General features: G+C 68.8%; 58 protein-coding genes and 1 tRNA gene (1 of these 59 only partly in view). 30 read left to right on the plus strand and 29 right to left on the minus strand.

Going from position 1 to position 56,509, the window contains the following annotated elements; all coding sequences use genetic code 11:
• The first annotated feature begins 2 nt into the window (after positions 1 to 2).
• A complete protein-coding gene (locus OG226_RS21460) occupies positions 3 to 1,400 on the plus strand; it encodes a S41 family peptidase (protein WP_329349735.1) in 1,398 nt (465 codons plus the stop codon).
• A gap of 15 nt (positions 1,401 to 1,415) precedes the next feature.
• Here OG226_RS21460 and OG226_RS21465 read toward each other — a convergent pair whose 3' ends face one another.
• From OG226_RS21465 to OG226_RS21520, 12 genes are all read right to left on the minus strand, one after another.
• Positions 1,416 to 1,940 (minus strand): hypothetical protein, encoded by a 525-nt coding sequence (locus OG226_RS21465; RefSeq protein WP_329349736.1) that lies wholly within the window; start codon positions 1,938 to 1,940, stop codon positions 1,416 to 1,418.
• Entirely contained in the window at positions 1,937 to 3,952 is a 2,016-nt protein-coding gene (locus tag OG226_RS21470; RefSeq protein ID WP_329349737.1) for a hypothetical protein, read from the minus strand. Before OG226_RS21470 ends, OG226_RS21465 begins: the two co-directional genes overlap by 4 nt.
• Positions 3,953 to 4,093: 141 nt before the next feature.
• A complete protein-coding gene (locus OG226_RS21475) occupies positions 4,094 to 4,453 on the minus strand; it encodes a hypothetical protein (protein WP_328680124.1) in 360 nt (119 codons plus the stop codon).
• 90 nt (positions 4,454 to 4,543) lie between these two features.
• Positions 4,544 to 7,645, minus strand: coding sequence for a glycosyl hydrolase 115 family protein (locus OG226_RS21480; RefSeq protein ID WP_329349738.1), 3,102 nt, complete (start codon positions 7,643 to 7,645; stop codon positions 4,544 to 4,546).
• A 193-nt stretch (positions 7,646 to 7,838) separates the two neighbouring features.
• Positions 7,839 to 9,032, minus strand: coding sequence for an elongation factor Tu (gene tuf, locus OG226_RS21485; protein ID WP_019055493.1), 1,194 nt, complete (start codon positions 9,030 to 9,032; stop codon positions 7,839 to 7,841).
• Positions 9,033 to 9,175: 143 nt separating this feature from the next.
• Complete coding sequence (fusA, locus tag OG226_RS21490) at positions 9,176 to 11,305, minus strand: elongation factor G (protein WP_328680126.1); 2,130 nt, start codon at positions 11,303 to 11,305, stop codon at positions 9,176 to 9,178.
• 39 nt (positions 11,306 to 11,344) lie between these two features.
• Positions 11,345 to 11,815 carry a 30S ribosomal protein S7 gene (gene rpsG / locus OG226_RS21495; RefSeq protein WP_005481264.1) on the minus strand — a complete coding sequence of 157 codons (471 nt, stop codon included), beginning with the start codon at positions 11,813 to 11,815 and terminating at the stop codon, positions 11,345 to 11,347.
• A 3-nt stretch (positions 11,816 to 11,818) separates the two neighbouring features.
• Positions 11,819 to 12,190: a 30S ribosomal protein S12 gene (gene rpsL / locus OG226_RS21500; protein ID WP_003948652.1), complete on the minus strand. Its 372-nt coding sequence runs from the start codon at positions 12,188 to 12,190 to the stop codon at positions 11,819 to 11,821.
• Positions 12,191 to 13,124: 934 nt separating this feature from the next.
• The gene (locus OG226_RS21505) at positions 13,125 to 13,682 is read right to left on the minus strand and encodes a DUF1707 and DUF4190 domain-containing protein (protein WP_329349739.1); all 558 of its coding nucleotides are present in this window, start codon (positions 13,680 to 13,682) and stop codon (positions 13,125 to 13,127) included.
• Positions 13,683 to 13,818: 136 nt separating this feature from the next.
• A complete protein-coding gene (locus OG226_RS21510) occupies positions 13,819 to 14,019 on the minus strand; it encodes a hypothetical protein (RefSeq protein WP_328680128.1) in 201 nt (66 codons plus the stop codon).
• The gene (locus tag OG226_RS21515; protein ID WP_328680129.1) at positions 14,016 to 14,687 is read right to left on the minus strand and encodes a hypothetical protein; all 672 of its coding nucleotides are present in this window, start codon (positions 14,685 to 14,687) and stop codon (positions 14,016 to 14,018) included. The genes OG226_RS21510 and OG226_RS21515 overlap by 4 nt, the downstream gene beginning before the upstream one ends.
• Positions 14,680 to 15,411 (minus strand): WhiB family transcriptional regulator, encoded by a 732-nt coding sequence (locus tag OG226_RS21520; RefSeq protein ID WP_329349740.1) that lies wholly within the window; start codon positions 15,409 to 15,411, stop codon positions 14,680 to 14,682. The genes OG226_RS21515 and OG226_RS21520 overlap by 8 nt, the downstream gene beginning before the upstream one ends.
• A 275-nt stretch (positions 15,412 to 15,686) precedes the next feature.
• On the opposite strand from OG226_RS21520, the gene OG226_RS21525 reads away from it, so the two are divergent.
• The 7 genes from OG226_RS21525 to OG226_RS21555 all read left to right on the plus strand — a co-directional run bounded on the left by OG226_RS21525 (position 15,687) and on the right by OG226_RS21555 (position 19,789).
• A complete protein-coding gene (locus tag OG226_RS21525) occupies positions 15,687 to 16,163 on the plus strand; it encodes a helix-turn-helix domain-containing protein (RefSeq protein WP_329349741.1) in 477 nt (158 codons plus the stop codon).
• A gap of 269 nt (positions 16,164 to 16,432) precedes the next feature.
• A complete protein-coding gene (locus OG226_RS21530) occupies positions 16,433 to 16,846 on the plus strand; it encodes a hypothetical protein (protein WP_033280003.1) in 414 nt (137 codons plus the stop codon).
• A gap of 144 nt (positions 16,847 to 16,990) precedes the next feature.
• Positions 16,991 to 17,590, plus strand: a complete 600-nt coding sequence (locus OG226_RS21535; protein WP_328680132.1) for a phage tail tube protein — start codon at positions 16,991 to 16,993, stop codon at positions 17,588 to 17,590.
• A gap of 98 nt (positions 17,591 to 17,688) precedes the next feature.
• A complete protein-coding gene (locus OG226_RS21540) occupies positions 17,689 to 17,979 on the plus strand; it encodes a hypothetical protein (protein WP_033280001.1) in 291 nt (96 codons plus the stop codon).
• Between the two features lie 131 nt (positions 17,980 to 18,110).
• A complete protein-coding gene (locus OG226_RS21545) occupies positions 18,111 to 18,410 on the plus strand; it encodes a hypothetical protein (protein ID WP_443066900.1) in 300 nt (99 codons plus the stop codon).
• A gap of 460 nt (positions 18,411 to 18,870) precedes the next feature.
• The gene (locus OG226_RS21550; protein ID WP_329349742.1) at positions 18,871 to 19,128 is read left to right on the plus strand and encodes a hypothetical protein; all 258 of its coding nucleotides are present in this window, start codon (positions 18,871 to 18,873) and stop codon (positions 19,126 to 19,128) included.
• Positions 19,129 to 19,582: 454 nt separating this feature from the next.
• The gene (locus OG226_RS21555) at positions 19,583 to 19,789 is read left to right on the plus strand and encodes a hypothetical protein (RefSeq protein ID WP_328680134.1); all 207 of its coding nucleotides are present in this window, start codon (positions 19,583 to 19,585) and stop codon (positions 19,787 to 19,789) included.
• A 30-nt stretch (positions 19,790 to 19,819) separates the two neighbouring features.
• Here OG226_RS21555 and OG226_RS21560 read toward each other — a convergent pair whose 3' ends face one another.
• Positions 19,820 to 20,251 (minus strand): ATP-binding protein, encoded by a 432-nt coding sequence (locus OG226_RS21560; RefSeq protein ID WP_329349743.1) that lies wholly within the window; start codon positions 20,249 to 20,251, stop codon positions 19,820 to 19,822.
• 160 nt (positions 20,252 to 20,411) lie between these two features.
• Here OG226_RS21560 and OG226_RS21565 point away from each other — a divergent pair, with 160 nt between their 5' ends.
• The 10 genes from OG226_RS21565 (at position 20,412) to OG226_RS21610 (ending at position 29,496) form a co-directional block, all read left to right on the plus strand.
• Positions 20,412 to 21,263, plus strand: a complete 852-nt coding sequence (locus tag OG226_RS21565; RefSeq protein WP_328680136.1) for a helix-turn-helix domain-containing protein — start codon at positions 20,412 to 20,414, stop codon at positions 21,261 to 21,263.
• Positions 21,264 to 21,274: 11 nt separating this feature from the next.
• The gene (locus tag OG226_RS21570; protein WP_329349744.1) at positions 21,275 to 21,472 is read left to right on the plus strand and encodes a DUF397 domain-containing protein; all 198 of its coding nucleotides are present in this window, start codon (positions 21,275 to 21,277) and stop codon (positions 21,470 to 21,472) included.
• 52 nt (positions 21,473 to 21,524) lie between these two features.
• Complete coding sequence (locus tag OG226_RS21575) at positions 21,525 to 21,911, plus strand: hypothetical protein (RefSeq protein ID WP_329349745.1); 387 nt, start codon at positions 21,525 to 21,527, stop codon at positions 21,909 to 21,911.
• 99 nt (positions 21,912 to 22,010) lie between these two features.
• Positions 22,011 to 22,439 carry a DUF3592 domain-containing protein gene (locus OG226_RS21580; protein WP_329349746.1) on the plus strand — a complete coding sequence of 143 codons (429 nt, stop codon included), beginning with the start codon at positions 22,011 to 22,013 and terminating at the stop codon, positions 22,437 to 22,439.
• Between the two features lie 81 nt (positions 22,440 to 22,520).
• The gene (locus tag OG226_RS21585) at positions 22,521 to 23,294 is read left to right on the plus strand and encodes a hypothetical protein (protein ID WP_329349747.1); all 774 of its coding nucleotides are present in this window, start codon (positions 22,521 to 22,523) and stop codon (positions 23,292 to 23,294) included.
• A 59-nt stretch (positions 23,295 to 23,353) separates the two neighbouring features.
• Complete coding sequence (locus tag OG226_RS21590) at positions 23,354 to 24,550, plus strand: phage tail protein (protein ID WP_329349748.1); 1,197 nt, start codon at positions 23,354 to 23,356, stop codon at positions 24,548 to 24,550.
• Positions 24,547 to 25,827 (plus strand): tape-measure protein, encoded by a 1,281-nt coding sequence (locus OG226_RS21595; RefSeq protein ID WP_329349749.1) that lies wholly within the window; start codon positions 24,547 to 24,549, stop codon positions 25,825 to 25,827. Before OG226_RS21590 ends, OG226_RS21595 begins: the two co-directional genes overlap by 4 nt.
• 217 nt (positions 25,828 to 26,044) lie before the next feature.
• Positions 26,045 to 26,971 carry a phage distal tail protein gene (locus OG226_RS21600; protein WP_328680143.1) on the plus strand — a complete coding sequence of 309 codons (927 nt, stop codon included), beginning with the start codon at positions 26,045 to 26,047 and terminating at the stop codon, positions 26,969 to 26,971.
• 4 nt (positions 26,972 to 26,975) lie between these two features.
• Positions 26,976 to 28,169 (plus strand): hypothetical protein, encoded by a 1,194-nt coding sequence (locus OG226_RS21605; RefSeq protein WP_329349750.1) that lies wholly within the window; start codon positions 26,976 to 26,978, stop codon positions 28,167 to 28,169.
• A 106-nt stretch (positions 28,170 to 28,275) separates the two neighbouring features.
• The gene (locus OG226_RS21610) at positions 28,276 to 29,496 is read left to right on the plus strand and encodes a hypothetical protein (RefSeq protein WP_329349751.1); all 1,221 of its coding nucleotides are present in this window, start codon (positions 28,276 to 28,278) and stop codon (positions 29,494 to 29,496) included.
• Here the strand turns inward: OG226_RS21610 and OG226_RS21615 are convergent.
• The gene (locus OG226_RS21615; RefSeq protein ID WP_329349752.1) at positions 29,436 to 30,038 is read right to left on the minus strand and encodes a hypothetical protein; all 603 of its coding nucleotides are present in this window, start codon (positions 30,036 to 30,038) and stop codon (positions 29,436 to 29,438) included. The two genes, OG226_RS21610 and OG226_RS21615, sit on opposite strands and share 61 nt — an antisense overlap.
• Before the next feature lie 89 nt (positions 30,039 to 30,127).
• On the opposite strand from OG226_RS21615, the gene OG226_RS21620 reads away from it, so the two are divergent.
• From OG226_RS21620 to OG226_RS21660, 9 genes are all read left to right on the plus strand, one after another.
• Positions 30,128 to 30,481: a hypothetical protein gene (locus tag OG226_RS21620; protein WP_329349753.1), complete on the plus strand. Its 354-nt coding sequence runs from the start codon at positions 30,128 to 30,130 to the stop codon at positions 30,479 to 30,481.
• Positions 30,478 to 30,672: a hypothetical protein gene (locus tag OG226_RS21625; protein WP_329349754.1), complete on the plus strand. Its 195-nt coding sequence runs from the start codon at positions 30,478 to 30,480 to the stop codon at positions 30,670 to 30,672. Before OG226_RS21620 ends, OG226_RS21625 begins: the two co-directional genes overlap by 4 nt.
• Before the next feature lie 42 nt (positions 30,673 to 30,714).
• Positions 30,715 to 31,815, plus strand: a complete 1,101-nt coding sequence (locus OG226_RS21630; RefSeq protein WP_328680151.1) for a hypothetical protein — start codon at positions 30,715 to 30,717, stop codon at positions 31,813 to 31,815.
• Positions 31,812 to 32,945, plus strand: coding sequence for a hypothetical protein (locus OG226_RS21635; RefSeq protein ID WP_328680152.1), 1,134 nt, complete (start codon positions 31,812 to 31,814; stop codon positions 32,943 to 32,945). The genes OG226_RS21630 and OG226_RS21635 overlap by 4 nt, the downstream gene beginning before the upstream one ends.
• Complete coding sequence (locus OG226_RS21640) at positions 32,945 to 33,640, plus strand: hypothetical protein (protein ID WP_328680153.1); 696 nt, start codon at positions 32,945 to 32,947, stop codon at positions 33,638 to 33,640. The genes OG226_RS21635 and OG226_RS21640 overlap by 1 nt, the downstream gene beginning before the upstream one ends.
• A 13-nt stretch (positions 33,641 to 33,653) precedes the next feature.
• Positions 33,654 to 34,073, plus strand: a complete 420-nt coding sequence (locus OG226_RS21645) for an ATP-binding protein (protein ID WP_329349755.1) — start codon at positions 33,654 to 33,656, stop codon at positions 34,071 to 34,073.
• A gap of 218 nt (positions 34,074 to 34,291) precedes the next feature.
• The gene (locus OG226_RS21650; protein ID WP_329349756.1) at positions 34,292 to 35,161 is read left to right on the plus strand and encodes a peptidoglycan-binding protein; all 870 of its coding nucleotides are present in this window, start codon (positions 34,292 to 34,294) and stop codon (positions 35,159 to 35,161) included.
• A 26-nt stretch (positions 35,162 to 35,187) separates the two neighbouring features.
• On the plus strand, positions 35,188 to 35,463 hold the full coding sequence (locus OG226_RS21655) for a hypothetical protein (protein WP_329349757.1): 276 nt from the start codon (positions 35,188 to 35,190) through the stop codon (positions 35,461 to 35,463).
• Positions 35,460 to 35,726: a hypothetical protein gene (locus OG226_RS21660; protein WP_266769420.1), complete on the plus strand. Its 267-nt coding sequence runs from the start codon at positions 35,460 to 35,462 to the stop codon at positions 35,724 to 35,726. Before OG226_RS21655 ends, OG226_RS21660 begins: the two co-directional genes overlap by 4 nt.
• A gap of 68 nt (positions 35,727 to 35,794) precedes the next feature.
• Here OG226_RS21660 and OG226_RS21665 read toward each other — a convergent pair whose 3' ends face one another.
• The 11 genes from OG226_RS21665 to OG226_RS21715 form a co-directional block, all read right to left on the minus strand.
• Entirely contained in the window at positions 35,795 to 39,694 is a 3,900-nt protein-coding gene (locus OG226_RS21665) for a DNA-directed RNA polymerase subunit beta' (protein WP_328680157.1), read from the minus strand.
• Positions 39,695 to 39,788: 94 nt separating this feature from the next.
• Positions 39,789 to 43,274 carry a DNA-directed RNA polymerase subunit beta gene (gene rpoB / locus OG226_RS21670; protein ID WP_328680158.1) on the minus strand — a complete coding sequence of 1,162 codons (3,486 nt, stop codon included), beginning with the start codon at positions 43,272 to 43,274 and terminating at the stop codon, positions 39,789 to 39,791.
• A gap of 571 nt (positions 43,275 to 43,845) precedes the next feature.
• Positions 43,846 to 44,226, minus strand: coding sequence for a 50S ribosomal protein L7/L12 (gene rplL, locus OG226_RS21675; protein ID WP_327407127.1), 381 nt, complete (start codon positions 44,224 to 44,226; stop codon positions 43,846 to 43,848).
• Between the two features lie 123 nt (positions 44,227 to 44,349).
• Complete coding sequence (gene rplJ / locus OG226_RS21680) at positions 44,350 to 44,880, minus strand: 50S ribosomal protein L10 (protein WP_019055481.1); 531 nt, start codon at positions 44,878 to 44,880, stop codon at positions 44,350 to 44,352.
• Between the two features lie 265 nt (positions 44,881 to 45,145).
• Positions 45,146 to 45,283 (minus strand): hypothetical protein, encoded by a 138-nt coding sequence (locus OG226_RS21685; protein ID WP_329349758.1) that lies wholly within the window; start codon positions 45,281 to 45,283, stop codon positions 45,146 to 45,148.
• Between the two features lie 268 nt (positions 45,284 to 45,551).
• Positions 45,552 to 46,493, minus strand: coding sequence for a hypothetical protein (locus OG226_RS21690; RefSeq protein ID WP_329349759.1), 942 nt, complete (start codon positions 46,491 to 46,493; stop codon positions 45,552 to 45,554).
• A 158-nt stretch (positions 46,494 to 46,651) separates the two neighbouring features.
• Complete coding sequence (gene rplA / locus OG226_RS21695) at positions 46,652 to 47,377, minus strand: 50S ribosomal protein L1 (RefSeq protein WP_328680160.1); 726 nt, start codon at positions 47,375 to 47,377, stop codon at positions 46,652 to 46,654.
• Positions 47,378 to 47,457: 80 nt separating this feature from the next.
• Entirely contained in the window at positions 47,458 to 47,892 is a 435-nt protein-coding gene (gene rplK / locus OG226_RS21700) for a 50S ribosomal protein L11 (RefSeq protein WP_019072313.1), read from the minus strand.
• A 228-nt stretch (positions 47,893 to 48,120) separates the two neighbouring features.
• Entirely contained in the window at positions 48,121 to 48,978 is an 858-nt protein-coding gene (gene nusG, locus OG226_RS21705; RefSeq protein ID WP_329349760.1) for a transcription termination/antitermination protein NusG, read from the minus strand.
• A gap of 77 nt (positions 48,979 to 49,055) precedes the next feature.
• On the minus strand, positions 49,056 to 49,343 hold the full coding sequence (gene secE, locus OG226_RS21710) for a preprotein translocase subunit SecE (protein WP_019055477.1): 288 nt from the start codon (positions 49,341 to 49,343) through the stop codon (positions 49,056 to 49,058).
• 113 nt (positions 49,344 to 49,456) lie between these two features.
• Positions 49,457 to 49,529: transfer RNA gene (locus OG226_RS21715), tRNA-Trp, on the minus strand.
• Between the two features lie 260 nt (positions 49,530 to 49,789).
• Between OG226_RS21715 and OG226_RS21720 the strand changes: the two genes are divergently transcribed.
• Positions 49,790 to 51,016 carry a pyridoxal phosphate-dependent aminotransferase gene (locus OG226_RS21720; RefSeq protein ID WP_328680162.1) on the plus strand — a complete coding sequence of 409 codons (1,227 nt, stop codon included), beginning with the start codon at positions 49,790 to 49,792 and terminating at the stop codon, positions 51,014 to 51,016.
• A gap of 130 nt (positions 51,017 to 51,146) precedes the next feature.
• Complete coding sequence (locus OG226_RS21725) at positions 51,147 to 52,187, plus strand: adenosine deaminase (RefSeq protein ID WP_329349761.1); 1,041 nt, start codon at positions 51,147 to 51,149, stop codon at positions 52,185 to 52,187.
• Here the strand turns inward: OG226_RS21725 and OG226_RS21730 are convergent.
• Both OG226_RS21730 and OG226_RS21735 read right to left on the minus strand, forming a co-directional pair.
• On the minus strand, positions 52,168 to 52,833 hold the full coding sequence (locus OG226_RS21730; RefSeq protein WP_329349762.1) for a hypothetical protein: 666 nt from the start codon (positions 52,831 to 52,833) through the stop codon (positions 52,168 to 52,170). The genes OG226_RS21725 and OG226_RS21730 overlap by 20 nt on opposite strands.
• Before the next feature lie 30 nt (positions 52,834 to 52,863).
• Complete coding sequence (locus OG226_RS21735) at positions 52,864 to 53,502, minus strand: TetR/AcrR family transcriptional regulator (protein WP_328680165.1); 639 nt, start codon at positions 53,500 to 53,502, stop codon at positions 52,864 to 52,866.
• 123 nt (positions 53,503 to 53,625) lie between these two features.
• Here OG226_RS21735 and OG226_RS21740 point away from each other — a divergent pair, with 123 nt between their 5' ends.
• On the plus strand, positions 53,626 to 54,258 hold the full coding sequence (locus OG226_RS21740; protein ID WP_329349763.1) for an NAD(P)-dependent oxidoreductase: 633 nt from the start codon (positions 53,626 to 53,628) through the stop codon (positions 54,256 to 54,258).
• A gap of 17 nt (positions 54,259 to 54,275) precedes the next feature.
• Here the strand turns inward: OG226_RS21740 and OG226_RS21745 are convergent, their stop codons facing one another.
• Both OG226_RS21745 and OG226_RS21750 read right to left on the minus strand, forming a co-directional pair.
• Positions 54,276 to 55,400, minus strand: coding sequence for a UDP-N-acetylmuramate dehydrogenase (locus OG226_RS21745; RefSeq protein WP_443066901.1), 1,125 nt, complete (start codon positions 55,398 to 55,400; stop codon positions 54,276 to 54,278).
• Positions 55,401 to 56,334: 934 nt separating this feature from the next.
• On the minus strand, positions 56,335 to 56,509 hold the end of the coding sequence (locus OG226_RS21750) for a DHA2 family efflux MFS transporter permease subunit (RefSeq protein WP_328680168.1). 1,289 nt of this gene lie beyond the right edge of the window; the window shows 175 of its 1,464 coding nt (coding positions 1,290-1,464); its start codon lies off the right edge, out of view — the gene reads right to left on this strand; its stop codon occupies positions 56,335 to 56,337.

Genomic DNA, 56,509 nt, shown 5'->3' on the forward strand with positions numbered 1-56,509 from the left:
ACGTGCGTATCACCACCGCGTCCACCGCCGCCGCCCTGACCCTGCTCCTCACCGCGGGACTCGCGGCACCGGCCGCGGCCTCCCGCGGCCCTGGCCGGCCCTCCGTCGACGGCTTCTGGCGCATGGACGGCTACGGCACGGTCGTCGCCGTCGGCCACGGGACCTATCAGGAGTACCAGACCACCGCCGTGAGCTGTGTGAAGGGCGACACCGCCCGGCGGACGGGCCCGGGGACGTACACGGTGGGCGGCGATGTCCTGACGGTGCGGCTGGGCGGGGACGGGAACCGCGCGTCGGTCGCGACGGCCAGTTCGGCGGGCCACAAGCAGCTCCACCGGATCAGTTCCCTCCCGGCGGGCTGCGCCAGGCAGCCGCCGAAAGACCCCCTGACCTCCTTCGACGTCTTCTGGCGGTCCTTCGAGGAGAACTACCCCTTCTTCGCGGCCAAGGGCGTCGACTGGCGGGCGGTGCGGGCCGAATACCGCCCTCAGGTGCACGCGGACACGACCAGGGCGGAACTGTTCGACATCTTCAGCCGGATGGTGCGTCCGCTGCACGACGCGCACGTCGCGGTCCAGGACGGCGACCAGGTGTTCGCAGTCGGCCGCCCCGGCACGGAGCCGCCGAGTCCCGAACTGGACGCCAGGACAAAGGAGTTCATCGAGCGGCATGACCTGGCGGGCGCCACGTACCACCGGGACTTCGCCAACGCCCGCATCACGTACGCGGATCTGCGGGGCGACGGCGGCCACCTGGGCTACCTCCGCATCTCCGGCTTCGGCGGCTACCTGCCGCAGGAGCATGCCTCGTACGCGTCCCAACTGGCCGAGCTGGACCGGGCGTTGAACACGATCCTCACGTCGGAGCGGGTGAGCCGGCTGCACGGCCTGATCATCGACGTACGGATCAACGGCGGCGGCTCCGACGCGATGGGCCTCCACATCGCGTCCCGCCTGACGGACACCCCGTACATCGCCTACGCCAAGCGCGCCCGCGACGACCCGAAGAACCCGGCCCACCACACCCGCCCCGAACCGGTCCCGGTGCTCCCGGCCCACGCCCCCCGCTACACCGGCCCGATCGCGGTACTGACCGGCGGCTCGACGGTGAGCGCGGGCGAGACCTTCACCCAGGCCCTGATGAACCGCCCCGGCGAAACCCTCCGCATCGGCCAGCCCACCCAGGGCGTCTTCTCGGACACCCTGACCCGCCGCCTCCCGAACGGCATGGCGGCGTGGCTCCCGAACGAGGAGTTCCTGACCCACTCGGGCCATACGTTCGACGGCACCGGGATTCCGCCGCGGGTGCGGGTGCCGGTGTTCACGGAGGAGGAGTTCGCGGCGGGGCGGGATTCTGGGTTCCGGAGGGCGGTTGGGGTGCTGGGGGATCACCGGGCCTGAAGGTCTGGAACAACGTCACTTACACCCCAAGGTCTTGAGCGTCGCCGGGAAGTAGGCCCGCATGAACCTCTCGATGTCCTTGCGGTGGGTCTGGTCCATCAGTTTGATTTGGGGGACTTGGAGGGTGAGGGTGAAGTATTTGCCACCGTTGGTCTTGCACCGGTCGATCGAGATGGCCCCGTCGGTGCCGACGATCGACTTGTAGCCGAGGTTGATACTCTGCGGTTCCGTGACGCGGGAAATCGACCCAGAACCCGTCGCCAAGTACATAAGGTCCGTTGCCGTGTCGTCCCACGAGAAACGGAACTCAAGGACGGGGTCGTGCTCTGACAAAAGGATGCAGGGTGCGGTGATTGCATCGGAGCGATCGACTCGGTTGTACTCGTGGAACTCCTTCGTGGACGTCACAAGCAGCCGAGTGAGAGCGGGATCGATGGGAGTCCCGCAAATCGCCTTCGGAACCTCGTGATATGTGGAACTACCGCAGGACATCACAAGGATGGACAGCAACAACACGACCAGGATCCGGCGAGCGTTCATGTGGCTTGCTCTCCGGACATTCCAGTGGCGTGCGCCATCCCGTCTCGGGCGGCCCTACCGATCTCCTCTTTGGCGTTGTAGTACGGATTACCGTCCAACTGATGAGTCTTCTTCCACTCGTTCGCGAGGGCCATCAGCTGGCCGTTCCGCCTGGTGTACGCCTGGATGTTGTCCTCCGCCTGCTTGCTGTCCAGACGCCGCTGCTCATCAGCCAGCCACTGGTCCGTCACATAGTCGAACCCCGTCTGCACATCACCGCTAACCACGGGGATGTAACTGATCGCCTTGTCAAAGAACGGCTTGGTCTCGAACTCGGCCACCTTCGGATCCCCCGCAGCCTGCACCCGCGCCTCCTCCAGGAACCCCACGGTCCGGCCGGCCCCGCTCAGGGAATCGGCCGAGTGCGAGTGGTCGTTGTGAATGGCTGACACCATCGCCTGGTTCATCCCACCGTTCAAAACCCCATACGCACCCTCATCCTTGGACACCTGCTTCGCAACCTCGAAAAGCCGATGCTGATCCAAGGGGGAATTAGCGACATCGACCTCGCTCATAGCCGCATGCACCGCATCCCCATGATTGACAAGCACGTTGGCCATCGGCCTCCGCAACGACGGCGGAAAATCATCCCCACTGTCCGCCAAATACGTGAGCGCCGACTTGAACACCGCATCGTGCGTCGCCCGATCCCCCACCCGAACCCCACCCGGATCCGCCGGATCGATCCCCGTCGCCCCCGCCTGCAACGCCGCCCCGAATCCAGCCCGATCGTCCCCGTCCAATCGCGGCACATAGTGCCCGCCCTTGGAAACCCCCTCGTCGTTCAGGGTGACATTCCAGTCCCGGTCCTTCATGAGGTACTTCATGTGGGCGTCGGAATGGAGATACCGCGCCGCCCCCGCCGGATCACGGCTCATGATGCCGAGCATGCCGTCGACGGGGTCATTGGCGAACCAACCGCCACGCGCCCCGGCATACGTGCCCTTCACCTGCCAGATCCCGGGGTGTTTCTTCTCCGCGGCGATCATGTCGTCGGTGAGGTCCTCGACCATCGCCGGGGCGTAACCGTGGCCCTTCTGCATCAGCGTGACGAGGGACTGGTAGCCGACGGCCTTGTCCAGGTGAAGGCCCTGGGCGTCCGTGGCGTAGTGCGCGAGGCCCGCGTGCCGCATGGCCGTGCGCCACTTCCGGTACCAGTCCGACTTCGTGTGCTTCGTGGCCGTGGCGAGGGTGTTCGCCAGGCCCGTCTCGATCGACGAGTACGTGCCCGCGCCCGCGCCGCCCTGTACGTGGATGCGGTCGTTCAGTTCGTTCGTGAGCTTGAGCGTGCCGGTGGGGCCGAGGTCGTCCAGGACCATCCGCGAGAAACCCTCGTCCTCACTGTTGTCGCGGAATGAGCGTTGCAGTTCGGTGAGTTGAGTTGTCGTCAACTCCGCACCCCGGTTCAGTTTTTGGAGGTACCGCTCCGTCTCCTCGGCCTCGTACGCCTCGATGTCGCCCAGCGCCCTGCCGTTGAACCCCCGTCCGCCGGCCAGCAGTTCGGAGTCGATCACCACCGCCGCCAGCGCGACCCGGACGCCCGTGTCCGCGTCCGTGACATCGCGTACCGCCTTGTTGATCCCGTCCTGCCACGGCTGTGCGGCATGGGGAGCGGCGGGGGTGTCCGGCTGGTCCGAACTCGGGCTCACCACGCCGGACTCCGAGACCCGCATGCCCGCCCGGACCGCGTCCCACCGTGCCGCCACCACCCGGCCCCGTAACTCCACGAACCGGTCGTGCGCGTCCCGCAGCAGCGCCGCGATCCCCTTGGCCTCGGTCTGCGCGTACTGGAACTCCTTGAGCGTGACGTCGAAGCGGGCGTTCGCCGCGTCGGCGCTGAGCCCGGTCCACGACGTGCCCATGGAAATGCCGTGCACATCCCGCCGGTACGCCGTCTCCTGCTTCTCGAACTCACCCGCCATGCCCTCCCAGCGCTCGGCCGCGGTGGTCAGCGCGGCGAGGTCGGTGGTCATGATCTCGTGATACGTCGGCATATGCCCAGTTGCCCCAATAGCTCCGCTGACCCAATAACTTCGCTGACCCCAACGCCCGTTGGCCCGCTGACCCGAAGGCCCGTTGGCCCGTTGGCCAGTCGGCCCGCTCGCCCGCTCGCCTCAGAACGTGTCCAGCGCGGACCGCTCCCGCAACGTCGACCCCACCGCCAGATCCGTGCTCGTCAGCACCGCGTTCCCGCTCCGCAACGCGTCCCGCTCCGCGCCCAGCCGGTCCATCAGGTTCTTCACCTGGTCCGCCCACGCCCCGTGTGCCTTCTTCAGGGCCGCCGACGTCACCCACCCGTCCCCGTCCCTCGCGGCGAACTCCCGTACGGCAGCACCGTTCTCGTCGTCCGCCCACCGCCCCGCCGCGCGCGTGCCGGGTTCGATGTGATCCTCGATCGCCCGCGCCGCCGCCCGTTTCTCACCCGGGGAGGAAGCCAGGTCCCGCCGCGCCGAGACCCCTGGCGTACTCGGCACCCCCGAAACGTCCAGCACATCCGGCACGCCACCCAGCCCACCCGAAACGCCCGTCACGCCCACCCGTAACCCTCCGCCCTCCGCCGCGCGTTACACCCGCCGGCTCTCCAACGGCCCCAGGTACAGCGCCGGCAGACCCCCCGTGTCGATCACGAGCCGCTGCAGCACCACCGTCGGGTCCACCATCCAGAACTTCAACCGGTGGACCCCGGCCTTCGTCACGGAGTGTTTCGTCGCCGTCGCGTTGACGTTGTCGGAGGTGTGGCGGGCCCACACCGCGTTCAACAACCCGTCATCTGCGCCGACGTTGATGTCGACGGTCTCGATCGGCCCGCCGTCGACGGAGACGCCGTAGCGCAGACCGCCGGTCGGCAACGCAGGGTTACGAGGGGACAGGTACGCCCACACCGTCACCTCCCCAGCCGCCAGAAGACTCACCTCGTACTCCAGTCGCGGCGAATGCACCCCACCCGGCGTCTGCCTGGGCAGCGTCACCGGCCACGGCGTCATCCCCGCCCCGGTCCACCCCGTACGACCCGTACGACCCGTACGACCAATGCCGTCGATACGACGCCACCCGCCGACCGCCCGGTCGTAGTGCTCCCCGTCGATCGCCACGTAACCGCCCGCCTCCACGAAGCCCCGCAGTCCCCGCCCCGACGGCCGCTCGGCGACACAGCCGACGGTGACCGATCCCCCGGCACCGGTCACCGTCAGCTCCCCCTCGGCGCGCCCGACCGGCACCCGCGCCCAGTCCACCCCGACCTCCACCCGCACCTGCCGCTCGACCCGCCCCCGCGGCCGATCCAGCACCAGCCACGGCACCGACACCTCGATCCGGTAATCGAAGGCCGTGCGCCCCCGGTTGAACACCTCGACGAACTGCTGCGGCCGTGTCTGATACGGACTGAACGCGGGGAGTACGGCCGCCACCCCCGCCGCACCCCCCGGCCACCACGCCCCCGACTCCGACCCCGCTGCACCGTCCACCGCCACCCCGAGGTCCGCGGCCCCCGGTACCCCGATCCGCCGCACCGCCGGGAACAACACGTCCGGCAACGCCACGTTGTCCTTCTCCGGCTGCTGCCACCCGGCGTTGGGCCCGTACCGCTCCACATCCCCGTAGTCGATGTGCGGCTGCGTCTGGAAACCGGCCCATTTCCCGCCCGCCACCGCCGAGTTGAAACGTTCGGCCAGTGCGAGGTCCCGCTCCAGCCCCGCCTCCGCCGCATCCGCGAGGTCGTTCGTCGCGGCCCGGCCCTGCGCCGCGTAGAGCAGGTTCGTGAACTCGGCCGACCGCAGCCCGTACAGGTTGGCGGTGGCCTGCACCTCGTACCCGACGAGTTCGAACCACGCGTCCCGCACCCCGGCCGGCAGCCGCCGCCCGATCCGCTCGGCCCGGCGCGCCAACTCCCGCCACTCCTCCGTGACCCGCTCCAACTCCCGGTGCCCGAAGGCGAATGGGGTCTGCTGATCGTCGTAGAGCACCTGGCCGTCGACGAGAGTGATCCGCCGGTTCAGCAACTCCGGCTTGCGGCGGGCCTGCAACTGCCCGTACGCCGCCAGCACCGAGGCGATCTCCTGCGACTGACCCGCCCCGAAGTTCTGCCGCGCGTAACGGAGTTCCCAGCCCGGAAGCGCGTCGGCATCCCAACCCTCAGGGTTCCAGGCGTAGTTGAGGAAGAACTCGGTCGGCAGCTCGTTCCCCTTCAGGTCGCCCACGTTCGCGACCCACAACCCGCGATTGCCGTACGCGTACGCCGCGTGCAGCTGCTCCCACACGTTCCGCAGGTTCGCCGTGTCCACCCACTTGTAGTTCCGTCCGGCGCCCACGTAGTCGAAGTGGTAGTAGAGGCCGTAGCCTCCGACGCGCCCAGGCTCCGCCGCATCCGGATGCTTGCGGACGTTGCCCCAGTTGTCGTCCGTGAGGACCACTGTCACGTCGTCCGGCGCCCGCAACCCCCGGTCCCAGTACCGCTGGACCTCCTTGTACAACGTCCACACCTGCGGGGTCTCCGCCGCCGGCCGACCCGTCACCTCCTCGATGATCTGCCGCTGCGCCGCGATGATCTCCTGCATCAGCTCGATGCCGTCACCGTCCGGCAGGCTCGTGTCGCCGTTCCCGCGCATGCCGAGCGTGACGACGCCCTCGAAGCCCTGGTCGACCATCCGCTGCACCCCGGCCCGCCAATAGGCCCGTATCGCCGGGGAGTTGAGCCGGTACGACCACTCCCCCGTGCCGCCGTACGGATCGTGCCCCGGCGTTACGATCGCGCCGGAGGAGTCCCGGACGGCGGCGACCGCATGCCGGTTCCACTCCTCGATCCCCCGCATCATCGGCGCCTCGTGCGACGTGCCCATGACAATCCCGTACTCCGCGGCCCGCCGGTGGTTCTCCGGGTCGTCCTCCGCGAAGGCCCGCCCCCACACCGCCGGCCAGAGGTAGTTCCCCTTCAGCCGCAGCAGCACCTCGAAGACCCGGCCGTAGAAGTCCGCGGTGAAGCCGCCCGGATACCCCGCCGCCTTGCCCGGCCCGAAGTAGGCCGGCGCCCACGTCCCCAGCGCCGGGTTCTCGTCGTTGATGAAGAAGCCCCGGTACTTCACCACCGGCGTCCCCTGCGAGTACCGCCCGGGCCGCACCCACACCTCGTCGCGATGCGTCGGCGGCACGTCGTCCCACCAGTGCCAGGGCGAGACCCCGATGCCGTACGACACGTCGTACGCGCCGAAGATCGTGCCGCGCGGGTCGCTCCCCGCGACGACGAACGCCCGCTCCACACCCGGCATCGGCCGCTCGACCACCGTCTGCAGCGAGGTCTCCCACCGGCCCCGCACCCCGGACACGTCCAGCTTCCCGGCTGCCACCAGGCCGTCGATCAGCGCGCTGCGCCCGATCGTGCCGACCAGCACCACCTCACGCGCCCGCGCGAGCGTGCTGCCGGGGCGGACGCCGGTGACGCGTTCGATGTCGTCCCTCAGGTCCCCTGCCACCCGTGCGACTCCGGGGTGATCGTCAGGGTCCACCACGACCGGGGCGCCGACGAGGGGGAAGGCACCCGTCGTACGCGAGAAGGAGATGTACGCACCCGCGTCCGCGGGCCCCGATGCCTTCGACGACCCCACCCCCGACAGCACCGGCACCGCGGCAACTCCCGCACCCAGAACGGCCCTTCGCCTGACGGACGCAGACATGGCACACCCCTCCACACCTAATTTGGTCAGCGGCATGACAAATGGTGGGGCGAGTGGAGGGAGGGAACAACGGGTCGTACGCGCCGAATAGTTTCGTAACAGCAGCCGGGGAACAGCAAAGGGGCCCGTACGACCGAAGTCGTACGGGCCCCTTCGAGACCTACCGGTCAGAGACCGGTCGGATCAGCCAAGACTACTTGTTGATCTTGGTGACCTGGCCGGCGCCCACCGTGCGACCACCCTCGCGGATGGCGAACTTCAGGCCCTCTTCCATGGCGACGGGCTGGATGAGCGAAACCGTCATCTCAGTGTTGTCGCCCGGCATGACCATCTCGGTGCCCTCGGGGAGGGTCACGACGCCGGTCACGTCCGTGGTGCGGAAGTAGAACTGGGGACGGTAGTTGTTGAAGAACGGCGTGTGACGGCCACCCTCGTCCTTGGACAGGATGTACGCCTGGGCCTCGAACTCCGTGTGCGGGGTGACCGAGCCGGGCTTGATGATGACCTGGCCGCGCTCGACGTCCTCGCGCTTGATGCCACGGAGGAGCAGGCCGACGTTCTCGCCCGCCTGGCCCTCGTCGAGCAGCTTGCGGAACATCTCGATGCCGGTGACCGTGGTGGTGGTCTTCTCCTGCTTGATGCCGATGATGTCAACGGTCTCGTTGACCTTCAGGACACCACGCTCGATACGGCCGGTGACGACCGTACCGCGACCGGTGATCGTGAAGACGTCCTCGACGGGCATGAGGAACGGCTTCTCGGTGTCACGCGGCGGGGTCGGGATCGCCTCGTCGACGGCGGCCATCAGGTCGAGGACCGTCTGACCCCACTCCTTGTCGCCCTCAAGGGCCTTGAGCGCCGAGACCTTGACGACCGGCAGGTCGTCGCCCGGGAACTCGTACTCGGAGAGGAGCTCACGGACCTCAAGCTCGACGAGCTCCAGGATCTCCTCGTCGTCCACCATGTCGGCCTTGTTCAGGGCGACGACGATGTACGGAACGCCGACCTGGCGGGCCAGGAGCACGTGCTCCTTGGTCTGCGGCATCGGGCCGTCGGTGGCCGCGACCACGAGGATCGCGCCGTCCATCTGCGCGGCACCCGTGATCATGTTCTTGATGTAGTCCGCGTGACCGGGGCAGTCGACGTGGGCGTAGTGACGCGTCTCGGTCTGGTACTCGACGTGCGCGATCGAGATCGTGATACCGCGCTGGCGCTCCTCAGGAGCCTTGTCGATCTGGTCGAAGGCCGAGGCCTCGTTCAGGTCCGGGTACGCGTCGTGCAGCACCTTGGTAATGGCGGCCGTGAGGGTCGTCTTACCGTGGTCGATGTGACCGATGGTGCCGATGTTGACGTGCGGCTTAGTCCGCTCGAACTTTGCCTTCGCCACTGGGGTCCTCCTGCGGAGTGGTTCTGGTACGCCTTACTCATCGGCGCCAGGTGATCTTTGCTGGGATGCCGCCCGCCGGGGTCTGCCCTCCCGGGTGAGCCCCGGCGGTCGGTGTCAAGCCTAAAGCGTGCAAACGGTGTGTGTTACTCGCCCTTGGCCTTCGCGATGATCTCCTCGGCGACGTTCCGGGGAACCTCGGCGTAGGAGTCGAACTGCATCGAGTAGCTTGCGCGACCCGAGGTCTTGCTGCGGAGGTCGCCGACGTAGCCGAACATCTCCGAGAGGGGCACGAGGCCCTTCACGACACGTGCACCGGCACGCTCCTCCATGGCCTGGATCTGGCCACGGCGGGAGTTGATGTCGCCGATGACCTCGCCCATGTAGTCCTCGGGCGTGGTGACCTCGACGGCCATCATCGGCTCAAGGAGCACGGGGGACGCCTTGCGCGCGGCCTCCTTGAAGGCCTGCGATCCGGCGATCTTGAAGGCGAGCTCGGAGGAGTCGACCTCGTGGTAGGCACCGTCGAGAAGCGTGACGCGGACGCCCGTCATCTCGTAGCCGGCCAGGATGCCGAACTGCATGGCCTCCTGCGCACCGGCGTCCACCGACGGGATGTACTCCCGCGGGATACGGCCACCGGTGACCTTGTTCACGAACTCGTACGCCGGGCCGTCCGACTCGGTGATCGGCTCGATCGCGATCTGCACCTTGGCGAACTGACCGGTACCACCGGTCTGCTTCTTGTGGGTGTAGTCCACGCGCTCGACGGCCTTACGGATCGTCTCACGGTACGCGACCTGCGGCTTGCCGACGTTGGCCTCGACCTTGAACTCGCGCTTCATACGGTCGACCAGCACCTCAAGGTGCAGCTCGCCCATACCGCCGAGGATGGTCTGGCCGGTCTCCTCGTCCGAGTGAACGTGGAAGGAGGGGTCCTCCTCCGCGAGACGCTGGATGGCAATACCCAGCTTCTCCTGGTCACCCTTGGACTTGGGCTCGATGGCGACCTGGATGACCGGCGCCGGGAAGTCCATGGACTCCAGGATGACCGGGTTCTTGTCGTCGCACAGCGTCTCACCGGTGGTGGTCTGCTTCAGGCCCATGACGGCGACGATGTCGCCGGCGCCCACCGCCTCGATCTCCTCACGCTTGTTCGCGTGCATGCGGTAGATCTTGCCGATGCGCTCCTTCTTGCCCTTGACGGAGTTCAGCACCGCGGTGCCAGTCTCCAGGCGGCCCGAGTAGACCCGGACGAAGGTGAGCTTGCCCAGGTGCGGGTCGCTCATGATCTTGAACGCGAGCGCGGACAGCGGCTCGTCCACGGACGGCTTGCGCTTGACGACGACCTCGGGGTCCTTGACGTCGTGGCCTTCGATGGCCTCGACGTCCAGGGGAGTCGGCAGGTAGCGCACGACCGCGTCGAGCAGGGGCTGGACGCCCTTGTTCTTGAACGCGGTGCCACAGAACACCGGGGTGACCGTGATGCCGTTGGACTTGCCGGACGCGATGGTGACGCGACGGATCGCGGCGTACAGCTGCTCCTCGGTGGGCTCGATGCCCTCCAGGAACAGCTCCATGATGTCGTCGTCGTTCTCCGCGACGGCCTCGACCAGCTTGCCGCGGTACTCCTCGGCGGCCTCGGCGTGCGTGGCCGGGATGTCGACGACGTCGTACATCTCGCCCTTGGCGGCCTCGGCGGACCACACGAGCGCCTTCATGCGGACCAGGTCCACAACGCCCTTGAAGTCCATCTCGGCACCGATCGGAAGCTGCATGATCAGCGGTACCGCACCGAGGCGGTCCTTGATCATGTCGACGCAGCGGTGGAACTCCGCGCCGGTCCGGTCGAGCTTGTTGACGAAGCAGATGCGGGGCACGCCGTAACGGTCGGCCTGACGCCACACCGTCTCGGACTGCGGCTCGACACCGGCGACACCGTCGAACACCGTGACGGCACCGTCGAGGACGCGCAGCGAACGCTCCACCTCGACGGTGAAGTCGACGTGCCCCGGGGTGTCGATGATGTTGATGGTGTAGTCGTCGTCCTCAAGCGGCCAGTGACAGGTGGTGGCAGCAGAGGTGATCGTGATGCCACGCTCCTGCTCCTGCTCCATCCAGTCCATGGTGGCGGCGCCGTCGTGGACTTCACCGATCTTGTAGCTGACGCCGGTGTAGAAGAGGATCCGCTCAGTGGTGGTCGTCTTGCCCGCGTCGATGTGAGCCATGATCCCGATGTTGCGGACCCTGGCCAGGTCAAGTGAAGTGGTAGCCATAAGGCTTCGGTCTTCTCTCGGTCTCGTCGTGGGTAGCGACTACCAGCGGTAGTGCGCGAAGGCCTTGTTGGACTCGGCCATCTTGTGGGTGTCCTCGCGCTTCTTGACGGCCGCACCGAGGCCGTTCGAAGCGTCCAGAAGCTCGTTGAGCAGACGCTCGGTCATGGTCTTCTCGCGACGGGCGCGGGAGTAACCGACCAGCCAGCGCAGCGCGAGCGTGTTGGCGCGACCGGGCTTGACCTCGATCGGAACCTGGTACGTCGCACCGCCGACGCGGCGGGACTTGACCTCAAGCGTGGGCTTGATGTTCTCCAGCGCGCGCTTCAGCGTGATGACCGGGTCGTTGCTGGTCTTCTCGCGCAGGCCCTCCATGGCGCCGTACACGATGCGCTCGGCGGTGGAGCGCTTGCCGTTCAGCAGCACCTTGTTGATCAGGGAGGTGACAAGAGGAGAACCGTAGACCGGGTCGATGATGACCGGGCGCTTCGGGGCGGGGCCCTTACGAGGCATTTTCTACTTCTCCTTCTTGGCGCCGTAGCGGCTGCGGGCCTGCTTGCGGTTCTTGACACCCTGGGTGTCAAGCGAACCGCGGATGATCTTGTAGCGAACACCGGGCAGGTCCTTCACACGACCGCCACGCACGAGCACGATGGAGTGCTCCTGCAGGTTGTGTCCCTCACCCGGAATGTAAGCGGTGACTTCGATCCCGCTGGTCAGACGCACACGCGCGACCTTACGCAGGGCCGAGTTCGGCTTCTTCGGGGTGGTCGTGAACACACGCGTGCAGACGCCACGACGCTGGGGCGAACCCTCAAGCGCGGGCGTCTTGTTCTTCTCGACCTTGTCCTGCCGGCCCTTCCGGACCAGCTGCTGGATCGTAGGCACTACTTCTCCGGTTTCTGTGTGCCGATGGTGAAGCTAACCTGGAACGTCGCCGACCCACGCGGTCGGGTGTGTCGAATCCCGCAGACTTTCGCCGGTGAGCAAAAGGGGCGCAGATTGCGGTGGCCAGTGTCGGCTCCCTTAGTGCGGTTCAAGGCACGCACGGGAGCCAGGGCACACCCCAGGCACAAGGTAGGAGCGTACCTACCTCATTCGCTGCGGTCAAAACAAATGGGTCCCACCCACGGCTCAGCACGGGCGACGCCGAAGCCGGGCGCCGTCCGCGATCTTCGAATCTACGGCGGATAGGGGGTGGTCCGGAGACGGGGGTGGGGGATTCCTGCGGGGCGGGGCTCTCGAAGCTGCGGGGCGGAGGGCGGGGAGGGGCGAGGCCCGCGGAGCTGCGGCGCAAAGGCCTCGGATCCACGGCACGGGCCGCTCGGGTCTACGGCGGGGGCCTCGGATCTGCAGCACGGGCCGCTCGGGCCTACGGCGGGCGGGGTCCTCGGATCTGCGGCACGGGAACTCGGGCCCACGGCGGGCGGGGGCCTCGGATCAGCAGCACAAGGACTCGGGCCCACGGCGGGCGAGGTCCTCGGATCAGCAGCACGAGGACTCGGGCCCACGGCGGGCGAGATCCTCACATCAGCAGCACGAGGACTCGGGCCCACGGCGGGCGAGGTCCTCACATCAGCAGCACGAGGACTCGGGCCCACGGAGTAGCGGGCTCGGAACTTCGACGCGGGGTCCTCGGGCCTACAGCGCGAGGCACTTCGGATCTGCGGCGTGGGGTCATCAGACCGAACCCGCAGACCGACCCCTCGGACAGTGCCCTCAGCTGGAGACCCCAACCGGAGTCCCCTGACGGAACCTCGGCCGGAGCCCCCAGGTCACCCTCAGCCGGAGCACCCCTCCCGGTCACCCTCAGCGGGAGGCGTCACGTCGAGCTCGCCGTCGCCGCGATCATCAGCAGCAGCATCAGCGCCCAGCCCGTGACGGCGAGCCAGCCGAAGATCAGGCCGGTGAGCGCGAGGCCGTCGCCGCCCTGGTCGGTCCGCTGTATCTCCGCGCGGGCGGTGTGGCCGAGGATCACCGCGGGGATGCCGGTGAGGCCCAGCGTCGGCACGATGAGCAGGCCACAGACCAGCGAGCCGACCGCCTTGCCGTTGGTCGGCGGCACCGGGGGCGGCAGGAAGGGCGGCGGCACCGGCCGGAATCCCGGCGGCGGCCCCTGGAGGACGGGCGCCACCTGCGGACCCTGGGGCAGATCGGCGACCAGCAGCATCAACTCGCCCACGGTCCGGGAGTCGTAGGCCCGCGCGACCCGCTTCTCCAGCTCGTCCTCGCGCAGCCGCCCCTCGGCGAAACCGGCCCGGAGCACGTCCACCGCCCGCTCCCGGTCCGCGGTCGCCGCCAGCATCGACGCCCCGGCCTGCGCCGGCGACGGCTGGTGCGGTCCTGGCCACTGCCCCTGCCACGGTGTCGGGTACGACACGGAACACCTCCCCCGGCGCCGGAGACCGAATGCCTCCATGATGCTCCAACGCACCGAAAACGGCACCGGTTCCCCACAGGGACCGAAAGAGGTCGGCCACCCCGCCCTCGTATAGAGGGGAGCGGAGTGGCCGGTGTCAGCGAGAGCGGCGGACGGTGCGTTCCGCGGCGAACACGTCCTCCAGCCGGAACAGTTGCGCACGCCCCGCCCTGCCGACCGGTGTCAGACGCCCGAGCTGGACCCACTTGCGGATGGTGGCGGGCGCGACCCCGGCCTCCCGCGCGGCGAGCGGCCCCGGAATCAGCGTCGGCAGCCCACCCCTGGTGAACGTCGTCATCGGTCCCACTCCCCCTCGTTCCAGGTGTGCCGGTAGGCCGGGTCGTCCTGGCAGCCGCAGTCCGGCACCGAGCAACGGCAGGCCGGATTCACACAGAGCACCGCGCCCCGGTCCGGGAAGGCCCGCAACGACACCGAGTCACACCACGGACAGCGCCCCGACACCCGTACGACGGTCTCGCTGTCCCCCAGCGCGCGGGCACAGCGCCGCGCCATCCGCCGGGTCTCGTCCCGCACGTGCGCCGCGAGTACGGCGTCGGCGGCCACCTCGTCGAGCAGCCCGGCGATCCGCCGCAACCGCTCGGGCACGGCCGCCCGCCGCGCCCGCGGCAGCCCGAGCCGCTCCCGCACGGCCTCTTCCAGTTCTACGACGCCGTCCGTGATGTCCCGGATCGTGTCGGAGATGTGCAGGCGCAGCGGGGCCGCGCTGTGGCCGGGGGCGACGAGTCCGTGCCGCTGCTCCAGGAGGAGGGCCTCGGCACGTTCCTCGCGGAGCCGGTCGGCGAGGTCGGGCGGGGGCGCCGGGGCGGGCGCGCGGTGGGCCGGGGAGGTGCGGCCGGGGGCGAGTTCGACGGCGAGTTCGGGGAACTGCTGGAGCAGCGTGCCGATCCAGAGAGCGGCGTGCGCGGTCGGGCCCGTCGCGGCGGACGCCTGACTCGGGTCAGGCAAGGGAGCCTCCCCGCGGAGCGCGCATAGCCGGCAGCACCGGCCTGGCCCGCCTGGCCGACCGTGCGGTTGGGACCGCCTGAGCGGTCAGGCCGGTCCGTGCGGCCGGTGCGGCCGAGGCGGCCGAGGCGGCCGGTGCAGCCGAGACAATCGGCGTGGTCGGGGGGATCGGCGCGATCGTGGCGATCGGCGCGATCGACGCGATCGTGGCGGTCTGGGCGGTCTGGGCGGTCTGGGCAGCCGAGGCGATCGGTGCAGCCGAAGCAATGGGTGCAACCGGAGCGGCCGGTGCAGCCCAAGCAATGGGTGCAGCCGGAGCGACCGGTGCAGCGGGTGCAGCCGGCGCGATCGGCGCAGCGGGTGCAGCGGGTGCGACCGGTACAGCCGAAGCAGCAGGTGCAGCAGGCGCGACCGATGCAGCCGAAGCAGCAAGCGCAACCGAGCCGACCGGTGCAGCCGGCATCAGGTGCGCGGGGATCTCGACCGCGCGGCCGGAGCGGTAGAGCCGGCCGCCGCAGACGCCGTCGAACCAGTTGTCGGCCGGGGCGACGATCCGCTCGCAGTTCCGCCGTACCGGGCAGCGGGCGCAGGCCCGCAGGACGGGGGCGGCCTCCTTGACCTTCTTCGAGAAGACCGCCTTGGGCGGGAGTCCGGCGCAGGCGGCGGCGTTCTGCCAGCCCGCAGGTTCGTCGTAGGGGCGCGGTGGCGGGCAGGAGTCGGTGGACATGGGGCCTCCCTGTCGGACGGGTGTGGCACAGGCTTTTGGCACGTGCCATCCGGCCGTCCAGGTTTACAGATTGCGCGCGCGCCCGCAACTTAAACTCTGGTCACTCACCTCACAGCCGTGACGACAACCCGTCACGAAACCGGCCCCTGCGCCCCCATCTCCACCGAACCTCCGCCTAATTGGACGGATTTTCCTCGGTGCTTGCACGCGAGCACGTAATTCCGTGCGCGCAAGCAAGCTAAACTCGCTGCCATCCAAAGGAAGCGAGCACACAGATGACCAGCCAGGATCTGGACGCGTTCGCCGCGTGGGTCGAGGACCTGATGCGCGACCGCGGCTACGACATCGACAGCCCGCGCGGCGGCGGCAAGTCCCGGATAGCGGACGAGGCGGGAGTCCACCGGGCCGCCGTCACCCGCCTGCTGCAGCGCCAGAGCATGCCGGACCTCGAAACCACCCGCAGGCTCGCCCGCGTGCTGGGCGTGCCGGTCCGCGACATGCTCATCCGCTCCGGCCGGCTCACCGCGGAGGAACTCGCCGACCCGCACGACTACTTGGCCTCCCCCGCGCCCAGCGCCGAGTTCGGCCGCCGACCCACGCTGGAGGAGGTCGCCGACCTGCTGGGGGTGCCGGCCGACCGGAGGGAGATGTTCGTGCGCGTGGCCGAACAGTTCCTGCCGAACGACGTGCCCGCCGCAGAGCACGCGGAACACGTGGAACACGAGAACGCACGACTGCTGATGACCGACTGACCGGCCCCCTCCGGTCACCGGTTCGCCGGTTCGCGGTACGAGGGAACTGGTCCCTCCCTCGCCGCCCCCAGACTTCTCCCCCCACCCCCTCAACCTCCCCCACTCACCCGACTCTCGGCTTTTAGTTGCGTGCGCGCACGCTCGTCTGTCACAGTTGGCGCAGCGGCGGAGCTGCGCCCGCAGGCCGGCCGCTCAGTGCCTCGTCGCGGTGTGCAGGTGTACCGCCGCGTCCCGCACGCTCTCCCGAAGCTGCCCCGAGGTGACCCGGCATGACCACACCCACTCCACCGAGCGCCTTCCCGGACGTCGAGGCGATGATCGTCGACATCCTGGAGGACGACCCCCGGCTCTCCGGCGCGATCGTCGCCGTACAGGCGCCGACCGGCTTCGACGGCACGGCCGCGGCCGTGTTCGTCAACCGGCGCGGCGGCGCCTGGGTCGGCGAGCGCCACGTCGACCAGCCGCTGATCGAGCTGGAGGTGTACGGCCCGACCAAGCAGGCCGCGCACGTCCTGGCCAACGACGCCCGGCAGGCCGTACTGGCGATGGCGAACAACAAGTACGGCACGAACCTCGTCACCGAAGTCGAGGAGCAGGACGGCCCGCGCTGGCTGCCCGACTACCTCTACTCCGCGGCCAACCGCTACGTCACGGTGATGAAGGTTTACGTGGACGTCTACTGATCCCCTCCCCCGATCCGCTCGGACGCTCCACGCCCCACGGACCGAAGGCCCCGCCACCCCCCGGCGGGGCCTTCTTCGTACCCGGACCTCCCGAGTACGGCAGCACCACAGCCCCAACTCACCTGGAAATCAAGGAGATTCACCATGGCAGGAACCAACTCCTCCGAGATCCGCATCGCCGGTGTCGGCCGCCTCTACGTCGCCCCGGCCGACACGGCCGTACCGTCGACGTTCTCCGCCGACGGGGCGACCGACTGGTCGACCTGGAAGAACCTCGGGTTCACCTCCGGTGACGGCGTCACCTTCAGCAAGAAGGACAAGCTGGAGCCGGTCGACGTGTGGCAGGCCGTCAGCCCGGTGCACTTCGTGTACTCGGACCGCGACCTGACCCTGAAGTTCTCGCTGATGCAGTTCAACGAGGACACGCTGCCGTTCTTCATGGGCGGCGGCGGGGTCGACGCGGTGACCGGTTCGACGGGCGTCTACCAGTACGACATCGCCGACCGCCCGTTCGCCGATGTCCGCGCCCTCGGGCTGGAGTTCACGGATGTGCGGGCGAGCGACGGCTCGACCGTGACGTACCGCTTCGGCATCCCGCGCGGCCAGGTCACCGCGTCGGACGACATCAAGCTGGCCCGCAAGTCGGCGGCGCAGCTCGGCATCACGTTCAGCGCGATGTCCGCGGCCGACGGTTCGCCGCTGGCCAGCTTCCTGATGAAGGACGCCGCGTACGCCGCGTCCTGACCCACCGGGGTGGGACGGGCAAGCGCGCCCGTTCCACCCCGGTCCCCAACTCCCCTTTTCCCAAGCACCTGTTCGTCAGTCAAGGAGCGCTCATCACCATGACCCGTTTCGACGTCAACGCGGCCCGCGCCCAGCGGCTCGAAGCCCTCGGCCGTACCTGGTCGTTCGAACTCGACACCGAGAGCTACACCCTCCCCACCGAGCTGACCCGCGCCACCGCCAAGGCGCTGCGCAAGCTCGACGACAACGACGTGGACGGGCTGCTCCAACTCCTGCTGGGCGAGAAGCAGTTCACCCGCTTCGAGCAGCACGAGGTCACGATGCAGGACATCGCCGCCATCCTGGAGGCATACGGCAAGGAGACCGGGCTCGGCCTGGGGGAAGGCTGAGCCTCGTCGGGTTCGTCGACGAACACGCCGAGGCCCTCGAAGCGGACCTGCTCCGCTACTACGGCATCGATCTGCTCGACTGGCACCGTGACCGGCTCTCCGCGCGCCGACTCACCGTGCTCATACGGCAGTTGCCGCACGACAGCGCCCTCAACCGGGAGCTGCACGGCGAGGTCGCCGACTGGTCGGTGACCGACCATCTGCTGGCCGCCGCCGTGGACCATCTCGCCGCCGCCAACTGGATGTTCGCCTCCGCCAACTCGGAGGAGGGCGACCAGCCGGACCCCCCGGCACCGGTACCGCGCCCGTCGTACGACGACGACACGGACACCGGGGGCGGGGAGACGCCGGGCGGAAGCGAGCCGGAGAAGACGGCAGCGGCGGCGGACGCAACGCCGTCGACGGTCCAACTGGCCCGTTTCTTCGGCTGATCGGAGCGGCGGTGCCCTCGTCGAGGGTGCCCGCCGACTCCCGTCGGCCGACCGGGTCCTCCACGGGCCCCGGCTCCTCGTCCCGCCGCCGCCCGGGAGCTCGCCCCTCCAACTCGTCAGCGAGGGCACGGGCCTTGGCGGAGAGCCGGGAACGCCTCTCACCCCGGCCGCCGTCGGAGGAGGGGAACGGTGACCCTTCGGACGACTCCGTCGCTCTACGTCCCTTCTCGCGTCCGACGCCGGTGGTGAGCGGGGGCACGCCGGGCCGCCCGTTGCGCCGTACGACCGGACGCCGTTCGGCGGGCGCGGTGCGCTTCTCCCGCAGATCGCGGGCGGTGACAAGGGTGTCGGGGTCAGGATCGGGTTCCACCTGGTCCTGGTCCTGGTTCCGAGGGCCGTCCGCCACCGCCCGCTCCCCGCGCTCCTCTACCCGCGTCAACTCGGAAGGAGGGCGGAGCAGTTGGACGTCAGGCAACTGGATGACCTCACCGCCGCCACCCCCGAACTCGCGCTCCCGGCGCGGTCGGCGTCCGGTGCGGGCCTCCTCCTGGCCCTGGAGGTAGGCGGCGGTGATGCGTTGCTCGTACGCCCGCCGGACGGCAGGGAGTTGCTCGTCGACGACGTCGGCCCAACCCGCGCTGTAGGCGGCCAGTGCACGCCGGTCGAGTTCGGCGCGGGGAAGGATGACGAGGTCGTCGGGAGCGTGGCCGAGCCGTAGGGCGAGTTCGGACAGTCGGGCGATGAGGTGAGGGAGATCGGGGGCCTGTTCGAGCCAGTCGATCACCTGCGTCTGCCGCGCGTCGCTCGCGTTCCCATCCACCCCGTAGGCCTTGCTCTCGTCCCTGCCCCACCGCGCCCCCCAGCGCGAGGACGGCCGCCCTGTCGCCGCCCACCGTCGTACACAGGCCCCCAAATGCCGCACCGGGCCTGGTCATTCACCTTTCGTTCACCGACGGGAGAACGGCCGGACCGTACTTCACCAAGCTGGCACAACCGCCACCGCACCCCACATCACCGCAGGTCCGGACCGCACTGCGGGCAACTGTCTTCGGCAAACACGAAACACCACCACAGGATTACTCGTACACTAGTTCGAACCGACGCTTCGAGCGCACCAGGAGCGCCACCTGTACCACCAGCCGAGCGGACAGACAGGAAAGCAGGACGACGACATGGCGACTGGCACGAGTCACTCCCCGCACCAGCCGATCGACACCTACGCCCACCTCGCCCACCTCCTGCGCTCCCCCGCGCCGAACCGCGAGGCCCTGCTCGACCGGCTGTACGAGGAGTTGCTCACGCGCGAGTCGCGGGCGTACGCGGCGGGCTGGACGGACGCGCTGACGGAGGCGGGGCGGGGACGGGGCGGCCGGCCGTAAGCACCGGTCACAGCTCACGGGCTCACGGACTCACACGGCGAACGTGCACCAGACCTGCTTCTCGTCGAACCCCGTGCGGTGCCACCCCCACCGCCGCGCCAACGCCTCCACGAGCCGCAGCCCCCGCCCGCCCTCGTCCAACAGGTCGGCGCACGCGGGCAGTTCGGGTACTCGCCCGGGGGCGTGGTCGGTCACCATCACCCGCAGGAACGGCGGAGCGAACTCCCGCCCGGCCCCGAGCGTCAGTTCCAGCCCCGCCAGCCCACCGCCGTGCCGTACGGCATTCGTGCACAGCTCCCCCACGGCGAGCTCGACGGAGTCGGCCAACTCGCCCAGTTTCCAGTGGTCTTGAAGCCAGACGCGGGTACGGTGCCGGGCTTCGGCGACGGGGCGGAGGGGGTCGAGGGCGGAGGTGTCCCAACCGACGCGGGTGGGGGTGGTGTTGAAGGGAGGGAGGTCCATCGTTCACCTCGCGGGAAGTCGATGAGTGGCTTGCAACACAAGCTACTAGTGGAACTAAAACGCGTGCTACCTAATTCACTAAAACGAGTACTATCCTCGAACGAGGTGGACGCCCGGCTCGCAGGTCGGCAAACTGTGCGCGCGAGCGAGGAGTTGATCCATGGCACCCCGACAGACCCCCACCATTCGCCAACGGCGCTTCGGCGCCGAGCTGCGCAGACTGCGTGACGGCGTCGGCATGACCGCCCCGGTCGCGGGCGAACGGCTCGGCGCCGACCGGACGATGATCTCCAACATCGAGGCCGGCCGTTTCGGCATCAGCGAGGAGCGCCTCCGTCGCCTCGCGAGCATCTACGAGTGCGACGACACCGAACTGATCGACGCCCTCGCCTCGATGACCGGCGGACGGTCGAAGGGCTGGTGGGACGAGTACCGGGGCAAAATCCCGCCGGACTTCCTGGACCTGGCGGAGCTCGAACACCACGCCACCGGCCTGCGCACGCTGCAGACCGCCCACATCCCCGGCCTCTTCCAGACCGAGGAGCACGCACGGGCACTGTTCGACCTCTTCGTCCCGGCACTGCCGCGCCTGGAGGTCGAGTTGCGGATCGCCCAGCGCCTGGCACGTCACACCGTGGTCGCGGACGCCCCGGGCGTTCCCTACATCGGCCTGGTCCACGAAACGGCGCTGCGCATGCGCACCGGAGGCCGCCGGGTCGCCAAGGCCCAACTCGGCAGGCTGCTGGAGGAGAGCGAGCGCCCCAACGTCCGGCTGCTCGTGATCCCGTTCACCGCCGAGGGCTTCCCCATGGCAGGCGACACGATGATGTACATCTCTGCCGCCAGCGCCCACCTGGACACGGTGGAGGTGGACTCCCCCATCGGCGCGGTGTTCTTCGACTCACCGACCCAACTGGCCAACTTCCGACGACGGCTGGACTTGGTCGAACAGGTCGCGTTGAATCCGAACAAGTCGAGAGACCTCATCCTCTCGATCGCCGACGACCTGTAAGAGGTACCCCCGTGTCCGAGCCGAAGTGGCGCAAGTCCTCGTACTCCGAGGCGTCCGCCAACGCCTGCGTCGAGATGGCTGAGACCGGCCCCCTCATCGCGCTCCGCGACTCGAAGCACCCGGATCTCCCGTGGGCGACGGTCAGTCGGAGGGCGTGGGCGGAGTTCACGGGGGCTCTGAGTTCGGGGCTGCTGCACCCGGAGGCGTAGCGGCCGGCCGGACCCTTGCGTCCGCCAGGAGCCGCGCCCCAAGATTCTCGCCATGTACAAGAAAAGGCGGGTGCTCGGCACATGCCTGGGCGTGGCGCTCGCCACCCTCCTGCCCGGTGTCGGCCTGACGACTGACGATCCGTCATGGGTGCCGATCGTGCTGGGCAGTTGCGTCTTCCTCGTCCTGAACCAACTGATCTACACCTACCCGAACGACATCCGAAGCGCTCCCCCGATCCCGCTGCTGCTTCAGGCCGTGATCGGCATCGTTCAGGACACCCTGATCTGGCTGCTCGTCTCCTGGCTCAACTCCCAGATGTACTTGGGCCTCCACGTCGACGGCCTCCTCACGGCCCTGCTGGCCGGCACCGTCGTCCGCGTATCGGTCCTGGCGCTCCTGCCCCTCGGCCCACGGCCGGCCAAGGAAACCGCGCAGTAGTTCTTCTCACCGACGGCCAGGTCCGTCTCAGCCTTGACGGCTGCCATCGGCCGGTGAGCGGCCGGTATCGGGCGGGTCGGGAACGGGTACGGTCCGGGCATGACAATCGAGCGGCTGGCAGGCGGTATCGGCGCCGCCATCACCGGCGTCATCTGCATAGGTTTCGCATTTGAGGTTCTACGTCGCTGCCGCCTTCGGTTGCGCGGAATCAGAACGACGGCCGAATTGGTCAGGTTCCGCACGGAGACAGCCGAGGACGGCAGTCCGACATATTATCCCGTGGTCGTCTTCACTCTGCCGGACGGAACAGAGATGACGGCCGAGGCGGGAGATGGAGTTCCCTATCCGCCCCTCGGCTCGAAGGAAGGAGATCGCACCGAGGTCATATACGACCCAGCAGCACCGAGCAGCATCAATCTCCCCTCCCTCTTGCCAGGGAGACTCAAGACGAGTGAGATCCTCGGGTTGGGCGCCGGCTGTGTCGGCCTGGCTTTTGCGACCTGGCTGATCCTGGCGGAAACATTCTGACACAAGTAACCAGAACCACATCACACCCGAATTGGGCCCGGCTTCGGAAGCCGGGCCCTTCTTGCTGCCCAAGGAGGACGCATGCCTCGAAGCCTGGCACAGGTCGACCGAGATCTGGAGACAGCCGAAAACAACATCAGGGACATCAAGGCCGAACTGGGCAAGGCTCCGCCGAACAAGCCGAACGTCATGACCACACTCTCCGACCTCGAGAAACTGTCACCGACAGTTTCGCAGCTCAGGGCGGACGTGGACGCCACGGGCGTCACCATCAAGGAGATGAAGAAAAACTACAAGGAATTCCGACTGATGATGATCGGCCTCGTCGTCGGCCTTCAGTTCTTCAAGGTGGACATACAGGCACTGAAGCTGGACATCACACTCTTCAAGGAGTGGAAGAAGAACGACGCCTCAAATTTCCTCAAGTCCGCAGCTCAGTTCACCAAGGAGTTGTTCGACAAGCAGGGCAAGCAGACACGGCTGCAACTTGCGGCACAGGAAAAGCAGAGGAAGAAAGACGAAGAAAAAGAGAAGAAAGAGCTGGAAGCAAAACTCAAGGGAATCCCCGGAAGGGTAGACCATCTTGAGGGGTCGGTAAAGACCGCTTCCTTGCGGAACGACCTCGATCGCTTCTACTACCAGAAGTCCCACGCCGAAGGACTGCACAAGGGCATTCACCGCGCCCAGGAATCCGCGGACAAGGCAACCCGCGAGATCGAAAGTCTTGTCACCAGACTACGCAAAGCCGGTACGGACGCTTCGAGCGCCAGAGGGTCAGGAAAGAACGCGAAGAAGAACATCAACGACTTGAAAGCATCCGTCACCGCTCTGAGTCAGGCCCTCGCAGGTATCTGAGCGCGATCGGTCGAAATGGACCAGGTGTGACCCAGAGCGGCGAAAGGATCGGATAACACATGTCTCTCGTGCAGGCACTCTCCAGAACGGCTACCGGACTCAAGAACTTCCAGACCCAGGCGGCCACGGCCGGTACCGCCGTGAAGGGCGTCGGTGACCAGGCGAAGTCCGGCGAAGGTCAGCTCAAGCAGTTCAAGACCGCCGCCCAGGGCTCCGGAAAGGAACTGAAAGACCTCAAGACCGCCTCCGACCGCGCCGAGGTGTCCCTCGCCAAGGCCGGCAAGACGGGTTCCGGTGCCGGTGCCAATCTCGGCAAGTACGAATCCGGGGCGGGCAAGGCGGCCACCGGCCAGGACAAGATGAACAGGTCGATGAAGGGCAACTTCTTCGGCATGCTCATGAGCCTGCTCCAGCCGCTCATCTCAAAAGTCATCGACATGGTGGCCAACTCGAAGACCATGCAGAAGGTCCTGAAGCAGGCCTTCGAGGTCATCAAGTCCGTGATCAGCAGCGTCATGAAGGCCATCGGGCCGATCATGAAGAACGCGGGCAAGCTGATCAAGTCGGTGTGGAGCGGCATCAAGACGGCGATCACGAACATCGTCAAGGCCGTCGCCACGGTCATCAGGACCTACGTCAACGTATGGAAGTCGATCATCACCGGCGTCCTGAAGGCGATCAGCACGGTCGTCTCGAACGTCTGGAAGGGCATCAAGGCCGTCATCTCGCCGGTCGTCAGCTGGGTCAAGTCCGCGATCCCGGACGCCTTCCGGGCCGTGAAGGACCGGCTGTCCAGCATCTGGGGCGGCTTGAAGGGCATCGCCGGCCGGGCCTTCGACGGCATCAGGGGCGCGGTCCGCGACCCGATCAACGCGGTCATCGGGCTCGTCAACCGCGCGATCGGCGCCCTCAACGGCATCCACGTCTCCATCCCCGGCTGGGTCCCGATGGTCGGCGGCAAGACCTTCGGCGTCAGCCTGCCGAGGATCCCCGCGCTGGCCTCCGGCGGTGTCGTGATGCCCCGTTCCGGCGGTGTCCCGGCGCTCCTGGCCGAGGCCGGTGAGGCGGAGGCCGTCCTGCCGCTCAGCAAGCTCGACCGGCTGCTCAAGGCCGCGGCCTCGCGCGGACAGGCGTACGCAGGGATGTCGGGCACGGACGGCAGCGCGCTGCACATCGAGAACTACTACGCCGCCCAGACCAGCACCCCGCAGAGCACCGCCGACGCGCTGATGTTCCTGGCGAAGGCGCGCGGATGAGCGGCGCGGTCGCCCCTCTCCGCGATCCCCTCGCCGGTGCGGCCCCCGCCCTGCGTTCCTTCCGGACCAGGGTCGACCAGGCCCAGTCGGGCGTACGGTCCTTCGCCCAGCGCGTCACGGGCGCCGCCACCGACCTCGACCGCGTCGCCGCCCCCGTGGCCCAGGGCGCCACCGCCGTACAGCAGATCAGGACGAACGCGGACACCGCGGCCCGCTCGGTCACCAGAACCGGTCAGAGCGCGACCACGGCGGCCTCCGGCATCAAGTCGGCGGCCACCAGGGTCAGTTCCGCCAGGAAATCCCTCGGCAGGCTCAGCACCGGCCTCGGCGGTGTCTTCGCCATCGTCGGGACCCTCATCGCCGCGTCCGGGGTGCTGGGCGGCCTGCTCGACACCTTCGGTACGGCGATGACGATCGGCTCCGGCGTGATGATCGTCGTCAACGCCCTCACGCGCGCCAACCCCCTCGGCTTCGTCGCCGGCATCCTGCTCCCCCTGGCCGGCTGGCTGCTGGACATCGCCCTGAACTCCGAGACCGGCCAGCGCCTGATGGACCAACTGGCCACGCTGATCCTGAAGTACGTCCAGAACTACCTCACGATCCTCGGCCCGATCCTGAAGCTGATCGCGGGCGCCGTGAACACGTACGTCACCGGCTACCTCACCCTGATCACCACCACCCTCTCCGTCCTCGGCACGGTCATCGGCACCGGCTTCGCCGTCCTCAAGGCGCTGACCACCGGCGACACCCGCGCCCTCAGCGGCAAGGTGTCCGCGATCTGGAGCGGCTTCAAGAGCGCCGTCAAGCCGGTCCTGAACTGGATCACCAAGGACATCCCGGCCGGCTTCACCCGGATCAAGAACGCCACCACCAACACCCTGCGCGCAATGGGCCAGTTCGTCACGACCGGCGCCCAGACCGTGGCCGGCGTCGTAAAGGGACCAATCTCCGGCCTCGTCGCCTTCGCGAACTGGGTGATAGACGGCCTGAACAAGCTCAGTTTCAGCGTCCTCGGCAAGAAGTTCGGCGTGAACCTCAGCAAGATCCCGATGCTCGCGGAGGGCGGCATCGCGATCCCCGGCGCCCGCACCGGCAAGGTCCTCTCCCTCACGGCCCTCGACCGCCAACGCGCCCTCGCCGCCCGCAGCCGCACCCCCCGGCACACCCAACCCACCCACCACATCGAGCAGTTCCACGAAACCCACGGCACCGGCGCCCACGGCACCGCCACCGACCTCCTCTTCCTGACCACGGCCCACGCAGGCGCCCGCGCGTAGACCGGAACGATTCAGCCCCGGCCCAGCAACACACCCACGGGCGCGGGGCTGTACCCATCTGCGACTCCGCCGCGCAGGCGCAACCACTCAACCCCGCCCCAGCCCCACCCCCTAGGGGCGCGGGGAACTGCGCGACCAGCCACAACGCACCCGCAGCCGACGAACAACCTCCCGGCGAAACCCCCTTACCCCACCCACCCCAACGAGGTGACGCCCCATGGCCGAACTCACGACCACCCCATCCACCACCACCGACGACATCCCCCCCGGCACCCTCATCACCCGAGACGGCCAACTGCAATGGGCCGGGCTGCTGCTCGGCCCCGGCACGCCGTACGAAATCGGCAGTGACGGACTGACCGGGTGGGAGGACCTGCCGGACTACGACACGACCGACGCCGATCACCCGACCGCGCACGGCGCCTGGCCGGGCGCGCGCTACGCCAAGCCCCGTAAGGTCGGCGGCTCGGTGTGGACCCTCCCGCCGAGCGACGACACCGCGTCCTCGCTCGCCGCGATGCGCGCCCTGCGCCAGTCCCTGCTGCTCGGCGACTCCGAACGCTGGCTCGCGGTACGGCTGCACGGCGAGACCCTGGCCGTCCGGGCCCGGGTGAGTCAGCGCGTGCTGGCCGCCGACCGGACGTACACCACGCAGGGCGTCTCCAAGTCGTCCGTGCAGTGGTACGCCACCGATCCGCGCCGGTACACCGTCGACGAGCAGACCGCCGTCACCGGCGCCCCGCAGCCGGAGAGCGGCCTCACCTGGCCGCTGACCTGGCCGCTGTACTGGGGCCAGGCGTCGTCCACGGGAGACCTCGGCGCCGACAACTCCGGTTCGGCACCCACACACCCGGTCCTGACCTTCACCGGCCCCTGCACCAACCCGACGGTCACCGACCGGACTTCGGGCCGGCGCCTGCGCTACGAGATCGGTCTCGCGACCGGCGACGAACTCGTCGTGGACACGGCGGCCGGGACAGTCACCCTCAACTCCACGGCCTCCCGGCGCCACACCGCGGCAGCGGACAGCAGCCCGGAAGAACTCTTCGCCTTCGAACCGGGCCGCGCCGAGCTGGCGTTCCGCCCCGACACCTACGACACCGGCGCGCAGCTGTCCGTGCGCTGGCGCTCGGCGGAGTGGTGATCGCATGACGGTCAGAGCGGCCTGGCTCACGCCGGGCGACCAGACCCGTGAGGACACCCGGCTCACCCTCTCCGGCCTCCTCACCATCAACGCGGGCGCGGCCGAGAACGTCCCCCTGAAGGCACGCGGCGGCATCGTCCCCGGCGGCTTCGCGCTCACCGGCGCCACCGGGACGATGACGTTCACGATCGGCACCGGCCGGGCCTTCGTCCAGAGCGCCCGCATCCTCCAGGGCACCTACCCGGTCGCGGTGACCGACCCCGAGACCCTGACCGTGCCGGACGGCGACGCCCAGTACGGCCGGATCGACCTGGTCGAACTCGCCGTACTGGACGACGACTACGACGGGACGGGGGCAACTACCGCACTGCTACGGCTGGTTCAGGGCACTCCGGCGGCCATCCCCACCGCCCCCGCCACCCCGAACGGCAACGCCATCCCCCTCTACCGGATAGCGGTCCCGGCCGGCGCCTCGGCAGGGAACGGCGGCCTGTCGTGGAGCACGGCGGTCACCAACCTCCGTTATTCCACGGCCGCGTTGGGCGGCATCGTCCCGGCGTCGGGCTTCGACGGCGCCTATCCCGGCCAGTACCGCGACACCCCCGGCACGTTCCAGCGCTGGGACGGCTCGGCCTGGGTGTCGTACCCGAAGGCGGTCGGCGGCATCGCCCCCATCGGCGCGCTGACCACGGGCAGTTACGCCGGCCAGTACCAGGAGAACGCGGCCGGTCTGCTCCAGCGCTGGGACGGCTCCAACTGGCAGTACGCGGAGGGTCGTTCGAAGATCCTGCTGAGCGTGGAGCAGACCACCGCCCAGTCCGTCACCTCCGGCCCCTGGACGCAGATCACCCTCCAGACGACCGACGTCGACGACGTCACCGGCTGGTCGGGGTCGAACACCTACACCGTCCCGAGGGCGGGCTGGTGGCGGGTGAGCTGCACCCTCACCTGGTTCAACGAGTCGACGACCGGCTCACGCGGCGCCCGGATCTACCAGAACGGCGCCGGCGTCCCCCGCGCCACCTGGCTGGTGGGAGCAGGCCCGGGCGCGACCAGCGTCACCGGCACGGCCCTCCTCAAATGCGCGGCGGGCGACAAGCTCGCCCTCTACGGCCTCCAGAACTCCGGCACCACCCTCACCACCCTCGGCGGCTCGGGCTACGCCACCAACTTCACGGCGGAGTGGCTCCGCACCTGAACCAGCGTGCACCCAGGGCCCGTTGCCACGGCCGGGGATCGATCGGGACGGCCCACGCACCGCACAGCCCCATCACCTCACCCCACCCACCACAGGAGCCCCGTACATGAACCTCCGCAGCGCATGGGTGGCCGAGACAGGCCAGACCCGCGAGGACACCCGCCTGACCCAGCTCGGCGCGACCACCCCCGTCAACCCCCTGGAGGTCCGCTCCGGCATCCTCCCGGGTTCGTACGACGGCCTCTACCGCATGTCCGGCTTCTGGATGGAGGGCGCGGCGGGCGCCATGTCGGCGACCGTCCACGAGGGCCGTGCCGTCATCGCGGCGGGCGCCACCCAGGGCGCCTACCCGGTCACCCTCCCCGAGCCGTCCGGCCTGGCCTTCACCGACGGCGACGCCACCAACCCCCGTATCGACCTGGTCGTCCTGCGGATCTACGACTCGCTCTACGACAACTCCGGCCAGACGAAGGCCGCCCTGGAGATCGTCAAGGGCACCCCGGCGGCCACCCCGGTCGCCCCGGTGATCCCCGGCATCGGCCTCGCGCTCTACCAGGTCAGGGTCGCCGCGGGCATCAGCGCGGGCAAGGGCGGCATCACCTGGAGCACCGACGTCACCGACCTCCGCACCCCCGTCGTGGCGGTCGGCGGCATCCTCCCCGCGTACGGCGAGACCGGCAACGGCGCCTACCCGGGCCAGTTCCGCGACTCCGGCGGCGCGCTCCAGCGCTGGGACGGCTCGGCCTGGGTGTCGTACCCGAGCGCCCTGGGCGGTATCGCCCCGGCCGGCGCGGTCACCACCGCGAGCTACACCGGCCAGTACCGCGACACCTCCGCCGGTGTGCTGCAGCGCTGGAACGGCACGGCCTGGGTGAACTACCTGCCCGCGCCGACCTGGACGGACTACACCCCGGTGTGGGGCGCCGAGACCGGCACCGGGCCCGTGATCGGCAACGGCACGCTGGCGGGGTCGTACGCGAAGCTCGGGACGGTCGTGCACGTCCGGATCTATCTGAAGATCGGCTCGACGACCAACCTGACCGCCCAGGACGCCAACGCGAACTGGACGTTCCGGCTGCCGTTCGCACCGAACGGCACCGCGTGGAAGCTCGACGGCCGGGTACTGAGCGCGGAGGCCTACGACTCCTCGACGCTGCTGTTCTACCAGGGCAGCGGCCTGCTCGCGTCGGCCGGCGGTGTCGGCTACGTCCGCTCGATTCGCGACACCTTCGCCACCAGCAACGGCATCTGGGACAAGTCGCTGCCCTACGTCTGGGCGGCCGGTGACGTGCTGTCGATCCACGGCACGTACGAGTCCGTGTCGTGACGGTTCGTTGCGGGTGGCTGTCCCCGGACGGCCAGACGCGGGCGGACACCCGCCACACCGCCCTCGGCGCCACCACCCCGGCCGGCCCGCTGCGGAGACGCTCGGGCATCCTGCCGGGCACCGACGACGGGCGGTACCGGATCGGCGGCCTGGGGATGGCCGGCACGACGGGCACGATGACGGCCGTCGTCCACCCCGGCAGGGCCGTCGTCCAGGGCGCCTGTCCGGTCACCCTCGACGAGGACGTCACGGTGACGTTCGCCGCCGGGGACGCCCAGTACGGCCGCGTCGACCTGGTCGTCCTGCGTGTCCACGACGACGAGGCCGACGGCTCCGGCCGCGGCGAGGCCGCCGTCGAGACCGTCCAGGGCACCCCGGCCGCCGTGCCCGCCGCACCGGCCGCCCCCGGTCCGGCGCTGCCGCTGTTCCAGGTCTCGGTCCCGGCCGGGACGAGCGCGGGCACGGGCGGCATCCCCTGGGCCACCGCCATCACCGACCTGCGGACCACGCTCGTCTCGGTGGGCGGCATCCTCCCGGTCCACAACAACGGTGCGGTGGCGGGGAGTTACCGCGGCCAGTACCGGAGAACGAGGGCGAGGGCTCCCTCCAGCGGTGGAGCGGCACGGCCCGGGTGCCGTACCCGAAGGCCGTCGGCGGGATCGCCCCGGCCGGTGTGCTCACCACCGGCGGCTACAGCGGCCAGTACCGGGACACCGCGGCCGGTCAACTCCAGCGCTGGAACGGCGGTTCGTGGCTGCCGGCCGTGCCGGGCCCGGCGTTCACGCAGTCGCTGGACGCCGGCTCGACCACCTCGACGACGTACACGGCGACGCTCGCGGACACCGCGGTCACCGCGCTGACGCTCAACTTCACTGCCCCGCCCTCCGGTTCGGTGATCATCGGCGTCGGCGCACGCGTCGACACGGCGGGCAGCGAGACCACGACCGCGCACATCTCCCCCAGGTCACGCTGGGTTCGACGGTGATCTGGGCAGCGGACGACGAGCGCGCCGCGTCCGGCTCGGGCGCGGTCAGCAAGTCGGTCTCGACCCAGCTGCGGCTCAACTCCCCCACCGCGGGCGCCACTTACACGGTCACCGCGATGCACAGGTCGACGTCGTCGAGCGTCACCTGCTGGTTCGACACCGTCCACCTGCGCGTGGACCCGCTCGCCTGACGCACACACCCCCAACTCCCCACACCCTGAATGGAGTTAGCCATGCCCGTCCGCTCCGGCTGGCTGTCCCCGGACAGCCAGTCCCGCGAGGACACCCGGCTCGTCTCGCTCGGTGCCCTCACCCCGACCTCGCCGATCGCCACCCGCTCCGGCATCCTGCCGGGCTCCCCCGACGGCCAGTTCCGCATCACCGGCTTCACCCTGACCGGCACCGCGAGCAGCATGACCGCCTCGGTCAGCCCCGGCCGCGCGGTCGTCCAGTCCACCGACAGCCGCGGCGCCTACCCGGTCGCGCTGACCGAGTACCTGAACGTCACCTTCGCCGACGGCGACGCCCTGTACGGCCGGATCGACCTGCTCGTCCTGCGGATCTACGACGACGTCTACGACGGCTCGGGCCGCAGCGAGGCCGTCGTGGAGATCGTCCGGGGCACCCCCGCGGCCACCCCGGCGATCCCGGCCACCCCCGACCTCGCGATCCCGCTGTACCAGATCAGCGTGCCCAAGAACACCAGCGCGGGCACCGGCGGCATCACCTGGTCCACCGCCCTCACCGGCGTCCGCAACGCGACGGTCGGCCTCGGCGGCATCCTCCCGGTCACCACCGACACCGCGAGCGGCGCCTACCCGGGCCAATACCGGGACGTGGGCGGCCAGTTGCAGCGCTGGAACGGCACCGCCTGGGCCGACTACCCGGTGCTGCCGACCTGGCAGAGCTGGACCCCGGCCTGGACCACCAACAGCGGATCGGCGACCCCGTCCTTCGGCAACGCCTCGGTGAGCTGCCGGTACGTCAAGTCCGGGACGACCGTGCACCTGAACTTCCAGATCACGTTCGGCAGCACCACCGGCTTCGGCACCGGCCCCACCACCAACGACAACTGGCGCTTCTCGCTGCCGGTCGCCGCCGCCGCGACCCGCCTGGGGATCGGCTTCGCCGAGATGTCGGCCAACACCGCGGGCAACCGCGCCATGGCCCGGCTCTCCCTCACCACCACCGGCGCCTTCGAACTGGTCATGTCCTCCGCCCAGGCCAACGCCACCGCCGTCACCAACACCGGCGGGGTGGACTCCCTCAGCCCGTGGACCTGGGCGAGCGGCCACACCATCATCGGCACCGCCACCTACGAGGCCGCCGCATGACCACCGTCAACACGCCCTACCGGGCGATCTTCTGCGACCTGCGCACCGACAACACCATCGACATCCTGCCGCTGCGCGATGTCACCGTCGACGACTACATCGGCAAGGCCGGCTCGCTCTCGGGCACCATCCCGGTCCCGGACGCGGCGATGGCCGCCCGGGTCCGCCGGATCGAGGAGGGCCGCACCTCGGTCTACCTCCAGCGCGGCAGCGACCTGTGGTGGGGCGGCATCGTCTGGACGAGCACCCTCCAGAGCGACGACAAGGGCGTCCTCACCCTCGGCATCCAGGCGGCGACCTTCGAGTCGTACGCGGGACGGCGCCTGATCCGGGCGACCACACCGGAGTACGACGAGGACTACCAACTGGCCCTCGACGGCGACCAGTTGGACGTGGCCCGGACCCTGTGGACCGACCTCCAGACCGCGCTGCCCGGCGGCGACATCGGCGTCACCTACGGCACCGAGACCTCCGGCGTGACCCGCTCGGCGAGCTACCGCGACGGCGACGAGACGGTCTACCTCGACGCGCTGGACGCCCTGGCCGCGCTGGAGAACGGCTTCGAGCACTACATCTCGGTGTACACGGACCCGACGACCGGCGCCCGGGTGCGCCGCCTCCGGCTCGGCAGCCCGAAGATCCTCACCGGCGCCACCGACCTGGTGATGGACCGCCCGGGCACGATCCTGGCGTACTCCTTCCCGCGCGACGCGACCCGCGGCGGCACCACCGACCGCGCCCGCGGCGCCTCCACCAACACCGACCAGGCCAGCGAGTCCCGGCCGCTCTGCTCGACCGTCGCGGTCGCCGACGACCTGATCGGCCAGGCCGGCTACCCGCGCATCGACCTCACCTCGGACCACAACGACATCACCGACACGGCCACCCTCACCGCCCTCGCCCGCACCGAACTGGCCGCCGCCACCGGCGCGGTGGTGATCCCCGAGATCAGCGTCCGCCTCGACGACCTGGTCCCGTCCGCGCTGATCGGCCGCACGGTCCGCATCCGGATCACCGACGAGTGGTACGCCGAGGGCCTCGACACCCGCTACCGGATCATCGGCGTCAAGGTCAGCCCCGCCCAGCGAGGCCGCCCCGACACCGCCGACCTCTACCTGGAGGAGGTCTGATGCCCCAGCTCCCCGAAGACATCATCGACCGGCTCACCCAGATGGAGCGCCGCATCCAGCAGCTCTCCACCGCCGTCAACACCCGCCCCGCCCTCAACACCGTCTCCGGCGGCACCCTGGAGGTCGGCCCGGCCACCGGCTCCCCGATCTTCAAGGTCGGCAAGTGGCCCGGCACCAGCGAGTACCGCATGGAACTCCGCCGCCAGACCGGCACCCGCGCCATGAGCATGTACAACGGCGACGGCACCGCCACCTCCGCGCAGCCCCTGCGCATCTACGACATCGCCGAGCGCGAGCTGATCTCCGACGACGTCGCCACCGGCGGTCTCGCCCGGCCCTGGCTGAACCTGCTGCCCCCGCAGGACGCGACCGTCACCCGCTGGCCGCAGACCACGGCGACCACGATGACGACCATCGCGATGTCCTACAACGTCGTCTGGCAGCCGAAGATGCGGCTCCTCATGAACACCCGTGCCAGCTCCGGCGCCACCGGCTCCGTCCAGCTCCTCGTCAACGGCGCCCAGTGGGGCACCGTCGTCGCCGCCGGAGCCGACTTCGACCAGTCGGGCCCGGTCGCCTCCGACTTCTCCGCGGCCTACGGCGGCCTCCTCAAGGTCGAGGTCCAGGCCCAGGTCACCAGCGCCTCCGGCACCGTCTACGTCAACCCCGTACTGATGTACGGCCGCCAGACCTGAGGAAGGACAACCCATGGACATCGACCCCACCCAGCCCTGGGGCCTCGCCATCGACTTCGCGGGCCGCGCCACCATCACCGAGGCCGGCCACACGGTCTACGTCAACGTCTCCGACTCCAGCTACAACACCGTCATCGCCCCCGACTCGGTCACCGGCCTCTACTCCCCGGTCACCGTCACCGCCCAGTTCACCGAGTCCGGCCCCAACTCCACAACCCTCCGCGGCAGCGGCCGCGTCACCGTCCCCCCGATCGGCACCAACCCGGTGGTCCCCGACCCCACAGCACCCCAACAGGCAGTAGCCGCAGCCCTGGCCAACTTCGTGGACAACACGGCGGCGTACACGGCGCTCTGCGCCAAGTGGACACCACCGGAAACGGGTTCAGGAGACGAAGACAGCGCCACCGAACCAACGTCAACGGCAACCCCCTAGGAGCGCGGACCCGTATCGAACATGCGGCCACCACCCCGCGAACGCGACCACCCTCCGCATCCCGCCCACCCCAACCCCCCTTAGGGGCGCGGGCCCGTATCGAACATGCGGCTACCACCCCGCGAACGCAACCACCCTCCGCACCCCGCACACAACCCGAGCCCCCACCCCCGGCTCGGGTTTTTTCATGCCCACCCCGCCGACCAAGAAGGCACCCCATGGCCACACCCCTCTCCCCCGACACCCTGATCGCAGCCCTCAAAGCCGAGGGCATCATCGTCATCGAACACCCCGGCTGGCGCACCAACAACCGCAACAGCAAAGGCAGTTGGGGCCCAGTGAACGGCATCGTCATCCACCACACCGTCACCACCGGCACCACCCCCTCCGTCAACCTCTGCTACAACGGCCACTCAGAACTCCCCGGCCCCCTCTGCCACGGAGTCATCGCCAAGGACGGCACAGTCCACCTCGTGGGCAACGGCAGAGCCAACCACGCGGGCAGCGGCGACGGAGACGTACTGAAGGCGGTCATCGCTCAGAGCCCCACCCTCCCCGCCCCGAACCAGAACAACACGGACGGCAACGTCCACTTCTACGGCTTCGAGTGCGTCAACCTCGGCGACGGCAAGGACCCCTGGCCCGCGGTCCAGCTGGACGCGATGGTCAGGGCCTCCGCCGCACTCTGCCGAGCGCACGGCTGGAACGCCCACTCGGTGATCGGCCACAAGGAGTGGACGAACACCAAGATCGACCCGCGGGGTTTCACGATGGCCGACTTCCGCACCCGCGTGGCCACCCGCCTCGGCACCAAGGTCACCCCGCCCGCCAGGCCGACCTACCAGCCCTTCCCCGGCGCGGACTGGTTCAAGAAGAACCCCGAGTCCGCGATCGTCACCGCGATGGGCAAGCGCCTCGTCGCCGTCGGCTGCTCGGCGTACACCGCCGGCCCCGGCCCCCAGTGGACGGCCGTGGACAAAGCCTCCTACGCCAAGTGGCAGCGCAGGCTCGGCTACACCGGCACCGCCGCCGACGGCTGGCCCGGCGCCACCTCCTGGGCCGCGCTGAAGGTCCCGTACAACTCCTGAACCCCTCGGAAAGGCAAGGTCCACCCATGTCAGAGGCCGCCAAGCACACCCTCCGTACCATTCTCCAGACCGCTGTCGGCCTGTGCGTCCTGCTGCCGGCGGTCGTCGACACCGCCGGTGTCCCGGACACCCTGCCCTGGGTGGCCGCGGCACTGGCCGTGGCCGCCGGAGCCACCCGGGTCATGGCCCTGCCCGCCGTACAGGCACTGCTGCCGTCCTGGCTGCGCACCGACGTGCCGGCGGCCGGGGACGGCGCGCTGCTGAAGCCGGTCAAGGCCGAGCCGGGACGGGAGGACGCGTGAACGAACCCTCCTCCCTGTCCGACCCGATCGCCGTCGCGGTGGAACTGGAACGGCTGCGCGGGACCGTAGAGGCCGGCTTCGCCCGGGTCGACGGCTCGCTCGCGCTGCTGGTCCAGCGCAGCGACCAGACCGACCGCCAACTCGCCGACCACGAACAGCGGTTGGACGCCCTGGAACGCTCCCGCTGGCCGCTCGCCAGCATCGGCGCCCTGGCCGCGATCGCCACGGTGGTGGTCACCGCCTGGGAACTGACACCGCACTGAGCGGCATCCGGGAACGCCGAAGGGCGGCACCCCGTACGGGGTGCCGCCCTTCAACGCGTTTCAGCTACTCACTGGTTGTACGGACCGTAGTCGTAGTCCTCCAGCGGTACGGCCTGGCCGGAGCCCGTGCCGAACGGCGAGTAGTCGATGTCGTCGTAGCCGACGGCCGAGTACATCGCGGCCTTGGCTTCCTCGGTCGGCTCGACCCGGATGTTGCGGTAGCGGGACAGGCCCGTACCGGCCGGGATGAGCTTACCGATGATGACGTTCTCCTTGAGGCCGATCAGGGAGTCGGACTTGGCGTTGATCGCCGCGTCCGTCAGAACCCTGGTCGTCTCCTGGAAGGACGCCGCCGACAGCCAGGACTCCGTGGCCAGCGAGGCCTTGGTGATACCCATGAGCTGCGGACGACCGGAGGCCGGGTGACCGCCCTCCTGGACCACACGACGGTTCTCCTGCTCGAAGCGCGAACGCTCGACCAGCTCGCCGGGCAGCAGCTCGGCGTCGCCGGACTCGATGATCGTCACACGGCGGAGCATCTGCCGGATGATGATCTCGATGTGCTTGTCGTGGATCGACACACCCTGCGAGTTGTAGACCTTCTGGACCTCGCCGACCAGGTGGACCTGGACGGCACGCTGACCCAGGATGCGCAGCACGTCGTGCGGGTTGGTGGCACCCACGGTGAGCTTCTGGCCCACCTCGACGTGCTCGCCCTCGCTGACCAGGAGACGGGCACGCTTCGAGATCGGGAACGCCGTCTCGTCGCTGCCGTCGTCCGGGGTGACGACGAGCTTCTTGGTCTTCTCGGTCTCCTCGATCCGCACGCGGCCCTGGGCCTCGGAGATCGGGGCGACACCCTTCGGCGTACGAGCCTCGAAGAGCTCGACGACACGGGGCAGACCCTGGGTGATGTCGTCACCGGCCACACCACCGGTGTGGAAGGTACGCATCGTCAGCTGGGTACCGGGCTCACCGATGGACTGGGCGGCGATGATGCCGACCGCCTCACCGATGTCGACCAGCTTGCCGGTGGCCAGCGAGCGGCCGTAGCACATGGCGCAGGTGCCGACGGCGGACTCGCAGGTCAGGACCGAGCGGGTCTTGACCGTCTCGATGCCGTGCTTGACCAGCTCGTCGATGAGGACGTCGCCGAGGTCGGTGTTGGCCGGGGCCAGCACCTTGCCGTCGACGGTGATGTCCTCGGCCAGCGCACGGGCGTACACGCTGGTCTCGACGTTGTCGGCCTTGCGCAGGACACCGTCCGCGCCGCGCTCCGCGATGTGCAGCTTGAGGCCGCGGTCGGTGCCGCAGTCCTCCTCGCGGATGATGACGTCCTGGGAGACGTCGACCAGACGACGGGTGAGGTAACCCGAGTCGGCGGTACGCAGAGCGGTGTCGGCCAGACCCTTACGGGCACCGTGGGTGGAGATGAAGTACTCCAGCACGGACAGGCCTTCACGGAAGGACGCCTTGATGGGACGGGGAATCGTCTCGTTCTTGGCGTTCGACACCAGACCACGCATACCCGCGATCTGACGCATCTGCATCATGTTTCCTCGGGCACCCGAGTCGACCATCATGAAGATGGGGTTGGTCTTCGGGAAGTTCGCGTTCATCGCCTCGGCGACCTCGTTGGTCGCCTTGGTCCAGATCGCGATGAGCTCCTGCGTGCGCTCTTCCTTGGTGATCAGACCGCGCTCGTACTGCTTCTGGACCTTCTCGTCCTGCGCCTCGTAGCCCTTGACGATCTCCTTCTTCGCCTCGGGAACGACGACGTCGGAGATGGCCACGGTGACACCGGAACGGGTCGCCCAGAAGAAGCCGGCCGCCTTCAGGTTGTCGAGCGTCGCCGCCACGATGACCTTGGGGTAGCGCTCGGCCAGGTCGTTGACAATCTCGGAGAGCTGCTTCTTGCCCACCGAGTAGTCGACGAACGGGTAGTCCTCGGGCAGCAGCTCGTTGAAGAGCGCGCGGCCCAGGGTCGTCTTCAGGCGGAAGGTGTCACCCTGCTGCCACTCGGGCTCGCCCTCCTCACGGACCGGCGGCACCCAGCCACGCGGCGGGATGGTGCCCACCGGGAAGCGGATGTCCACGGCCGACTGGAGCGCCAGCTCGCCACCGTCGAACGCCATCGTCGCCTCGGCCGTGGAACCGAACGCGCGGCCCTCGCCCTTGACGTCACGGAGTTCACCGTCGGTGGTGAGGAAGAACAGACCCAGCACCATGTCCTGGGTCGGCATGGTGACGGGACGACCGTCGGCCGGCTTCAGGATGTTGTTCGAGGACAGCATCAGGATGCGGGCCTCGGCCTGCGCCTCCGCGGAGAGCGGCAGGTGTACGGCCATCTGGTCGCCGTCGAAGTCCGCGTTGAACGCGGTGCAGACGAGCGGGTGGATCTGGATGGCCTTGCCCTCGACCAGCTGCGGCTCGAAGGCCTGGATGCCGAGGCGGTGCAGCGTGGGCGCACGGTTCAGCAGAACCGGGTGCTCGGCGATGACCTCTTCGAGGACGTCGTAGACGACCGTGCGACCGCGCTCGACCATCCGCTTCGCCGACTTGATGTTCTGCGCGTGGTTCAGGTCCACCAGGCGCTTCATCACGAACGGCTTGAAGAGCTCCAGCGCCATGGCCTTCGGCAGACCGCACTGGTGCAGCTTCAGCTGCGGACCGACGACGATCACGGAACGCGCGGAGTAGTCCACACGCTTGCCGAGCAGGTTCTGACGGAAGCGACCCTGCTTGCCCTTGAGCATGTCGGACAGCGACTTCAGCGGACGGTTGCCGGGGCCCGTCACCGGGCGGCCACGACGGCCGTTGTCGAAGAGCGCGTCGACGGCCTCCTGAAGCATGCGCTTCTCGTTGTTCACGATGATCTCGGGTGCGCCGAGGTCGAGAAGCCGCTTCAGGCGGTTGTTGCGGTTGATCACACGGCGGTACAGGTCGTTCAGGTCGGAGGTCGCGAAGCGGCCACCGTCCAGCTGCACCATCGGGCGAAGGTCCGGCGGGATGACCGGGACGCAGTCGAGGACCATGCCCTTGGGGCTGTTGGAGGTCTGCAGGAAGGCAGACACGACCTTCAGCCGCTTCAGCGCACGGGTCTTCTTCTGGCCCTTGCCGGTGCGGATGATCTCGCGAAGCCGCTCGGCCTCTTCGTCGAGGTCGAAGGACTCCAGGCGCTTCTGCAGCGCCGCGGCACCCATCGAACCGTCGAAGTACGTGCCGAAGCGGTCACGCAGCTCGCGGTAGAGGAGCTCGTCGCCCTCCAGGTCCTGGACCTTGAGGTTCTTGAACCGGGTCCACACCTCGTCCAGGCGGTCGATCTCGCGCTGCGCACGGTCGCGCAGCTGCTTCATCTCCCGCTCGGCACCTTCGCGCACCTTGCGGCGCACGTCGGCCTTGGCGCCCTCGGCCTCCAGCTCGGCCAGGTCGGTCTCAAGCTTCTTGGCGCGGGCTTCGAGGTCGGAGTCACGCCGGTTCTCGACCTGCTGACGCTCCACGGAGACGTGCGCCTCCAGCGAGGGCAGGTCACGCGTACGGCGCTCTTCGTCGACAAACGTGATCATGTACGCCGCGAAGTAGATGACCTTTTCGAGGTCCTTCGGGGCGAGGTCGAGCAGGTATCCCAGCCGGGACGGGACACCCTTGAAGTACCAGATGTGGGTGACGGGGGCGGCCAGTTCGATGTGGCCCATCCGCTCACGGCGCACCTTCGCGCGGGTCACCTCGACGCCGCAGCGCTCACAGATGATGCCCTTGAAACGAACGCGCTTGTACTTGCCGCAGTAGCACTCCCAGTCCCGGGTCGGACCGAAGATCTTCTCGCAGAAGAGTCCGTCCTTTTCGGGCTTGAGCGTGCGGTAGTTGATGGTCTCAGGCTTCTTGACCTCGCCGTGGCTCCACTGACGGATGTCGTCAGCGGTGGCCAGACCGATCCGGAGCTCATCGAAGAAGTTGACGTCGAGCACTATGCGTCAATCCCTCTCAGGGTTGTAAGTCTTGGGGTCTGATACGGGGGTCCTGGGGCCGGAGACCTGCGTGGCGCAGGTCTCCGGACTCCCGTCAGACCTCTTCGACGCTGCTCGGCTCACGCCGGGACAGGTCGATGCCGAGCTCCTCCGCTGCGCGGAAGACATCCTCGTCGGTGTCACGCATCTCGATGGACATACCGTCACTGGACAGCACCTCCACGTTCAGGCAGAGCGACTGCATCTCCTTGATGAGCACCTTGAAGGACTCGGGGATGCCGGGCTCGGGGATGTTCTCGCCCTTGACGATGGCCTCGTAGACCTTCACGCGGCCGGTCACGTCGTCGGACTTGATCGTCAGCAGTTCCTGGAGGGCGTAAGCGGCGCCATAAGCCTCAAGCGCCCACACCTCCATCTCGCCGAAGCGCTGACCACCGAACTGCGCCTTACCACCCAGCGGCTGCTGGGTGATCATCGAGTACGGACCGGTCGAACGGGCGTGCAGCTTGTCGTCGACCAGGTGGTGCAGCTTCAGGATGTACATGTAGCCGATCGAGACCGGCTCCGGGAACGGCTCGCCGGAGCGGCCGTCGAACAGGTTGGCCTTGCCGGAGGGCTTGACCAGCCGGTCGCCGTCGCGGTTCGGGATCGTGGCCTGGAAGAGACCGGAGATCTCGTCCTCGCGGGCACCGTCGAAGACCGGGGTCGCGACGTTGGTACCCGGCGCGACCTGGTCGGCGCCGATGACCTGAAGGCGCTTCGCCCAGTCCTCGCTGAAGCCGGAGACGTCCCAGCCGCGGCTGGCGAGCCAGCCGAGGTGGATCTCCAGGACCTGTCCCGGGTTCATTCGGGACGGGACACCCAGCGGGTTCAGGATGATGTCGACCGGGGTGCCGTCCTCAAGGAACGGCATGTCCTCGATCGGCAGGATCTTGGAGATGACACCCTTGTTGCCGTGGCGGCCGGCCAGCTTGTCGCCGTCGGTGATCTTGCGCTTCTGCGCAACATACACCCGGACCAACTGGTTGACGCCGGGCGGCAGTTCGTCGCCCTCCTCGCGGTCGAAGACGCGGACGCCGATGACCTTGCCGATCTCGCCGTGCGGCACCTTCAGCGAGGTGTCGCGCACCTCGCGCGCCTTCTCACCGAAGATCGCGCGGAGCAGGCGCTCCTCGGGGGTCAGCTCGGTCTCGCCCTTGGGCGTGACCTTGCCGACGAGGATGTCGCCGGCGACGACCTCGGCACCGATACGGATGATGCCGCGCTCGTCGAGGTCGGCGAGGACCTCCTCGGAGACGTTCGGGATGTCCCGGGTGATCTCCTCGGGGCCCAGCTTGGTGTCACGGGCGTCGACCTCGTGCTCCTCGATGTGGATCGAGGAGAGGACGTCGTCCTGTACGAGGCGCTGCGACAGGATGATCGCGTCCTCGTAGTTGTGACCCTCCCAGGGCATGAACGCCACGAGCAGGTTCTTGCCGAGCGCCATCTCGCCGAACTCGGTCGCCGGGCCGTCGGCCAGCACCTGGCCGGCGATGACCCGGGCGCCCTCGTCCACGACAACCTTCTGGTTGACGGAGGTGCCCTGGTTGGAACGGGAGAACTTCGCGAGGCGGTACGTGGTGTACGTGCCGTCGTCGTTGGCGGTGGTGATGTAGTCCGCGGAGACCTCCTGGACCACACCGTCCTTCTCCGACTTCAGGACGTCACCGGCGTCGACCGCGCAGCGGTACTCCATACCGGTGCCGACCAGCGGCGCCTCGGACTTGATGAGGGGCACGGCCTGACGCATCATGTTCGCGCCCATGAGGGCACGGTTGGCGTCGTCGTGCTCCAGGAAGGGGATCATCGCGGTCGCGACGGACACCATCTGGCGCGGGGAGACGTCCATGTAGTCGACGTCGTCACCGGGGACGTAGTCGACCTCTCCGCCACGACGGCGGACCAGGACGCGGGACTCCTCGAACCGGAAGTCGTCGCCCAGCGGCGCGTTGGCCTGCGCGATGACGAATCGGTCCTCTTCGTCGGCGGTCAGGTAGTCGACCTCGTCGGTGACGACACCGTCGGTGACCCGGCGGTACGGCGTCTCGACGAAACCGAACGCGTTGACCCGGCCGTAGGAGGCGAGCGAGCCGATCAGGCCGATGTTCGGGCCTTCAGGGGTCTCGATCGGGCACATGCGGCCGTAGTGCGAGGGGTGCACGTCACGGACCTCGAAGCCGGCCCGCTCGCGGGAGAGACCACCCGGGCCAAGAGCCGACAGGCGGCGCTTGTGGGTGAGACCCGACAGCGGGTTGTTCTGGTCCATGAACTGCGACAGCTGGCTGGTGCCGAAGAACTCCTTGATGGAGGCGACGACCGGCCGGATGTTGATCAGGGTCTGCGGCGTGATCGCCTCGACGTCCTGGGTCGTCATCCGCTCGCGGACGACTCGCTCCATACGCGCCAGGCCCGTACGGACCTGGTTCTGGATGAGCTCGCCGACGTTGCGCAGACGACGGTTGCCGAAGTGGTCGATGTCATCGGTCTCGACGACGATCGTCGTGCCGTTGTCCCCGACCGTCTCGGTCTCGCCGGCGTGCAGCTTCACCAGGTACTTGATCGACGAGATGATGTCCTCGACGGTCAGCACACCGGCGTCCAGCGGGGCCTCGCTGCCCAGCTTCTTGTTGACCTTGTAGCGGCCGACCTTGGCGAGGTCGTAGCGCTTCGGGTTGAAGTAGAGGTTCTCAAGAAGCGTCTGCGCGGCCTCGCGGGTCGGGGGCTCGCCCGGACGCAGCTTGCGGTAGATGTCGAGGAGCGCGTCGTCCTGGCCCTGGGTGTGGTCCTTCTCCAGGGTGGCGCGCATGGACTCGTACTCGCCGAACTCCTCCAGGATCTGCTCGGTCGTCCAACCGAGAGCCTTGAGCAGGACGGTGACGGACTGCTTGCGCTTGCGGTCGATGCGGACACCGACCATGTCGCGCTTGTCGATCTCCATCTCCAGCCAGGCACCCCGGGACGGGATGACCTTGGTGGAGAAGATGTCCTTGTCGGACGTCTTGTCGATCGAGGAGTCGAAGTAGACGCCCGGCGAACGGACCAGCTGCGACACGACGACACGCTCGGTGCCGTTGATGACGAAGGTGCCCTTGTTGGTCATGAGCGGGAAGTCGCCCATGAAGACCGTCTGGGACTTGATCTCGCCGGTCTCGTTGTTGGTGAACTCAGCGGTTACGAAGAGCGGGGCGGCGTACGTGAAGTCGCGCTCCTTGCACTCGTCGATGCTGTTCTTGGGAGGTTCGAAACGGTGGTCGCGGAAGGTCAGCGACATCGACCCGGAGAAGTCCTCGATCGGAGAGATCTCCTCGAAGATCTCCTCCAGACCGGACTTCGTGGGGACGTCCTGACCCGACTCCAGAGCCGCCTCGACCCGACTCTGCCAGGCGGAGTTGCCGAGCAGCCAGTCGAAGCTCTCGGTCTGCAACGCGAGCAGGTTGGGAACCTCGAGGGGCTCCTTGATCTTTGCAAAGGAGATGCGCAGCGGGGCGGTGCTGGCGCCGTTGTTCATATTCGCGGTCGAGGCAGTGCGCGAGGCGGCCAAGAGGGGGTCCTTCCGAGGGCTCGGACTCACTACGCGCGTACCGGCCCCTCGCAGGGGCAAAGAGACATGGACTTCCTGAGACGGCCCGGAAAGGCCAGGTCAGAGTTGGTCCGGTCATCGATGCTCAAGTGAGGGCATGCCCCTGGTGACGGGCAGGGAGCAGCTAACAGGCAGCGCAAAGGGTCAGTGTAGCCACTTGGCGCACTGATGTCCAGCCCCGCTTTTTTGAGACCCTCGTCGTGCTCAACACCCTCGGCAAGCTCACGTCCTCAACGCGTTGATACTGCCCTCTTCGCCGCCGATCCATGCCTCGGATTCGGATCGTTGTGACGACGCGTCCTGAGAATTGCGCGCTGCGTGCGGTTCGTCAAGGCCTCCATGGCCTACACCACATGCCACCAGGGATGCTCGGAGGCCCGAAGAAGATCACCATACTCCGCGAACCCCTGATCGCAAGGCTGCCGCTCACCCGACCCAGGAACGCCGAAGAGCGACCACCCAGATGGATGATCGCTCTTCAGTGCTGAGGCGTTACAAGGTCCTTGGGACCTCGTTCACGACCTCGACGGTGTTACTTGACCTCGACCGAGGCGCCGGCGCCCTTGAGGGACTCGGCGGCCTTCTCGGCGGCGTCCTTGGCGACCTTCTCGAGGACCGGCTTCGGAGCGCCGTCCACGAGGTCCTTGGCCTCCTTGAGACCCAGCGAGGTCAGCTCACGCACGACCTTGATGACCTGGATCTTCTTCTCGCCGGCGCCGGTGAGGATGACGTCGAACTCGTCCTGCTCCTCAGCGACCTCGGCAGCGGCGGCCGGGCCGGCCGGCGCAGCGGCGACCGCGGCGGCGGCGGTGACGTCGAACTTGTCCTCGAACGCCTTCACGAACTCGGAAAGCTGGATGAGGGTCATCGTCTCGAACTCGGCGAGCAGTTCGTCCTGGGTGAGAGCCACGATGGCTTCCTTCCACTAATTTCGGCTGGTGCCGGTGTGTACATGTCTGGCGGGCGTACGTTCGGCCCGCTACGACCGTTGCCGTGGGGCGCGGAGCCTCAGGCGGCGGTCATGCTGCGAGCCGAATTACTCGGCACCGCCCTGCTCTTCTTGCTTGGCGCGAAGGGCGTCCACCGTGCGGACGAGCTTCGACGGAAGCGCCTGGAAGAGCTGCGCAGCCTGAGTCTGCTTGCCCTTGAAGGCACCCGCCAGCTTGGAGAGCAGAACCTCGCGGGACTCAAGGTCCGCGAGCTTCTTGATCTCGTCGGCGGACAGCGCCTTGCCGTCAAGGACACCGCCCTTGATGACGAGGTTCGGGTTGTCCTTGGCGAAGTCACGAAGACCCTTCGCCGACTCCACCGGGTCACCGGTGATGAAGGCGACCGCCGTCGGACCGTTGAACAGGTCGTCGAGCGTAGAGATCCCGGCCTCGTTGGCCGCAATCTTGGTCAGCGTGTTCTTCACCACGGCGTACTGGGCGTTCTCACCGAGCGAACGACGCAGCGTCTTGAGCTGCGCCACGGTGAGACCCCGGTACTCGGTCAGCACGGCGGCGTTCGAGTCGCGGAACTGGTCCGCGAGCTCGGCTACCGCGGCAGCCTTGTCGGGCCTTGCCATAGAGCGTCGGCCTCCTTCCGGGTGATGAGGACCGCTCAGAAGGGGCTGGGACAGAAAAAACGCCCCGGCGCAGGCGCACGGGGCGTAGCTCGACCGGAAACAGCATTTCCGGGAACACATCCAGTTCACCTGCGCGGGTCGTCCACTGTTCAGCGGATCCTTCGGTCACCACACCCTTTGACAGGCACGGCAACGACCAGCGGTCTTTGGCTTCTGGACCACCGTACGCGAGCGCCACGGACGGAAGCAAATCCGCCCGTACGGCTCAGCCCCGGGCATCCTTCATCAGCTCGGCGACCGTCATGTCGAGCGCGCCCTTGTCACCCTCACCGCGCATCCGGAACGGCCTGGTGCGGCCGTCGCCGTCGACCCGCAAGTCCAAGGTCAGCCCACCGGCGCCCATCCCCGCGCACCGCTCGACGCTCGCCTCGCGCCGCTCCCCGGTGACCTTGACATCGGCGAGGGCGACCTTGCCGACGTACAGCGCCGCCCGGCCCTTGCCGGCGCCCTTCTCGGTCTCCTTCGCCGCCGTAGCGAAGGCGACGAGCAGGGCGGCGAGCCCGGCGAATTCCCGTGCGCCTCGGCAAGCTCCCGTTGGCCCCCCGAAGTCTCTTGGCCCCGACCGGAGTCGGCCCTGGCCGGACTCGCGCCCGGCCGGAGTTGTCGTCCGCTCAGGAGCTCGTGCCGGACCCCGTCGCCGTGTCGGCGCTGCCCGGTGTCAGGCCCTGCTGCTTCAGCAGGGCCGTGAAGTCCTCGGTGTCGCTCGCCGGGGGCACGGTCGCGTCGACCTTCACGCCGTAGTCGCTGTAGTAGGCGGTCTGGCTGTACTGGCCCGAGGACATCTGGCCCTTCTCGACCTTCTTGACCAGCAGGTTCTGGGCGTCGACCCAGATGTCGACCTGCTCCGTGGTGACGCCGGCCGCGGTGAGCTGCTTCTTGAGGCCGGCGAGCTGGCTGGCGGTGAGGTTGGAGTTCTTGGCGGCGAGGTCGGCGACGTTCACCGTGCCCGAGTAGTGCGTGGCCTGCCGGCCGCGGACCGACTCCGTACCGACCTTCTTGACGTCCCCGGAGGCGAGCAGGAGCTTCACCGACTGGTTCGGCGTCGAGTTCTGCATCTGGTCCTTGAGGTACGCGCCGGAGCTGCCGCCGAGCTTGGCCAGGTCGTCGTACGCGTACTTCAGCCAGTGCTTGCCGCCCGCCTGCTCGGCGAACTTGTCGCCCATCTTCGCGTAGTAGGCGTCGGGCAGATAGCGGGCCTCCATCGACGTGCTGCCGGCCGCGCGCATCGTCTGGGCCATCGTGCCGCCGGTGTACGTCATCGTGAGGACGCCGGTGATGCCGTCGCCCCAGCCGAGGCTGCCCTTGGCGTCCATGGACATCAGGGAGCCCATCACGGTGGAGGACTCGACCTTCGCGGAGTCCGCCTTGTCGGTGGACTGCTCGGCGCTGCGCAGGGCCGCTATGGGGCTCACCCGGGTCGAGCCCTTGCCCACGGCCTTGTCGTCCTTGCCGGAGCCCCCGGAGGACCCCGAGGAGCCGCAGGCGGCCACCGAGGCCAGCGCGGTGGCCATCGCGATCGAGAGACCCACCCGGCGCACGGTCGTGCTCTTCATTCGTCCCCACCCCTATGCGATTGCTGTGCCTGCCGGAAACGCTAGCGCAGCGCACTGACACCCCGTCCGAAAAGAGGACGAGCCCCGCAACCCGAAGGTTGCGGGGCTCGCTGAATCCTGACGCGCGCTGGACGCGGCTACCGGAGTGAGCGCGGGGCTCAGACGGAGGCCGGGTCCTCCTCGACGAGGAGGTTGCGGGTGCGGTTCGGGTCGAGCGGAACGCCGGGGCCGATCGTGGTGCTGATCGCGGCCTTCTTGATGTAGCGACCCTTGGCGGCGGACGGCTTCAGACGGAGGATCTCGTCCAGGGCCGCGCCGTAGTTCTCCACCAGCTGGGTGTCGTCGAAGGACGCCTTGCCGATGATGAAGTGCAGGTTCGAGTGCTTGTCGACGCGGAACTCGATCTTGCCGCCCTTGATCTCGTTGACGGCCTTGACCACGTCCGGCGTCACGGTGCCGGTCTTGGGGTTCGGCATCAGACCACGGGGACCGAGCACGCGGCCCAGGCGGCCGACCTTGCCCATGAGGTCCGGGGTGGCGACGACGGCGTCGAAGTCCAGCCGGCCCTTCGCCACCTCGTCGATGAGTTCGTCGGAACCGACGATGTCGGCGCCCGCGGCGAGCGCGGCCTCGGCACGGTCACCGGTCGCGAAGACCAGGACCCGGGCGGTCTTGCCGGTGCCGTGCGGGAGGTTCACGGTGCCACGGACCATCTGGTCCGCCTTGCGCGGGTCGACACCCAGACGGAAGGCGACCTCGACGGTGCCGTCGAACTTGGAGGTGGAGGTCTCCTTGGCGAGACGGACGGCCTCGAGCGGGGCGTAGAGCTTCTCCCGGTCGATCTTGGCGTCCGCAGCGCGGAGAGACTTGCTGCGCTTGCTCACTACTGCTCCTGTGTGTGTTCTTGAGGAGTCGTGGTGTGGGCCGAGCAGGCCCTGCCACGGTCTTTCCTACGAGGTGAAGGTCAGCCCTCGACCGTGATGCCCATGGAACGGGCGGTGCCGGCGATGATCTTCGACGCGGCGTCCAGGTCGTTGGCGTTCAGGTCGGGAAGCTTGGTCGTGGCGATCTCACGGACCTGCGCCTGGGTGATCTTGGCGACCTTGGTCTTGTGCGGCTCGCCCGAGCCCTTCTCGACACCGGCGGCCTTGAGGATCATCTTGGCGGCCGGCGGAGTCTTGGTGACGAAGGTGAAGGAGCGGTCTTCGTAGACCGTGATCTCCACCGGGATCACCCAGCCACGCTGCGACTCGGTCGCCGCGTTGTAGGCCTTGCAGAACTCCATGATGTTGACGCCGTGCTGACCGAGCGCGGGGCCGACCGGCGGGGCCGGGTTCGCCGCACCGGCGTTGATCTGGAGCTTGATGAGCCCCGTGACCTTCTTCTTCTTGGGAGGCATTGCTCTCCGGGTCCTCTCGTTCGGGTCCTGCCTGCACCCGGGTTGTTCTCCCGCACGCAGGCATACCGCACAACAATAACGGGTAAGGGGCCGTGCCCAAAAACGAGAAAGGTCAGGGGGTCCACTGGGAACCCGCCTGACCTGACCCACCAGGGGCGCGAGGCTGTGTCGATATGCGACTACCGTCGCGTGGTCGCGACCAGCCCCCACGCACGCGCAGCCGAAGTACTAGTTCTTCTGGATCTGGTCGAACGAAAGCTCCACCGGCGTCTCGCGGCCGAAGATCTCGACGAGACCCTTGACCTTCTTCGAGTCGGCGTTGATCTCGTTGATGGTCGCCTGCAGCGTCGCGAACGGACCGTCGGTGACGGTGACCGAGTCGCCGACCTCGAAGTCCAGCACCTGGACCTCGACCTTGCGCTGCGGAACGGGCTTGCCCTCGGCCTCGGCCGCCTCGCGCGCGGCCTTCTCCTCGGCCTCCGGGGCGAGCATCTTGACGATCTCGTCCAGGGTCAGCGGGTACGGGTCGTAGGCGTTGCCCACGAAGCCGGTGACACCGGGGGTGTTGCGGACGACGCCCCAGGACTCGTTCGTCAGGTCCATGCGGACCAGGACGTAGCCCGGGAGCTTGTTCTGCTTGATCGTCTTGCGCTCGCCGTTCTTGATCTGCGCGACCTCTTCCTGCGGCACCTCGGCCGCGAAGATGAAGTCCTCGACGTTCAGCGAGACGGCGCGCTGCTCCAGGTTGGTCTTCACGCGGTTCTCGTAACCGGCGTACGTGTGGATGACGTACCACTCGCCGGGCAGGAGACGCAGTTCCTCACGCAGGGCGACGACGGGGTCGACGGGCTCGGCCGGTTCGGCCTCTTCCTCGTCGTCCTCGGCCGTGGCCTCGTCGTCCAGGTCCTCGGTCGCTTCCGCGTCCTCGTCCTCGACGTGTACGGCGACTTCCTCGGCCGGCTCGCCCGCGTCGGCGTCCGCAGCCTCGACCTCGTCCAGCTCCTCGTCCGCGCCCTCGACGATGTCGAGTTCGTCTTCCACGGACTCGTCCGGCTCGACGGCCTCGTTCAGGTTCGGGTCAGACACGTGGCTGCTTCTTCCTGGATACATGGGGGTGGAACACGCGAAAGGGGCGCCGGTCAAGGCGCCCTTCGCTTCCGGCCTCAGCCGAAGACGTACTTCGCGGCGTGATTGAGTCCATAGTCAATCACGGTCACGAGACCGATCATGATGACGACGAAGACGATGACGACCGTCGTGTACGTCGTCAGCTGGTTACGGGTCGGCCAGACGACCTTGCGGAGTTCCGCGACGATCTGGCGGTAGAAGATGCCGAGGCGCTTCAGCGGGCCCTTCTTGGCGCGCTTGCCACCCTTGCGGGCCTTCTTCTTGGACTCCGACACCTCGTCCTGGGCATCAGGCATGTCGATGGAGCCCACGGCGTCCGCCATTCATCCTCACCTGTTCCCGGGTCGTGGCCGTGCCGCGCCCGGTCTGAGCCGCACGGCGGTGCATTGCTGTACGTACATGCGCTGCGCACACATCCTGGTGAAGGTGTGTGTAGCAGGGCCGGAGGGACTTGAACCCCCAACCGCCGGTTTTGGAGACCGGTGCTCTACCAATTGAGCTACGACCCTTTGTGACGTCCCCAACGTACCGCATCCGCCCGAGTGCTCGGTGTGCACCTGATAGGGCGCGGCTGTTGAAGGCCAACGAGCTAGGAGTGTACGTGCTCCGGGGCCGGTCGTCGAACAGAAAGTGCCTGTCCGGGGATTGCCGGAGGAAGATCGCCCAGGCCGGGGCGGGAATCCGGACGGTTGTTCAACGCTCGCCCGATCCTGTTCAGTCTGTGAAACCGGTGTGCCGGGCGGGTTTCCGGTCTGAAACGATGGGCCCCATGAGCGCCTCAACCCCTCCCACCGAGCGCCGGGTCTCCGCCCGAGTCGGCGCGATCTCCGAGTCCGCCACCCTCGCCGTGGACGCCAAGGCAAAGGCCCTCAAGGCCGCCGGACGTCCGGTGATCGGCTTCGGCGCGGGTGAACCGGACTTCCCGACCCCGGACTACGTCGTCCAGGCCGCCATCGAGGCCTGCTCGAACCCCAAGTACCACCGCTACACCCCGGCCGGCGGTCTGCCGGAGCTGAAGGCCGCGATCGCCGCGAAGACGCTGCGCGACTCGGGCTACGAGGTGGACGCCTCGCAGATCCTGGTCACCAACGGCGGCAAGCAGGCCATCTACGAGGCCTTCGCCGCGATCCTCGACCCGGGCGACGAGGTCATCGTCCCGGCGCCGTACTGGACGACGTACCCGGAGTCGATCCGGCTCGCGGGCGGTGTCCCCATGGACGTCGTCGCCGACGAGACGACCGGGTACCGCGTCACGGTCGAGCAGTTGGAGGCGGCCCGCACCGAGAACACCAAGGTCGTCCTCTTCGTCTCGCCGTCCAACCCGACCGGCGCCGTCTACAGCGAGGCCGAGGCCGAGGCGATCGGCCGCTGGGCCGTCGAGCACGGCCTGTGGGTCATGACGGACGAGATCTACGAGCACCTCGTCTACGGCGACGCCAAGTTCACCTCGCTGCCCGCGATCCTCCCGGAGCTGCGCGACAAGTGCATCGTGGTCAACGGCGTCGCCAAGACGTACGCCATGACCGGCTGGCGGGTGGGCTGGATCATCGGCCCGAAGGACGTCGTCAAGGCCGCGACCAACCTCCAGTCGCACGCCACCTCGAACGTCTCCAACGTGGCCCAGGTCGCCGCGCTGGCCGCCGTCTCCGGTGATCTGACGGCCGTGGCGGAGATGCGCGAGGCCTTCGACCGCCGCCGTAAGACGATCGTGCGGATGTTGAACGAGATCGACGGCGTGCTCTGCCCGGAGCCCGAGGGCGCGTTCTACGCGTACCCGTCGGTCAAGGCGCTGCTCGGCAAGGAGATCCGCGGCAAGCGCCCGCAGGACTCGGTCGAGCTGGCCGCGCTGATCCTGGAGGAGGCGGAGGTCGCGGTCGTCCCGGGCGAGGCCTTCGGGACCCCCGGTTACCTGCGGCTGTCGTACGCCTTGGGTGACGAGGACCTCGTCGAGGGCGTCAGCCGTATCCAGAAGCTGCTGGCGGAGGCCAAGGACTGACGTTCCTCGTGCTCCACGCGCGTGTGCGGGCCGTTTCCCTCCGGGGAGGCGGCCCGCTGCTTTGTGCGAGCAAGACCACGATCGAGGAAAGTGGTACCGGAACGGCGGAAACGTACGGCAGGATTCCCAGATGGAGCGTGTACGTGATGTCGCTGAACTGCCGAAAGCCCATCTGCACCTGCACTTCACCGGGTCGATGCGGCCGACCACCGTGCTGGAGCTCGCCGACAAGTACGGCGTACGCCTGCCCGACGCCCTGACCGAGGCGCTGACCAGCGGGGAGCCGCCGAGGCTGCGGGCGACGGACGAGCGGGGCTGGTTCCGTTTCCAGCGGCTGTACGACGCGGCGCGGTCGTGCCTGCGGGAGCCCGAGGACATCCAGCGGCTGGTCCGCGAGGCCGCCGAGGAGGACGTCAGGGACGGCTCGGGCTGGCTGGAGATCCAGGTGGACCCGACGTCGTACGCCCCGCGCCTGGGCGGGCTGATCCCGGCGCTGGAGGTGATCCTGGACGCGGTGGAGACGACCTCCCGCGAGACCGGGCTCGGGATGCGGGTGCTGGTGGCCGCGAACCGGATGAAGCACCCCCTGGACGCGCGCACGCTGGCCCGGCTGGCCGTGCGGTACGCGGACCGTGGAGTGGTCGGTTTCGGCCTCTCGAACGACGAACGTCGCGGTATGGCACGGGACTTCGACCGGGCCTTCGCGATCGCCCAGGAGGGCGGTCTGCTGTCGGCGCCGCACGGTGGCGAACTGGCCGGCCCGGCCTCGGTGCGGGACTGCCTGGACGACCTGCACGCGACCCGGGTCGGCCACGGGGTGCGCGCGGCGGAGGACCCGCGGCTGATGAAGCGGCTCGCCGACCGGGGCATCACCTGCGAGGTGTGCCCCGCGTCGAACGTGGCCCTGGGCGTCTACGAGAAGCACGAGGACGTCCCCCTGAGGACCCTCTTCGAAGCGGGCGTCCCGCTGGCCCTCGGCGCCGACGACCCCCTCCTGTTCGGCTCCCGGCTGGCCGCCCAGTACGAGATCGCCCGCCGCCACCACTCCTTCTCGGACCGCGAACTGGCCGAACTGGCCCGGCAGTCGGTCCGCGGATCGGCCGCCCCGGAGGACATGAAGACCAAGCTCCTGTCGGGCGTCGACGACTGGCTCAGTGCCCCGGTCTCTTGAAGTGGGCGTAGGGCGGATACGGCTTGAAACAGATCGCGAGCTCGGGGTGGCGCGAGCCGTCCCGGTAGGGGACCAGTTCGCCGCCCAGGGAGGTCATGAACGCCGACCGCCCCTTGACGACCCCCTTCTCCCGCGGCCCCCAGCCGGCCGCGTAGGCGAAGGACATGGCGGTGGCGGCGAGGACGTCACGGTCGCCGATGAGGAAGTACGTACGCGCGCGCGTGGTGTGCCGCAACTGTCCACGGTCGTACGGCCGCTCCTCCCACGCGCGCGCGTGGCGCTCGGTACGGGCCTCGTCCGTGCGCACGGTGAGCGGCGTACCGTGCCCCAGCGCGCGGCGCAGTTCGGGCCACTTGGAGGGGCGCAGGCCCGCCTCCTGGTGCGCCACGACCAGATCGACCAGTTCCCCGCACCCCTCGTCGGGCGGCACCCCGTCCCGCAGCGGGACGTGCACGACGGTGTGCCGGGAGTACGCGGCGAACGAGAACAGCCCGGCCAGCCGGCTCAGCCCGTCGTGGTCCCCCAGGAGCATCCCGTACGGCGCCGGGTCGCGCAGTGAGGTGTGGCGCAGGGGTTGCCCGGGCTGGACGACACGGTGTTCGTGCGGGCCGAACCGGGGTCTGAACTGGCGGAGTCTCAGCTCCATATGGGGTGCCTCATGGGGCAACGGTCCCGGTCAGGAGGGGTTCTCGGCAACGGAGATTCCGCCCAGCAGCGTCCGGGCCAGGCGGGGCGCGAACTCGTCCACGGGCGGCCGTAGGCCGGTCCCCGCGGCCTCGTAGGCGAACGCGCGCTGTGCGCAGGCGCCCAGGAGGAGCGACGCGGCCGCGAAGGTGTCCGCGTCGGGGTGGACGCGGCCGACGGCCTGTTCGGCGCGCAGATAGGCGTCCAGGGCCTCGATCGGCTTGTGGGGGCCCGAGCCGAGCTGCCGCAGGGCCTCGTCGTGGCGCCGCTTGAGCTGGGTCTCGGCGTACAGGGAGGCCGCGATCGGGAAGCTCTGCTCGTAGAAGAGGGCCGCCTGGCGGGCGATCTCGGTGAGGTTGTCCTCCAGGGAGTGCTGTCCGGGCTCGGCGGCGAGGCTGCGCAGGAGTGGCGTCAGCTGGGGCAGCCGTTCCGTGAGGACGCGGATGAACAGCTCCTCCTTGCTGGCGAAGTACTTGTAGAGCGCGGCTTCGGAGCAGCCGGCGGCCTTCGCGATCTCCTTGGTGGTCGCCTTGGCCAGGCCGACGGTGAGCATCAACTCGTGGGCGGCGTCGAGGACGCGGACCCGAGCGGGTTTCTGCGCGGCGGGCTCCGGGGCCTGTTTCTGCTGCATGGGGCCCAAGGATTCCATGACCGGTCCGTTCGGGCTTGACGGGTGGGTGAGTGCTTACTCACTCTAGAGGGAGACAGGGGTGAGTAAACACTCACCCACCTCGTCCAGGGGCAGGAGTGCGCCATGAAGCTCACCGTTTTCGGTGCCACCGGAGGCATCGGCCAGGAGATCGTCCGCCAGGCACTGGCCTGTGGCCACGAGGTCACGGCGGTCGTACGGGACCCGGCACGGCTGACCGCGCGAGGCGCGGGCCTGGAGGTGTTCCGCGCGGACCTCACCGACCCGGAGGCGGTACGCCCGGCGGTCGCGGGCCGGGACGCGGTCCTGTCCGGGCTCGGCGCGCGCAGCCGCAAGGACGCGGGGATCGCGACCCGGCTCACGCGGACGGTCCTGACGGCCATGGAGGCGGAGGGAGTGCGCCGGGTGCTGGTGGTGAGCGCCGGTCCGATCGGCCCGGACCCGGAGGGCGCGGGGCTCCTGGACCGCACCGCGCGCGGGCTGATCTCGGCCCTCCTGAAGGACGTCTACGACGACCTACGGGAGATGGAGGCGGCCCTCGCCGCCAGCGCCACGGACTGGACGAGCGTCCGCCCGCCACGCCTGCAGAACAAGCCGGTGACGGGCACGTACCGCACGGTCGTGGGTGGCTTCCCTGACAAGGGCCGGTTCATCGCGCGGGCCGATGTCGCCCACGCGATGCTGACGATGACGGACGACCCCCGGACGGTGAAACAGGGCGTGGGGCTGGCCTATTGAGGCCGGCCGAGGGGGTTCTACTGGCTGTCGAGGCTGACGCCGACGGTCACCGGTTCGTTGACGAGTGTGACCCCGAAGGTGTCGTGGACCCCGGCGACGACCTCACGCGCGAGGGCGAGCAGGTCGGCCGTGGTCGCCTCACCCCGGTTGGTGAGGGCGAGGGTGTGCTTGGTGGAGATCCGGGCGGGTCCGCTGCCGTACCCCTTGGTGAAGCCGGCCTTGTCGATCAGCCAGGCGGCGGAGGTCTTGGTGTGCCCCTCCCCCGCCGGGTACGCGGGCGGCTCCACGCCCTCCCCGAGACGCTCCGCCACGCGCGCGTGGAACGCGGTGAACTGCGCGTCGGTGAGGATCGGGTTGGTGAAGAAGGAACCGGCCGACCAGGTGTCGTGGTCCTCGGGATCAAGAACCATGCCCTTCCCGGCACGCAACGCGAGCACGGTCTCCCTGGCCTGCGCCAACGGCACCCGATCACCGGGCTCGACCCCGAGGACACGGGCCGTCTCGGCGTACTTCACGGGCGCCGACAGCCCGTCCGCGTCCTCCAGTTCAAAGCGGACGCGGAGCACGACATACCGCTCGGGCTCGGCCTTGAACCGGCTGTGCCGGTAGGAGAAGGCGCACTCCTCGTTGGTGAGGGTGACCGTCTCGCGGGTGGTGCGGTCGTAGGCGACGACCTCGGTGATCGTGGCGGAGACTTCCTGCCCGTACGCCCCCACGTTCTGGATCGGGGTCGCACCGGCCGACCCGGGAATCCCGGCGAGGCACTCCACACCGGCAAGACCGGCCTCCACAGTGCGGGCGACAGCGTCGGTCCACACCTCACCGGCCGCCAACTCCAGCCGCGTACCGTCGAGTTCGAAGCCACGGGTGGCGATCCGCAGGGCTGTGCCCTCGAACCCCTTGTCCCCGATGACGAGGTTCGACCCGCCCCCGATGACCAACAACGGCGTCCCCGCGTCGTCGGCCGCGCGCACGGCGTCGATCACCTCGGCGTCGGTGCTCGCGGTGATCAACCGGGTCGCGGGACCACCCAGCCGGAAGGTGGTGAGGGGGGCGAGGGGAGCGTCGTGAAGTTCCTGCACGGGGCCAAGAGTACGAGACGGGACTGACAAGGCTGGGGGTGGCTGGGTCGGGCTGGTCATTTGGGTGGGGGGTGGGGGTACGGGCCCGGTGGCAGTGCGGGTGGTGCGAGCGGGGGTGGTGCATCTGATGGAGGCGGGGCTACGCGTGCGGGACAGGCAGCGTGGAGCGGGCTTCCAGCGCCGAGGCGCGCAGGGCACCAATGGGGCACAGGTACGCGTCCGGCGCCAGGCACCACGTCTGCTGCCGGGCAGGGGGCCGGCACCAGCAGCGCGTGACATGCAGGCGCACATCCAGCACTGGTGCCGAACCCGGTATGAGGCACGCCTCCGCCACAGGGCACCGCCTCTGCGGCCAGGAGAACGCCCGGCACCGGCAACCCACCCGGGACACACCCGCCCAGCACGAGTCAGGCATCCGGTACAGGACACGCGCCAGACGCGGGCAAGAGACCCCACCCGGAACAAGGCAACACGCCTCAGCACAAGGCAAGTGTCCGGCCCGGGTCCCCCAACCGCCGTCGAGCGGGCGCCCTACAGCACGTGCGCCGCGCAACGCGCGTCCGGCACCGGCACGGCCTCCGGGCACGAGACACCCGCCCAGCGCGATGCACCGCATCCGCCACTGTCCTCCGCCCCCACCCCGGCCACGCGTCCCCACGCGGCCGACTCCCCGGCCACCACCACCTCAGCGCCCGCGGCGAAGCCGAACGCACCCACCCGTAGAACCCCACCACCGAAGCCGGACGCCCGCACGCACGCGTGGAGCCCCACCCACAATGCCGACCCCACGCGCGCGTGAAGCTCCCCCGGCAACAGCAGACGCCTGCCCAGGCAGAACCCCACCGACGAAGCCGCTCACCCGCACGAAGCCCCGCCACCGAGCCCGCCCACCTACACAGCCCCACCCACACAGCCCCGCCAACCAAGCCGCACGCACGCGTGAAGCCCCACCGACAACGGCGGGGCCCCACGCGTGCGTGCACAGGCATCCCGGTCAGCGACCGGCGTTCTCCAGTACCGAGTCGGACTCGGAAGCCCCCACCGACTCAGCGGACGCGGACGTCGCCGCAAGCTCCGCCGCCCGCCGCCGGGTCGGGATCAGCAGCGTCGCGACTCCCGCGAGGGCGACCACCGCCGCCCCGGTGACCAGCGCGGGCTTCAGGCCGTCG

This window comes from Streptomyces sp. NBC_01261 (assembly GCF_036226385.1).
Lineage (GTDB): Bacteria > Actinomycetota > Actinomycetes > Streptomycetales > Streptomycetaceae > Streptomyces.

Excerpts from the sequence above, each read along its gene's own strand:
- OG226_RS21560 (WP_329349743.1), bottom strand. The coding sequence starts at position 20,251 with ATGGACCTCCCTCCCTTCAACACCACCCCCACCCGCGTCGGTTGGGAC.
- OG226_RS21725 (WP_329349761.1), top strand. The coding sequence starts at position 51,147 with ATGGAGCGTGTACGTGATGTCGCTGAACTGCCGAAAGCCCATCTGCAC.
- OG226_RS21540 (WP_033280001.1), top strand. The coding sequence starts at position 17,689 with ATGACCCGTTTCGACGTCAACGCGGCCCGCGCCCAGCGGCTCGAAGCC.
- OG226_RS21735 (WP_328680165.1), bottom strand. The coding sequence starts at position 53,502 with ATGCAGCAGAAACAGGCCCCGGAGCCCGCCGCGCAGAAACCCGCTCGG.
- OG226_RS21530 (WP_033280003.1), top strand. The coding sequence starts at position 16,433 with ATGACCACACCCACTCCACCGAGCGCCTTCCCGGACGTCGAGGCGATG.
- OG226_RS21580 (WP_329349746.1), top strand. The coding sequence starts at position 22,011 with ATGACAATCGAGCGGCTGGCAGGCGGTATCGGCGCCGCCATCACCGGC.
- OG226_RS21645 (WP_329349755.1), top strand. The coding sequence starts at position 33,654 with ATGGACATCGACCCCACCCAGCCCTGGGGCCTCGCCATCGACTTCGCG.
- OG226_RS21745 (WP_443066901.1), bottom strand. The coding sequence starts at position 55,400 with ATGACCAGCCCGACCCAGCCACCCCCAGCCTTGTCAGTCCCGTCTCGT.
- OG226_RS21595 (WP_329349749.1), top strand. The coding sequence starts at position 24,547 with ATGAGCGGCGCGGTCGCCCCTCTCCGCGATCCCCTCGCCGGTGCGGCC.
- OG226_RS21520 (WP_329349740.1), bottom strand. The coding sequence starts at position 15,411 with ATGTCCACCGACTCCTGCCCGCCACCGCGCCCCTACGACGAACCTGCG.
- OG226_RS21565 (WP_328680136.1), top strand. The coding sequence starts at position 20,412 with ATGGCACCCCGACAGACCCCCACCATTCGCCAACGGCGCTTCGGCGCC.
- OG226_RS21555 (WP_328680134.1), top strand. The coding sequence starts at position 19,583 with ATGGCGACTGGCACGAGTCACTCCCCGCACCAGCCGATCGACACCTAC.
- OG226_RS21600 (WP_328680143.1), top strand. The coding sequence starts at position 26,045 with ATGGCCGAACTCACGACCACCCCATCCACCACCACCGACGACATCCCC.
- fusA (WP_328680126.1), bottom strand. The coding sequence starts at position 11,305 with ATGGCTACCACTTCACTTGACCTGGCCAGGGTCCGCAACATCGGGATC.
- OG226_RS21535 (WP_328680132.1), top strand. The coding sequence starts at position 16,991 with ATGGCAGGAACCAACTCCTCCGAGATCCGCATCGCCGGTGTCGGCCGC.
- OG226_RS21480 (WP_329349738.1), bottom strand. The coding sequence starts at position 7,645 with ATGTCTGCGTCCGTCAGGCGAAGGGCCGTTCTGGGTGCGGGAGTTGCC.
- OG226_RS21465 (WP_329349736.1), bottom strand. The coding sequence starts at position 1,940 with ATGAACGCTCGCCGGATCCTGGTCGTGTTGTTGCTGTCCATCCTTGTG.
- OG226_RS21510 (WP_328680128.1), bottom strand. The coding sequence starts at position 14,019 with ATGACGACGTTCACCAGGGGTGGGCTGCCGACGCTGATTCCGGGGCCG.
- OG226_RS21740 (WP_329349763.1), top strand. The coding sequence starts at position 53,626 with ATGAAGCTCACCGTTTTCGGTGCCACCGGAGGCATCGGCCAGGAGATC.
- OG226_RS21590 (WP_329349748.1), top strand. The coding sequence starts at position 23,354 with ATGTCTCTCGTGCAGGCACTCTCCAGAACGGCTACCGGACTCAAGAAC.
- rplJ (WP_019055481.1), bottom strand. The coding sequence starts at position 44,880 with ATGGCAAGGCCCGACAAGGCTGCCGCGGTAGCCGAGCTCGCGGACCAG.
- OG226_RS21610 (WP_329349751.1), top strand. The coding sequence starts at position 28,276 with ATGAACCTCCGCAGCGCATGGGTGGCCGAGACAGGCCAGACCCGCGAG.
- OG226_RS21730 (WP_329349762.1), bottom strand. The coding sequence starts at position 52,833 with ATGGAGCTGAGACTCCGCCAGTTCAGACCCCGGTTCGGCCCGCACGAA.
- OG226_RS21575 (WP_329349745.1), top strand. The coding sequence starts at position 21,525 with ATGTACAAGAAAAGGCGGGTGCTCGGCACATGCCTGGGCGTGGCGCTC.
- OG226_RS21720 (WP_328680162.1), top strand. The coding sequence starts at position 49,790 with ATGAGCGCCTCAACCCCTCCCACCGAGCGCCGGGTCTCCGCCCGAGTC.
- OG226_RS21690 (WP_329349759.1), bottom strand. The coding sequence starts at position 46,493 with ATGAAGAGCACGACCGTGCGCCGGGTGGGTCTCTCGATCGCGATGGCC.
- secE (WP_019055477.1), bottom strand. The coding sequence starts at position 49,343 with ATGGCGGACGCCGTGGGCTCCATCGACATGCCTGATGCCCAGGACGAG.
- OG226_RS21640 (WP_328680153.1), top strand. The coding sequence starts at position 32,945 with ATGCCCCAGCTCCCCGAAGACATCATCGACCGGCTCACCCAGATGGAG.
- OG226_RS21605 (WP_329349750.1), top strand. The coding sequence starts at position 26,976 with ATGACGGTCAGAGCGGCCTGGCTCACGCCGGGCGACCAGACCCGTGAG.
- rpsG (WP_005481264.1), bottom strand. The coding sequence starts at position 11,815 with ATGCCTCGTAAGGGCCCCGCCCCGAAGCGCCCGGTCATCATCGACCCG.
- OG226_RS21585 (WP_329349747.1), top strand. The coding sequence starts at position 22,521 with ATGCCTCGAAGCCTGGCACAGGTCGACCGAGATCTGGAGACAGCCGAA.
- OG226_RS21685 (WP_329349758.1), bottom strand. The coding sequence starts at position 45,283 with ATGGGCGCCGGTGGGCTGACCTTGGACTTGCGGGTCGACGGCGACGGC.
- OG226_RS21650 (WP_329349756.1), top strand. The coding sequence starts at position 34,292 with ATGGCCACACCCCTCTCCCCCGACACCCTGATCGCAGCCCTCAAAGCC.
- OG226_RS21630 (WP_328680151.1), top strand. The coding sequence starts at position 30,715 with ATGCCCGTCCGCTCCGGCTGGCTGTCCCCGGACAGCCAGTCCCGCGAG.
- rplK (WP_019072313.1), bottom strand. The coding sequence starts at position 47,892 with ATGCCTCCCAAGAAGAAGAAGGTCACGGGGCTCATCAAGCTCCAGATC.
- OG226_RS21635 (WP_328680152.1), top strand. The coding sequence starts at position 31,812 with ATGACCACCGTCAACACGCCCTACCGGGCGATCTTCTGCGACCTGCGC.
- OG226_RS21525 (WP_329349741.1), top strand. The coding sequence starts at position 15,687 with ATGACCAGCCAGGATCTGGACGCGTTCGCCGCGTGGGTCGAGGACCTG.
- OG226_RS21470 (WP_329349737.1), bottom strand. The coding sequence starts at position 3,952 with ATGACCACCGACCTCGCCGCGCTGACCACCGCGGCCGAGCGCTGGGAG.
- OG226_RS21655 (WP_329349757.1), top strand. The coding sequence starts at position 35,188 with ATGTCAGAGGCCGCCAAGCACACCCTCCGTACCATTCTCCAGACCGCT.